This window comes from Rhizobium sp. F40D2 (assembly GCF_051810745.2).
Classification (GTDB): Bacteria; Pseudomonadota; Alphaproteobacteria; order Rhizobiales; family Rhizobiaceae; genus Rhizobium.
Genome location: NZ_JBPWQX020000004.1, coordinates 112,066 through 166,574 on the forward strand (window position 1 = coordinate 112,066; position 54,509 = coordinate 166,574).

The 54,509-nt window shown below is 58.8% G+C and carries 58 protein-coding genes and 5 pseudogenes; 31 read left to right on the plus strand and 32 right to left on the minus strand.

What is annotated here, in order from left to right:
* Positions 1-176 precede the first annotated feature (176 nt).
* Genes ACS4RS_RS29100 through ACS4RS_RS29110 form a run of 3 tightly spaced genes read left to right on the plus strand, consistent with a single transcriptional unit; the run spans position 177 to position 2,824 of the window.
* Entirely contained in the window at positions 177-620 is a 444-nt protein-coding gene (locus tag ACS4RS_RS29100; protein ID WP_439012448.1) for a pseudoazurin, read from the plus strand.
* 58 nt (positions 621-678) lie between these two features.
* The gene (locus tag ACS4RS_RS29105; protein WP_439012449.1) at positions 679-1,206 is read left to right on the plus strand and encodes a YcnI family protein; all 528 of its coding nucleotides are present in this window, start codon (positions 679-681) and stop codon (positions 1,204-1,206) included.
* A gap of 19 nt (positions 1,207-1,225) precedes the next feature.
* Positions 1,226-2,824, plus strand: a complete 1,599-nt coding sequence (locus ACS4RS_RS29110; RefSeq protein ID WP_439012450.1) for a CopD family protein — start codon at positions 1,226-1,228, stop codon at positions 2,822-2,824.
* A 15-nt stretch (positions 2,825-2,839) separates the two neighbouring features.
* On the opposite strand, the gene ACS4RS_RS29115 is transcribed toward ACS4RS_RS29110, so the two are convergent.
* Together ACS4RS_RS29115 and ACS4RS_RS29120 are read right to left on the minus strand one after the other, a co-directional pair.
* The gene (locus tag ACS4RS_RS29115; protein ID WP_439012451.1) at positions 2,840-3,334 is read right to left on the minus strand and encodes a hypothetical protein; all 495 of its coding nucleotides are present in this window, start codon (positions 3,332-3,334) and stop codon (positions 2,840-2,842) included.
* 4 nt (positions 3,335-3,338) lie between these two features.
* Positions 3,339-3,476 carry a hypothetical protein gene (locus ACS4RS_RS29120; protein WP_439012452.1) on the minus strand — a complete coding sequence of 46 codons (138 nt, stop codon included), beginning with the start codon at positions 3,474-3,476 and terminating at the stop codon, positions 3,339-3,341.
* 137 nt (positions 3,477-3,613) lie between these two features.
* Between ACS4RS_RS29120 and ACS4RS_RS29125 the strand changes: the two are divergent.
* Positions 3,614-3,885 (plus strand): annotated as a pseudogene (locus ACS4RS_RS29125) (c-type cytochrome); the annotation flags it as partial.
* 15 nt (positions 3,886-3,900) lie between these two features.
* Here the strand turns inward: ACS4RS_RS29125 and hemN are convergent.
* Positions 3,901-5,253, minus strand: a complete 1,353-nt coding sequence (gene hemN, locus ACS4RS_RS29130) for an oxygen-independent coproporphyrinogen III oxidase (RefSeq protein WP_439012453.1) — start codon at positions 5,251-5,253, stop codon at positions 3,901-3,903.
* A 213-nt stretch (positions 5,254-5,466) separates the two neighbouring features.
* Here hemN and ACS4RS_RS29135 point away from each other — a divergent pair, with 213 nt between their 5' ends.
* The 4 genes from ACS4RS_RS29135 to ACS4RS_RS29150 are packed head-to-tail and all read left to right on the plus strand — an operon-like array spanning position 5,467 to position 7,941.
* Positions 5,467-5,751 carry a DUF2249 domain-containing protein gene (locus ACS4RS_RS29135; protein ID WP_439012454.1) on the plus strand — a complete coding sequence of 95 codons (285 nt, stop codon included), beginning with the start codon at positions 5,467-5,469 and terminating at the stop codon, positions 5,749-5,751.
* A gap of 15 nt (positions 5,752-5,766) precedes the next feature.
* Entirely contained in the window at positions 5,767-7,119 is a 1,353-nt protein-coding gene (locus ACS4RS_RS29140; RefSeq protein ID WP_439012455.1) for a hypothetical protein, read from the plus strand.
* A gap of 5 nt (positions 7,120-7,124) precedes the next feature.
* Positions 7,125-7,655 carry a DUF2249 domain-containing protein gene (locus ACS4RS_RS29145; protein WP_439012456.1) on the plus strand — a complete coding sequence of 177 codons (531 nt, stop codon included), beginning with the start codon at positions 7,125-7,127 and terminating at the stop codon, positions 7,653-7,655.
* The gene (locus ACS4RS_RS29150; protein WP_439012457.1) at positions 7,642-7,941 is read left to right on the plus strand and encodes a metal-sulfur cluster assembly factor; all 300 of its coding nucleotides are present in this window, start codon (positions 7,642-7,644) and stop codon (positions 7,939-7,941) included. Before ACS4RS_RS29145 ends, ACS4RS_RS29150 begins: the two co-directional genes overlap by 14 nt.
* A gap of 34 nt (positions 7,942-7,975) precedes the next feature.
* Here the strand turns inward: ACS4RS_RS29150 and ACS4RS_RS29155 are convergent, their stop codons facing one another.
* The gene (locus ACS4RS_RS29155; protein WP_439012458.1) at positions 7,976-9,190 is read right to left on the minus strand and encodes an NnrS family protein; all 1,215 of its coding nucleotides are present in this window, start codon (positions 9,188-9,190) and stop codon (positions 7,976-7,978) included.
* 200 nt (positions 9,191-9,390) lie between these two features.
* Between ACS4RS_RS29155 and nirK the strand changes: the two genes are divergently transcribed.
* The 7 genes from nirK (at position 9,391) to ACS4RS_RS29190 (ending at position 16,006) form a co-directional block, all read left to right on the plus strand.
* Positions 9,391-10,545, plus strand: a complete 1,155-nt coding sequence (nirK, locus tag ACS4RS_RS29160) for a copper-containing nitrite reductase (protein ID WP_439012459.1) — start codon at positions 9,391-9,393, stop codon at positions 10,543-10,545.
* 81 nt (positions 10,546-10,626) lie between these two features.
* Positions 10,627-11,577 carry an SUMF1/EgtB/PvdO family nonheme iron enzyme gene (locus tag ACS4RS_RS29165; RefSeq protein ID WP_439012460.1) on the plus strand — a complete coding sequence of 317 codons (951 nt, stop codon included), beginning with the start codon at positions 10,627-10,629 and terminating at the stop codon, positions 11,575-11,577.
* Between the two features lie 2 nt (positions 11,578-11,579).
* Entirely contained in the window at positions 11,580-12,275 is a 696-nt protein-coding gene (locus tag ACS4RS_RS29170; protein WP_439012607.1) for a helix-turn-helix domain-containing protein, read from the plus strand.
* Between the two features lie 39 nt (positions 12,276-12,314).
* Entirely contained in the window at positions 12,315-12,995 is a 681-nt protein-coding gene (locus ACS4RS_RS29175) for an NnrU family protein (RefSeq protein ID WP_439012461.1), read from the plus strand.
* 129 nt (positions 12,996-13,124) lie between these two features.
* On the plus strand, positions 13,125-13,451 hold the full coding sequence (locus ACS4RS_RS29180) for a hypothetical protein (protein WP_439012462.1): 327 nt from the start codon (positions 13,125-13,127) through the stop codon (positions 13,449-13,451).
* 196 nt (positions 13,452-13,647) lie between these two features.
* Complete coding sequence (locus ACS4RS_RS29185) at positions 13,648-14,373, plus strand: response regulator (protein WP_439012463.1); 726 nt, start codon at positions 13,648-13,650, stop codon at positions 14,371-14,373.
* Between the two features lie 370 nt (positions 14,374-14,743).
* Positions 14,744-16,006 (plus strand): MgtC/SapB family protein, encoded by a 1,263-nt coding sequence (locus tag ACS4RS_RS29190; protein WP_439012464.1) that lies wholly within the window; start codon positions 14,744-14,746, stop codon positions 16,004-16,006.
* A 390-nt stretch (positions 16,007-16,396) separates the two neighbouring features.
* On the opposite strand, the gene ACS4RS_RS29195 is transcribed toward ACS4RS_RS29190, so the two are convergent.
* The 3 genes from ACS4RS_RS29195 to ACS4RS_RS29205 are packed head-to-tail and all read right to left on the minus strand — an operon-like array spanning position 16,397 to position 19,524.
* Positions 16,397-17,590, minus strand: coding sequence for an acetate/propionate family kinase (locus ACS4RS_RS29195; RefSeq protein WP_439012465.1), 1,194 nt, complete (start codon positions 17,588-17,590; stop codon positions 16,397-16,399).
* A gap of 20 nt (positions 17,591-17,610) precedes the next feature.
* Positions 17,611-17,913, minus strand: coding sequence for a hypothetical protein (locus tag ACS4RS_RS29200; protein WP_439012466.1), 303 nt, complete (start codon positions 17,911-17,913; stop codon positions 17,611-17,613).
* Positions 17,914-19,524 (minus strand): MBL fold metallo-hydrolase RNA specificity domain-containing protein, encoded by a 1,611-nt coding sequence (locus ACS4RS_RS29205; RefSeq protein WP_439012467.1) that lies wholly within the window; start codon positions 19,522-19,524, stop codon positions 17,914-17,916.
* Positions 19,525-19,648: 124 nt separating this feature from the next.
* Between ACS4RS_RS29205 and ACS4RS_RS29210 the strand changes: the two genes are divergently transcribed.
* Positions 19,649-20,482 (plus strand): universal stress protein, encoded by an 834-nt coding sequence (locus tag ACS4RS_RS29210; RefSeq protein ID WP_439012608.1) that lies wholly within the window; start codon positions 19,649-19,651, stop codon positions 20,480-20,482.
* Positions 20,483-20,690: 208 nt separating this feature from the next.
* On the opposite strand, the gene ACS4RS_RS29215 is transcribed toward ACS4RS_RS29210, so the two are convergent.
* The 9 genes from ACS4RS_RS29215 to ACS4RS_RS29255 form a co-directional block, all read right to left on the minus strand.
* The gene (locus ACS4RS_RS29215; protein ID WP_439012468.1) at positions 20,691-20,993 is read right to left on the minus strand and encodes a hypothetical protein; all 303 of its coding nucleotides are present in this window, start codon (positions 20,991-20,993) and stop codon (positions 20,691-20,693) included.
* Between the two features lie 32 nt (positions 20,994-21,025).
* Complete coding sequence (locus tag ACS4RS_RS29220) at positions 21,026-21,481, minus strand: pyridoxamine 5'-phosphate oxidase family protein (RefSeq protein WP_439012469.1); 456 nt, start codon at positions 21,479-21,481, stop codon at positions 21,026-21,028.
* 222 nt (positions 21,482-21,703) lie between these two features.
* Positions 21,704-22,198 carry an Hsp20 family protein gene (locus ACS4RS_RS29225; protein WP_439012470.1) on the minus strand — a complete coding sequence of 165 codons (495 nt, stop codon included), beginning with the start codon at positions 22,196-22,198 and terminating at the stop codon, positions 21,704-21,706.
* A 103-nt stretch (positions 22,199-22,301) separates the two neighbouring features.
* On the minus strand, positions 22,302-23,249 hold the full coding sequence (locus ACS4RS_RS29230) for a universal stress protein (RefSeq protein ID WP_439012471.1): 948 nt from the start codon (positions 23,247-23,249) through the stop codon (positions 22,302-22,304).
* A gap of 352 nt (positions 23,250-23,601) precedes the next feature.
* Entirely contained in the window at positions 23,602-23,919 is a 318-nt protein-coding gene (locus ACS4RS_RS29235; RefSeq protein WP_439012472.1) for a TraR/DksA C4-type zinc finger protein, read from the minus strand.
* 97 nt (positions 23,920-24,016) lie between these two features.
* Complete coding sequence (locus tag ACS4RS_RS29240; protein ID WP_439012473.1) at positions 24,017-24,214, minus strand: PDZ domain-containing protein; 198 nt, start codon at positions 24,212-24,214, stop codon at positions 24,017-24,019.
* The gene (locus ACS4RS_RS29245) at positions 24,201-24,584 is read right to left on the minus strand and encodes a PDZ domain-containing protein (protein WP_439012474.1); all 384 of its coding nucleotides are present in this window, start codon (positions 24,582-24,584) and stop codon (positions 24,201-24,203) included. Before ACS4RS_RS29245 ends, ACS4RS_RS29240 begins: the two co-directional genes overlap by 14 nt.
* Entirely contained in the window at positions 24,581-24,814 is a 234-nt protein-coding gene (locus ACS4RS_RS29250; RefSeq protein ID WP_439012609.1) for a trypsin-like serine protease, read from the minus strand. Before ACS4RS_RS29250 ends, ACS4RS_RS29245 begins: the two co-directional genes overlap by 4 nt.
* Positions 24,732-25,043, minus strand: coding sequence for a trypsin-like peptidase domain-containing protein (locus tag ACS4RS_RS29255; RefSeq protein ID WP_439012610.1), 312 nt, complete (start codon positions 25,041-25,043; stop codon positions 24,732-24,734). The genes ACS4RS_RS29250 and ACS4RS_RS29255 overlap by 83 nt, the downstream gene beginning before the upstream one ends.
* Before the next feature lie 139 nt (positions 25,044-25,182).
* On the opposite strand from ACS4RS_RS29255, the gene ACS4RS_RS29260 reads away from it, so the two are divergent.
* Positions 25,183-26,133: an IS481 family transposase gene (locus ACS4RS_RS29260; protein ID WP_439012475.1), complete on the plus strand. Its 951-nt coding sequence runs from the start codon at positions 25,183-25,185 to the stop codon at positions 26,131-26,133.
* Positions 26,134-26,318: 185 nt separating this feature from the next.
* On the opposite strand, the gene ACS4RS_RS29265 is transcribed toward ACS4RS_RS29260, so the two are convergent.
* The 3 genes from ACS4RS_RS29265 to ACS4RS_RS29275 form a co-directional block, all read right to left on the minus strand.
* Positions 26,319-26,690 (minus strand): hypothetical protein, encoded by a 372-nt coding sequence (locus ACS4RS_RS29265; RefSeq protein WP_439012476.1) that lies wholly within the window; start codon positions 26,688-26,690, stop codon positions 26,319-26,321.
* Positions 26,691-27,049: 359 nt separating this feature from the next.
* Positions 27,050-28,594: an AAA family ATPase gene (locus ACS4RS_RS29270; RefSeq protein ID WP_439012477.1), complete on the minus strand. Its 1,545-nt coding sequence runs from the start codon at positions 28,592-28,594 to the stop codon at positions 27,050-27,052.
* A gap of 134 nt (positions 28,595-28,728) precedes the next feature.
* A complete protein-coding gene (locus ACS4RS_RS29275; protein ID WP_439012478.1) occupies positions 28,729-29,559 on the minus strand; it encodes a universal stress protein in 831 nt (276 codons plus the stop codon).
* A 329-nt stretch (positions 29,560-29,888) separates the two neighbouring features.
* Between ACS4RS_RS29275 and ACS4RS_RS29280 the strand changes: the two are divergent.
* A pseudogene (locus ACS4RS_RS29280) lies at positions 29,889-30,133 on the plus strand (hypothetical protein); the annotation flags it as partial.
* Between the two features lie 307 nt (positions 30,134-30,440).
* Here ACS4RS_RS29280 and ACS4RS_RS29285 read toward each other — a convergent pair.
* The gene (locus ACS4RS_RS29285; RefSeq protein WP_439012480.1) at positions 30,441-30,713 is read right to left on the minus strand and encodes a hypothetical protein; all 273 of its coding nucleotides are present in this window, start codon (positions 30,711-30,713) and stop codon (positions 30,441-30,443) included.
* On the opposite strand from ACS4RS_RS29285, the gene ACS4RS_RS29290 reads away from it, so the two are divergent.
* From ACS4RS_RS29290 to ACS4RS_RS29300, 3 genes are all read left to right on the plus strand, one after another.
* On the plus strand, positions 30,691-31,398 hold the full coding sequence (locus tag ACS4RS_RS29290) for a CBS domain-containing protein (protein WP_439012481.1): 708 nt from the start codon (positions 30,691-30,693) through the stop codon (positions 31,396-31,398). The genes ACS4RS_RS29285 and ACS4RS_RS29290 overlap by 23 nt on opposite strands.
* Positions 31,399-31,472: 74 nt before the next feature.
* Complete coding sequence (mgtA, locus tag ACS4RS_RS29295) at positions 31,473-34,076, plus strand: magnesium-translocating P-type ATPase (protein WP_439012482.1); 2,604 nt, start codon at positions 31,473-31,475, stop codon at positions 34,074-34,076.
* A gap of 160 nt (positions 34,077-34,236) precedes the next feature.
* A complete protein-coding gene (locus tag ACS4RS_RS29300; protein ID WP_439012611.1) occupies positions 34,237-34,761 on the plus strand; it encodes an Hsp20 family protein in 525 nt (174 codons plus the stop codon).
* A gap of 169 nt (positions 34,762-34,930) precedes the next feature.
* Here the strand turns inward: ACS4RS_RS29300 and ACS4RS_RS29305 are convergent, their stop codons facing one another.
* The 4 genes and pseudogenes from ACS4RS_RS29305 to ACS4RS_RS29320 all read right to left on the minus strand — a co-directional run bounded on the left by ACS4RS_RS29305 (position 34,931) and on the right by ACS4RS_RS29320 (position 37,762).
* Entirely contained in the window at positions 34,931-35,371 is a 441-nt protein-coding gene (locus tag ACS4RS_RS29305) for a baeRF12 domain-containing protein (protein ID WP_439012483.1), read from the minus strand.
* Between the two features lie 212 nt (positions 35,372-35,583).
* Positions 35,584-36,162, minus strand: coding sequence for a GNAT family N-acetyltransferase (locus ACS4RS_RS29310; protein WP_439012612.1), 579 nt, complete (start codon positions 36,160-36,162; stop codon positions 35,584-35,586).
* Between the two features lie 18 nt (positions 36,163-36,180).
* Positions 36,181-37,212 (minus strand): annotated as a pseudogene (locus ACS4RS_RS29315) (zinc-dependent alcohol dehydrogenase family protein); the annotation flags it as partial.
* Positions 37,213-37,357: 145 nt separating this feature from the next.
* Positions 37,358-37,762, minus strand: a complete 405-nt coding sequence (locus ACS4RS_RS29320) for a hypothetical protein (RefSeq protein ID WP_439012484.1) — start codon at positions 37,760-37,762, stop codon at positions 37,358-37,360.
* A 147-nt stretch (positions 37,763-37,909) separates the two neighbouring features.
* Here ACS4RS_RS29320 and ACS4RS_RS29325 point away from each other — a divergent pair.
* Positions 37,910-38,853, plus strand: a protein-coding gene (locus ACS4RS_RS29325) for an IS630 family transposase (protein WP_197727565.1) whose coding sequence is annotated in 2 segments (ribosomal slippage) — positions 37,910-38,246 and positions 38,246-38,853 — 945 coding nt in all. Because the reading frame shifts where the segments join, the coding sequence is not laid out codon by codon here.
* Here the strand turns inward: ACS4RS_RS29325 and ACS4RS_RS29330 are convergent.
* Positions 38,798-39,394, minus strand: coding sequence for a hypothetical protein (locus ACS4RS_RS29330; protein WP_439012485.1), 597 nt, complete (start codon positions 39,392-39,394; stop codon positions 38,798-38,800). The two genes, ACS4RS_RS29325 and ACS4RS_RS29330, sit on opposite strands and share 56 nt — an antisense overlap.
* A 114-nt stretch (positions 39,395-39,508) precedes the next feature.
* Between ACS4RS_RS29330 and ACS4RS_RS29335 the strand changes: the two genes are divergently transcribed.
* Positions 39,509-39,778 (plus strand): ATPase inhibitor subunit zeta, encoded by a 270-nt coding sequence (locus tag ACS4RS_RS29335; RefSeq protein ID WP_439012613.1) that lies wholly within the window; start codon positions 39,509-39,511, stop codon positions 39,776-39,778.
* 140 nt (positions 39,779-39,918) lie between these two features.
* Here ACS4RS_RS29335 and ACS4RS_RS29340 read toward each other — a convergent pair whose 3' ends face one another.
* Entirely contained in the window at positions 39,919-40,593 is a 675-nt protein-coding gene (locus ACS4RS_RS29340) for a VIT1/CCC1 transporter family protein (protein ID WP_439012486.1), read from the minus strand.
* A 128-nt stretch (positions 40,594-40,721) separates the two neighbouring features.
* A complete protein-coding gene (locus ACS4RS_RS29345) occupies positions 40,722-41,714 on the minus strand; it encodes a hypothetical protein (protein WP_449314126.1) in 993 nt (330 codons plus the stop codon).
* A gap of 227 nt (positions 41,715-41,941) precedes the next feature.
* Between ACS4RS_RS29345 and ACS4RS_RS29350 the strand changes: the two genes are divergently transcribed.
* Complete coding sequence (locus tag ACS4RS_RS29350) at positions 41,942-43,237, plus strand: DUF2254 domain-containing protein (protein ID WP_449314127.1); 1,296 nt, start codon at positions 41,942-41,944, stop codon at positions 43,235-43,237.
* On the opposite strand, the gene ACS4RS_RS29355 is transcribed toward ACS4RS_RS29350, so the two are convergent.
* Both ACS4RS_RS29355 and ACS4RS_RS29360 read right to left on the minus strand, forming a co-directional pair.
* Entirely contained in the window at positions 43,224-44,099 is an 876-nt protein-coding gene (locus tag ACS4RS_RS29355) for a bile acid:sodium symporter (RefSeq protein ID WP_439012489.1), read from the minus strand. The two genes, ACS4RS_RS29350 and ACS4RS_RS29355, sit on opposite strands and share 14 nt — an antisense overlap.
* A gap of 125 nt (positions 44,100-44,224) precedes the next feature.
* Complete coding sequence (locus tag ACS4RS_RS29360) at positions 44,225-44,524, minus strand: hypothetical protein (RefSeq protein ID WP_439012490.1); 300 nt, start codon at positions 44,522-44,524, stop codon at positions 44,225-44,227.
* Positions 44,525-44,913: 389 nt separating this feature from the next.
* Here ACS4RS_RS29360 and ACS4RS_RS29365 point away from each other — a divergent pair, with 389 nt between their 5' ends.
* Positions 44,914-46,458: a phosphoribosyltransferase family protein gene (locus tag ACS4RS_RS29365; protein WP_439012491.1), complete on the plus strand. Its 1,545-nt coding sequence runs from the start codon at positions 44,914-44,916 to the stop codon at positions 46,456-46,458.
* 5 nt (positions 46,459-46,463) lie between these two features.
* On the opposite strand, the pseudogene ACS4RS_RS29370 reads toward ACS4RS_RS29365, so the two are convergent.
* A pseudogene (locus ACS4RS_RS29370) lies at positions 46,464-46,826 on the minus strand (putative PEP-binding protein); the annotation flags it as partial.
* Between ACS4RS_RS29370 and ACS4RS_RS29375 the strand changes: the two are divergent.
* On the plus strand, positions 46,818-47,477 hold the full coding sequence (locus tag ACS4RS_RS29375; protein WP_439012493.1) for a glucokinase: 660 nt from the start codon (positions 46,818-46,820) through the stop codon (positions 47,475-47,477). The pseudogene ACS4RS_RS29370 and the gene ACS4RS_RS29375 sit on opposite strands and share 9 nt — an antisense overlap.
* A 43-nt stretch (positions 47,478-47,520) precedes the next feature.
* Here the strand turns inward: ACS4RS_RS29375 and groL are convergent.
* Positions 47,521-49,141: pseudogene (groL, locus tag ACS4RS_RS29380) on the minus strand (chaperonin GroEL).
* A gap of 241 nt (positions 49,142-49,382) precedes the next feature.
* On the opposite strand from groL, the gene ACS4RS_RS29385 reads away from it, so the two are divergent.
* Positions 49,383-49,550, plus strand: a complete 168-nt coding sequence (locus ACS4RS_RS29385; protein WP_439012494.1) for a hypothetical protein — start codon at positions 49,383-49,385, stop codon at positions 49,548-49,550.
* A gap of 29 nt (positions 49,551-49,579) precedes the next feature.
* On the opposite strand, the gene ACS4RS_RS29390 is transcribed toward ACS4RS_RS29385, so the two are convergent.
* The gene (locus ACS4RS_RS29390; RefSeq protein WP_439012614.1) at positions 49,580-51,877 is read right to left on the minus strand and encodes a heavy metal translocating P-type ATPase; all 2,298 of its coding nucleotides are present in this window, start codon (positions 51,875-51,877) and stop codon (positions 49,580-49,582) included.
* Positions 51,878-52,338: 461 nt separating this feature from the next.
* Here ACS4RS_RS29390 and ACS4RS_RS29395 point away from each other — a divergent pair, with 461 nt between their 5' ends.
* From ACS4RS_RS29395 to ACS4RS_RS29410, 4 genes are all read left to right on the plus strand, one after another.
* A complete protein-coding gene (locus tag ACS4RS_RS29395) occupies positions 52,339-52,596 on the plus strand; it encodes a hypothetical protein (protein ID WP_449314128.1) in 258 nt (85 codons plus the stop codon).
* A gap of 11 nt (positions 52,597-52,607) precedes the next feature.
* Positions 52,608-52,850: a hypothetical protein gene (locus tag ACS4RS_RS29400; protein ID WP_439012496.1), complete on the plus strand. Its 243-nt coding sequence runs from the start codon at positions 52,608-52,610 to the stop codon at positions 52,848-52,850.
* A 102-nt stretch (positions 52,851-52,952) separates the two neighbouring features.
* A complete protein-coding gene (locus ACS4RS_RS29405) occupies positions 52,953-53,498 on the plus strand; it encodes a hypothetical protein (protein ID WP_439012497.1) in 546 nt (181 codons plus the stop codon).
* 219 nt (positions 53,499-53,717) lie between these two features.
* Positions 53,718-54,467: a helix-turn-helix domain-containing protein gene (locus ACS4RS_RS29410; RefSeq protein WP_439012498.1), complete on the plus strand. Its 750-nt coding sequence runs from the start codon at positions 53,718-53,720 to the stop codon at positions 54,465-54,467.
* Positions 54,468-54,509 lie beyond the last annotated feature (42 nt).

A 54,509-nucleotide genomic window follows, 5' to 3' on the forward strand; every position in this document is an offset into this window, starting at 1 on the left:
TTCGTCAGGTTAATACTCACCGTCGCCTCATCCAAACAGTCCCTTCAAACGGATATTTCAAGGCGAAATTGCCAGCTTTTTCCTGAATTTGACGAGCGTCAAAGAAGGCGGGACCAGCATATCCTAGAAGATGTTGACGAGGCCAAATCGGACCTCGCAGAACAGGAGATATGCAAATGAATTTGAAATTCGGTCTGATCGCTGCAACGGCAGCCCTGATTGTCTCGGCGGCGCCGTTGATGGCTGCCGACCACCAGGTTCAGATGCTCAACAAGGGCACGGACGGCGCGATGGTGTTTGAGCCCGGCTTCCTGAAGATCGCGCCCGGCGACACCGTAACCTTCATCCCCACGGACAAGACCCATAATGTCGAGACCTTCAAGGGGCTCATCCCCGACGGCGCCCCGGAGTTCAAGTCGAAGGCGAACGAGCAGTACCAGACGAAGTTCGACGTTCCGGGCGCCTATGTGTTGAAGTGCACGCCGCACGCCGGCATGGGGATGGTTGCGCTGATCCAGGTCGGCGACAGCCCGGCCAACCTCGATGCGATCAAGACCGCAAAGGTTCCGAACATGGCGCGCAAGCGGCTGGATGCCGACCTCTCGCAGATCACCCAGTAAGAAATCGGCAGTGCGGATGGCCGCGATTGCGCGCCATCCCGCACGATGGAGAACCATCATGTACAAGGCCATGACGATTGCTTTGGCGGCGGCGGTCTGCGCGGCGGGCGCAGCAAGTGCGCACATCACCCTCGAGCAGAACCAGGCTCCGTCAGGCAAGGCATACAAGGCGATCCTTCGCGTCGGACACGGCTGCGACGGCAAGGCAACGATTAAAATACGCGTGAAGATCCCGGAGGGCCTGCTGTCCGCCAAGCCGATGCCGAAACCGGGCTGGTCGGTCGAGAAGGTCGAGGCAGCCTATGAGAAAGGCTACGACCTATACGGAAAGCCCGTGAAAGAGGGTGTTGGAGAAATCACATGGTCCGGCGGCAATCTTGCCGATGATGAATATGACGAGTTCGTTTTCCGCGCGACGGTTGCCAAGGAGATTGCGCCGGGCACCCGCATCTACGTCCCCATCGTTCAGGAATGCACCGACGGGGCCGTCGAACGCTGGATCGAGGTGCCGGCTGCCGGCAAGTCGTCCGACGATTACGAGACCCCTGCTCCCTACTTCGACGTGATCGAGCAACCACGCTCGTAAACGGACAAGGGTGCCTGCCATGTGGTCCTCGAAGCTCCCAATCCGGGCGATGCCTCTTCTTCAAGCGGCTTGCACTGCCGCTGTCGTTACGATCGGGATGTTTTTGCCGACAGAGGCGCTTGCCCACGCCACACTCAAAAATTCGACCCCGGCCGCCAACGAGATACTGGGGCTGCCGCCGGCCGAAATCCAATTGCATTTCAACGAGCCTGTCAGGATCATCCGAGCGGCTGCAAGTGCCGGCGGTGGCGCAAATCAGGCATTAAAGGCAGAGACATCGGGTGCGGATGTCCGGCTGCGCTTTTCGAATCCGAACGTCCGTGGCACGGTGATCGTGAGCTATCGCGTCGAATCCGAAGACGGCCATCCGGTCGGCGGGACGCTCCTCTTCAATGTCGGCGCACCCTCGATGGAGCCGCCCGTTGCAGTTGGCGAGCGGTCGGCACTTTCCTTGCGGATTGCCATCTGGCTTGTGCACAGCACCACAATCCTTTTCCTGGCATGTGTCGTCGGCGGCACGCTGTTCGACCGCTGGCTGGGATCCGGCCATGGCCCGTCACCAGGCGCCGCCATCATACTGCCCGGAATCGCCCTGCTGGCGACAGGGCTTTATTTGCAAGGGCTGGACGAAACAGGAAGCGGTCTTGCGTTTGCCGGTGCGGAGCCATTCAAGATTGCCATGCAAAGCGACGCGGCAATTTGCGCCAGCCTGTTTTTCCTCTCGCTGCTCACGGTCGCCCTCCCCTGCGCTGGTCGCAATATCACGGGCCGTCTTCTTGCCTCAGCCGCCCTGATATTGGCTGCGAGTGCTTTTACCTTCAGCGGACACTGCAGTGTGGCCGACCCGCGCTGGGCGGCGAAGACCGCCATATTCCTCCACAGTGCAACACTTTTGTTCTGGACCGGAAGTCTTCTGCCGCTCTGGCAGCTCAGCCGAACGCCGCCAAACCTGCGACCGCTTAACCGCTTCTCGCGGGCAATCCCCCTTCCGTTCCTCATCATGATCGCTGCCGGCGGCCTGCTGGCGACCGTGGAGCTTCCGGCGCTCACCCAACTCCTGTCGTCGCCCTACGGCCAGATCCTGGCGATCAAGATCGCGCTCGTGGCGTGTCTTTGCATGGTCGCCATTTATAATCGTTTTTGGCTGACCAGACCGACGCTGGCCGGGGACCCGATTGCTCGAGAGAGACTGCGTCGAAGCATTGCCGTTGAATTCGTGCTGGCCATCGCGATCGTCGGCACGGCTGGTTTCTGGCGGTTTGCAGGTCCGGGGCCGGTGAAAGCCGCTGAGCTCTCTCCGGCCATATCGATACATCTGCATTCGGAAAGAGCGATGGCTCAACTGGAGCTCGGCGCCGAAGCAAACGGAACCAGGAAGGTTCACGTCGCCGTCATGGCTCCCGATTTCGGTGTTCTCGATCCGAAACAGGTTGTCCTTCGCCTGAAAAACCCGGGGGTGGCGATCGAGCCTATGAAGTTCGAACTCGCTAGGACGCCGCAGGGTGGATGGGATGCCGATGGAATTCCGGTGCGGGAGCCGGTGGGCTGGCTGGCGGATATTGAAGTGCTCGTCGATGACTTCCACGCGGTGCACATCGAGGGCCGCCTGTCGGAATAACGGCGGTCGCTTTGCTCAGGCCGCTTCTGTTTGATCGATTGCCGCCGGCAACAGCACTGCAGTTTCAGCCTCGATGGCCCGCTTTATCAATCTCATGAACTCGCGTTCCGATTTGACATGCCGGCGCATCGAGCAGAAGAACGAGCACAGTTGATATCCGACGGCTTCCCAGGAGAGCCGGCAGCGCCCCTCGCCAAGAGCTTCCAGCGTGACGACGATGTCCCGCGCTGCGCCATAATCGAACAAGCGACCCGCTCGCCGGCGTTCCTCCGCGTCGGTCCGTTCCCCGGCTTCCATGATCAGTCCAAGTCCCGATGAAATCAGGCGGTCTTCGAGCTGATGTGTCGTCAGCAAGAGAGGCAGCAGGCCGGTTGAAATACGGCCGCAAAGCCCTTCGTCGATACGGCAAGGCAGGAAGTCGGCGACGGCCCGCAGCGCGTCGCACCAGGACAGGAGCTGATCGTAGCAATTTTCGAGTTCCGCGAAATCGTTCGGGATCGGACTGTTCATCATATTACCTCTGCAAGAAGAAGCTGGCGGCGATCGCTATTGCCGCGAGAACCGCGGAGACGACACCCATGCGATAGAGGGCGATCGTGAAGGTTACGATCACGGGCGTTGCTATCGATAGTCCTATCTGAGCGTCGGTCATCAGAATCTCCGGTCAACAGAACCTAGGCTGGATGATCGGCGACCTCTTTGCGATCGATCAAAGAGAGGATGCGATATCACCCCCACCGTCGTAAGTATGGCCGCATTGATTTCATCCCAGCCCGAGAGCGAAGCTGCATCCCAGAACGAAACGCGTTCCATGTCGGGGCGGCTTTCTTCTTCGCCATATTCGTCGGGCTGACGGCGCACTGCCGTTGCTGCATCCCGACCGTATCGACCGATGAGGCGACGCTGACCGAAAGCGTCGCCAGGGGCAAGCGCATCTGGAAAAAGAACGCCTGTATCAACTGCCACACACACTGGACGGCGAAACGTCTGGATCCGCTGAGGCGGCGACAAGAATCCGGCAAGCGCCCACGAGGCGCTCCCACGCCTGGATGGCGGCACAACTAACGAGGAAGGCTCTACGCAGCCTTGCTATGCGTGCGTCCGTGAGAGCCGAAATAGGCGTCGAATGCCGCCGCGACGGCGCGCACCATGAAGCGCGCGTGCTGGGATACGACGATCCTCTCGCCGCAGATCGTCGCGACGCCTTCGGCCACGAGTTCGCTCAGCCGATCGTTGCGCTCGACAAGGAAACCGGTGTCGAAACCGGAATCCCTGCTCAACTTTCCGAGGTCGACTTCGAAATCACACATCAGCCTTTCGATGATCCTCGCCCGAAGCTTGTCCTCTTCGCTGAGAATATATCCCTTGGCCGTGGGCAGCACGCCGGAGGCGACCCGCTCGGCATATAGGCCGAGAGGCACGTGGTTCTGCATATAGCCGGTCGGCAGCCGCCCGATCGCAGATGCGCCGAGGCCGATGAGGCTGCCGCAGTCATCCGTGGTATAGCCCTGGAAGTTTCTTCTCATCGCACCGGTGCGCGCGGCGAGCGCCAGCTGATCATCCGCCAGTGCAAAGTGATCGAGCCCGATGCGCTGATATCCGGCTTTTTGAAGTTCCTCGGCGATCGCTTCCGCCTGTTCGTTGCGCTGTTTTGCGTCCGGCAGCGTGGCTTCGTCGATCAGGCGCTGGTGCTTCTTGAAGGCGGGTATGTGGGCGTAGCCGAAGACGGCGAAACGCTCCGGGCGCAGCTCTGCGGCCAGCCGGACCGTTTCGACGCAGGATTGGACGGTCTGCTTGGGAAGGCCATAAATAAGGTCGAAGTTGATGCTGGTCACCCCTGCCGAACGCAGCCCGGCGACCGTCGTCTCCGTCTCCTCGAAAGATTGCAGCCGATTGATCGCGGCCTGCACGATCGGATCGAAGCTCTGAACGCCGAGGCTTGCGCGGTCGACGCCGTTTTCGCCGAGCGCGTCGATCATGGGAGCAGCCAATGTGCGCGGGTCGATCTCGACCGCGACGCTGGCATCCGCCTCGAATGCGAAAGCGCTCCGGAGCTTTGCCATCAGGGAGGAAAATTCCTGCGGCTTCATGATCGTCGGCGTGCCGCCGCCGAAATGGACGTTCTTGACGGGCACGTCGTTTCCGGCGGCAAAGGAGACGAGCTCGATCTCCTGGCTCATCACATCAAGATATTCGACGACCGGGGCATCCTGCCGGGTGATGGTCGTGTGGCAGCCGCAGTACCAGCACATCGAACGACAGAATGGAACGTGGAGGTAAACCGAAACGGGGCCGGCTTTTCCAATATTTGCGAGGCCGCTTGCGTATTCATCGGGCCCCACCGCGGCTGAGAAAGCCGGCGCCGTCGGGTAACTCGTATAACGCGGAAGCCGCGCGTCGCCGTATTTGGCGACCAGATCATCGGACATTGTCCCATCCTTTTCAAAAGTAGGATGCTTTATGACCTGCGGCCGCGCGGTTTTCCTTGTCCCAAATCAATGATGATCCTTCGCCTGGAATCACCAGGATATTTGTCCGCTGTCAAAGTCAGCTCTTCCGAAGCCGCCTAAAATCTCGTTCTGACACGGGATGAGCCGCGATCCCGTCTGTTCGAAGGATGCGGTACAAGGAAACGAACAAGAATGACTGAAGCGCAAAATGCCCAGGGCCAAACCCCTCATATCGATGTCCGCATGCTGGCAGCCGTCGAGAGGCATCCCCGGATCTTCGGCACGCTCCGCGCGCTGGCTCCCGGCGCCAGTTTGCTGATCACCAGCGATCACGAGCCTCGGCCTCTGCATTACCAACTTGAAACCGGATTTCCGGGGAAGTTCGCCTGGGATTATCTGGAACAAGGCCCTGAAATCTGGCGGGTGCAGATCACCCGGCAGGATACCGGCTGTGACTGCTGCTGCGGCAGCCATTGAGTTCGGATCGGCGCGATGATGCCCGTCGGCACAACCCTGTCGCGTTGGACAATGTCCTATTTCGGCGCGGCGCTCATCTTCCTGCTTTTGGCGGAAAGCCTGCTTTCGGCGGGAGTTTGGGCGCCGTCCTCGCCGGTCGCCGAACCCCATGCGCTTATGATCGTGCATTCGATGACGATCGGCTGGCTCGCCCTGCTGATGATTGGGGCGCTGCTGCAGTTCACGCCCGTGCTGACAGGCCTCGGCCCGTCGACCGGGTGGCTCGACCTGCCCTGCCTTGCTGGCTCGGTCGCCGGCCTCGGACTTCTCCTATGCGGTTTCGAGCTGATCGACACGGGATCCGCTATGGCAGGCCCAGTCATGATCGCGGCATCGTCGGTGCTACCGGTCTCGCTCGTGTCGATCGCATTGGTGCTGTTATCAGGTCTGTGGCGCGGCAGGGCGGCTCATGCTGCCTCACCGCTAGTCATGCTCGGCATAGGCTGCCTTGCGATGACCGTCGCGTTGGGATCGCTGTTTGCCGTCACGGTTTCCGGACTGACAACGAGCCCCGGCATCAGTGAGTTCGTCGCCGATGCCGCGCCCTTCCACGCGAGCTTTGGCCTCGCCGGATGGATGACCTTTGCCGCGATCGGCGTCAGCTACAAGCTGCTTCCGATGTTCCTGCTTTCCCAGGAGATGAAGAAATCGCCGTTCGTCTGCGGCACGGGAGCGTTCGCCGCGACAACGCTTGGCGTTGCGACGGTCTCGACGATATTTGAACCCTCCCTGGGGCAGCGCGTCTTTCTGATTGGATCGCTGTTCTTCCAGCTTCCGATCGCGGCCTACCTCGCCGAGCTGTTGCTGACCTATCGTGCTAGACGCCGAAAAAGCCTCGAGTTGAACATGTCGGGATCCCTGCCCGCTTTCGTCCTGCTGGGCCTTTCGGTGCCGATGTTTGCCGTTGCCCTTGTCTATGACGCCGGCCAGCAGATTTTTACCGCCATAACCTATCTGTTCGTCTTCGGCTGGCTGACGGGCCTCGGCTTGTCGCAACTCCTCAAGATCGTTCCCTTCCTGACCTGGATCGAGGCCTTCGGTCCGCTTCTCGGACGCAGGCCGACACCCCGGCTGCCCGAGCTGATAAAGGAGCGACGGACTATGGCCTGGCTCTGCATCTTCTATCTTGCCGTCATTGCGTCAGCGGCGGCGATCGCGGCTGGATCGGATGCGGGTTTTCGTTTTGCCGTTACGGCTCAAACTTTTGCCACCGCTGCTCTCGCCATCGAGCTTGTCCTCGCACGTCGCCTGGCGAATGTCGACCCGGCCGCGAAGCAGGCACCCTTTCAACGGCCGGCGCTTTTCGTCGCCGCCAAACCACAGAGGTAACGCCAATGGTTCAGCTTCGTGAACTCGACGTCAGACAGATCCTGCGGGACGGCGGCATGCCGTTTCAGCTGATCATGGACACTTTCGCAGCCCTCGCTCCCGGCGAGGGTGTGCGGCTGCACGCCATATTCGAGCCCGTCCCATTGATCCGCCAGTTGGAGCAGCGCGGCTATTCGCATCTGAGCAAGCGCCTTGCCGACGACGACTGGGAGATCGATTTCGTTCCCGGGCAAAAGCCGGGCGGCAATGTCGAAGCGGCGACCGCGACGGCGGAGGCAATCTGGCCGGAGCCGAGATGGAATCTCGATCTGACGGACCTCGCTCCACCTGAACCAATGGAGCGCATTCTTTCGCGCCTGGAGACGATGGAGAGCGGCGAAGTGCTGTTTGCGCTTCTGAACCGCGAGCCTCTGTTCCTGTTCAATGAGCTCAAGGCGCGCGGCCATGAGTGGATCGGGAATTTCGACGCCAGCGGCAAGATCTACAGGATCATGATCAGGGCAACACCGGCGAGGGTTTCCGATGCTTGCCCCTAAGGCCTCCAAATCCACGATTCTGGCGGCGTTGCGCGCCATCGAGGATCCGGAACTCGGAACGGATGTCGTAGCGCTCGGACTTGTGTACGGCATCGAGATTTCGGACGATGGTGCCGTCAGAATAGAAATGACGACGACGACGCGTTTCTGTCCGGCCTCCGCCTTCCTCGCCGAGGCTGTGAAAGCGCGGACGGAAGGGATCGACGGGGTCTCGGCCGCCAGCGTCGACCTTGTCTACGAGCCGGCTTGGTCGCCGGAGATGATGGGGCGCTTGCCCGGCGAATAGATGCGGAAGCCATCACCTGAAGCGGCATTCGCCCTCATGGCTTTCTCGCGACGAGAGGTTTCCGGTCGCGGCATAGGAACGGTGCATGTTCGAGCGCAAACAGGCCGAACGCGACCGTCCAACCGATGGAAGACAGCAACAATATCTCCGTGGTGCACGCGGGCAGCAGCTCTGCCAGCGGCCGAAGGACAGCAACGGCGGCAAGCACGATATAGGATGCATTGGTCATTCGGCTCGCTTTGAGCTGCCGCCCCGTGTGGCCTCGGCTTGCACGCGTCATGACCGCCAGCATCATCATCGACATGACGCCGATTGCAAAGACATGAAGAATGGCGATCTGTGACAGCCCGGCGGCCCCGAGGGCGACGGCGGCATATCCCAGGGGAACGAAGCCATAGGCGGCGTGGAGCACGAAGAGAATCGGCTCCGGCCAGGTCACCCACCCCCGCCAGCGGACGAGGCGGATTGCGTTCATCACCGCTGCGGCGGCCGCGAACAAGCCGGTGGCGACGGCCTCGGGCCAGAGCGCCCAGGTAGTGAGAGAGATGGCGCCGGCGACGATCGTTGCCGCATCGAAACGGTTATAGGGAACCGGAAAATCCGTGCGGCCGCGCTGATTGATCCAGTTTCGCGTAAAGCTCGGCAGGATGCGCCCTCCAACGATCGTGACGAGCAAGACGTAGGCGCCAAGGCCGAGACGAATGGAAAGCTCCGGATTGCCGCCGCCGATCACTTGGAGATGAAAGAAGGAGTTGGCGACGGATAAGACCGCCAACCCGGCGACGACCTTGAGATCCTTCCATTTCTTTCCCGCAACCACCTCCCGGGCGCATAAGCCGAACATCAGGGGGAGGAACAGGCAATCGATGGCGGCGGCGGCCGTCACCCCGATGCCGCTGCTCGCTAACATGGCGATCCGGCCGGCGCACCACATTGCAAAAAGCGCCGCGAGCGGAGGCCCGGAAATCGGAAGGCGGCCTGTCCAGTTCGGAATCGCGGTGAGGAGGAAGCCGGCAAGAACTGCGGGGGCGAAACCGAAGAGCATCTCGTGAGCGTGCCAGTAGAGCGTCCCGTAATCGCTTGCCAGGGCAACGCTATAATTCAGGAATGCCGTCCAGAGGCCGATGCCGACGATCGCCCATATGGCGGCGGCCAGAAAGAAAGGGCGAAAGCCGTAAGAGAACAGCGCTGTTCCGGAACGACTCATCCCTCGCGGCTCCCTCGCCTCAACGTTCCTTGTACTCTGCATGATCGATGTCTCCATTTTGATCATGTAGAAATGCCGGCAGGCGAGACTGAAGTCGTTGAGATTACGCAAAGAAGATTTTTTGAACTTTGCGCCGGCACAAATAGCCAGTTTGCGCCACGTCAAAGAATTCCATCCGCTTTGTTCTACTCTCCATTCGACAGGGCGGCGTCCGCTCGGTCTTCGACGACAGGAGATTAGACATGACAAATACTCTGCAAATGACCCGGCGCACGATGCTGACGGGTGCAGCTGTTGCCGGAGCGCTGACGCCAATCATCATATCCAGCACGGTGCAGGCTAACGAAGAAGTTGCCTCGGCCGAGTCCCTCAAGACAGCCGGACAGACGAAGGTTGACCTCTCGAAGCTTCCCCGCGAGAAGGTCGAGCTCGTCAGGCCGCCCTTTGTCCATGCCCACACGCTGAAGGCCGAGGCCGGGCCGACGATCAAGGAGTTCACGCTGACCATCCAGGAAAAGAAGATGATTCTGGACAAGGACGGCACCGAGATCAACGCCATGACTTTTGACGGATCGGTTCCCGGTCCGCTGATGGTGGTCCATCAGGATGACTATGTCGAGCTCACCCTCGCCAATCCCGATACCAATACGATGCAGCACAATATCGACTTCCACGCTGCAACAGGCGGGTTGGGCGGCGGGGCGCTGACGGTGGTCAACCCCGGCGAGAGCACCGTTCTGCGTTTCAAGGCGACCAAGGCCGGGGTCTTCGTCTATCACTGTGCACCTCCCGGCATGGTGCCGTGGCACGTCACCTCGGGCATGAACGGCGCGATCATGGTCCTGCCGCGCGAGGGTCTCAAAGACGGCAAGGGAAAGCCCCTCGTCTACGACAAGGTCTACTATGTCGGCGAGCAGGACTTCTACATCCCGCGTGACGAAACGGGCAAATTCAAGAAATACGACAGCCCCGGCGAAGCCTACGAGGACACAGTCGCCGTCATGAAGACGCTGACGCCAACCCATATCGTCTTCAACGGCGCTGTCGGAGCTCTGACCGGAGACGATGCAATGACCGCGAAGGTCGGCGAAACCGTCCTGATCGTCCATTCGCAGGCCAACCGGGATACGCGGCCGCATCTGATCGGCGGGCACGGCGAATATGTCTGGGCGACCGGCAAATTTCTCAACCCGCCCGACACGGACCAGGAAACCTGGTTCATCCCCGGCGGTACGGCAGGTGCTGCCCTCTACACTTTCGCTCAGCCAGGCATCTACGCCTACGTGAACCACAACCTTATAGAGGCTTTCGAGCTGGGGGCGGCGGCCCACTTTAAGGTGACCGGTGAATGGGACGACGATCTCATGACTTCGGTCAGGGCACCGTCGGCGAGCTGACCTGGGCGGAGGGGGCGGTGCGCGGGCCAGGGGCGGCCCGCGCACCATTCATGTTTTAGGGGCGCGACTTGCGAAAAAATCATGGCCAGGAATGCTGCGATCGAACCCGTTTCAGGCATCTCCATAGCAATTCCACTTGTGCTGCTCGCGGCCCTTTCGGCCGCTGTCGCGGTACAATCGGGATTGATCGTGACCAGAGGTTCCCACCTGGCGTTTGCTGCCCCGCAGACGATCGTCGTTGCACCGCACAGTTTCGCCTATCGCGACGCCGCTGAATATTTCCGCAACGGCCTGGCCGTCGACGCGCCCAAGCTTGAGATGAGACTGACGTCCGCGCTCGAAATCATGAAGTATCAGACAACGCTTGGCGACTATAACCGCTGCGTGGCGGATGACCGCTGTGCGCCGGCCGAGGGTCGAAGCAGCGTCTCGCAGGACGAGCTTCCGGTAACCGGCATCAGTTACGACGATGCTATCCAATATGCCGCCTGGCTATCGGAACGCACGGGCGCCGAATGGCGCCTGCCGAGCGATGTCGAACTGGCATATGCCGCCGCCGACCGCTTTCCCGACGATGCCCTCGGCATAGACCCGAACGACAAGAACCCCGCAAACCGCTGGCTCGCTGACTACGAACGCGAAGCGCGCAGGGCAGCGTCGATCAATCCCAGACCTCAGCCACAGGGATCTTTCGGCGTCAGCCAAACCGGTCTGGTGGACTTTGCCGGCAATGTCTGGGAATGGACCTCGACCTGCAACAAGCGCATCGATCTCGGCAAGAACGACCGTTCAGAGAATCCAGATCCCGGGACCTGCGGCATCATGATCGCCGCCGGCAAACATCGGGCGCCGATGAGCAGCTTCGTAAGAAATCCGAAGGGCGGCGGATGCTCCGTCGGAAGCCCTCCCGATAATCTCGGCTTCCGGCTCGTGCGGCGGCCGGGTTTTCTGGAAAGCCTGAAAGATTTCGCGAGACGGGCAATGACGGACATGTTCGAAGCGGCGACGCCCTCCCAGGGCAGAGCAGGATGATGATGAAAGTTGACCGGACGATTTTGAAATCGTTGCCGCTCTTCGAGCGAATGACCGATACCGATCTCGACGCGATGCTGCAGCACGCCGCCCCGCGCCGCGTCGCCAAGGGGGATGCGGTTTTCGAACAAGGCGCTCGGGCAAAATTCTTCTTCCTGCTTCTGCACGGCCGCCTGAAGGTGACGCAGGTGACACAGGACGGACAGCAGATCATCGTACGGATGGTTCATCCGGGCGACTTGTTCGGCTTTGCGATGGCGTTACGAAGGGAGGATTATCCGGGGACGGCGATGGCGGCGGCCGAAAGCCTCGTCATCGGCTGGCCGACGGACATGTGGGCGCGTTTCGTCGAACAGAACCCGCGCCTTGCCGTTACCGCCATGCAGACGATCGGCCAGCGGCTGGAGGAGGCCCACACCCGCATTCGAGAAATGTCGACAGAAGAAGTGGAGAAGCGGGTCGCCCACGCCGTCCTCAGGCTTTCCAAACAGGCGGGACGGCCGGTCGAAACCGGCATTCGTATCGATTTCCCGATATCACGCCAAGACATCGCCGAAATGACAGGAACGACGCTGCATACAGTGTCGAGAATTCTCAGCGCATGGGAAGCGAAGGGAATGGTGGAGGGCGGCCGGCAGAAGCTGACGGTAACCGACCCTCAGAAACTTCTCAATCTTGCCGATGGCGAGCGGGATTAATGCCGATCAGCAATCCCCAGGCCAACCAGGAAAATGAATTTGACCATGTTTCTTGCCGCCTTCGCGCTTTTCGTTGCGCTTCACTCCATTCCGGCAATCCCCATCATCCGTTCCGGATTGATCCGCCATGTCGGCCGGGCGGTCTATTTTGTCGGCTACTCTACCGTCTCCACTCTGGCATTGATCTGGGTTTTCTCTTCGGCCCTCGCCATGGACTACATACCGTTGTGGGACCTGCGGCCGTGGAATGCCGCCGTTACGTTCATGCTTGCTCCCCTAGGCATTTTCCTGGTGATTTCAGGACTTTTGAGCGCCAATCCTCTTTCCATCACCCTGAACTCGTCGCCGATGCTTGGCTCGGTCACAAAAATCACCAGACATCCCGTTCTTTTGGGATTTGCTTCCTGGGCGGCCGGCCATATCGCCGCAAACGGCGATTTGCGATCGCTGCTGCTATTCGGAGGATTTGCCGCATTTTCATTGGGCACAATTCCAATGACCGAAAAGCGCGCGAAACGACGCCTCGGCTGCGCCTGGGCAAACCTGGCGGAACACACTTCGGTCTGGCCGCTCGCTGCCTATTTCAAGGGAGAACAGTCGACGATTGACATGCCGCTTCTGCTCGCAGTCCTGGCCACCGCGGCTTTGACGGTGTGGCTGCTGTTTTCGGGAGGTCACGCCTCGATGTTCGGCGCCGACCCCATTGCCATCTTCGCCTGAACTGAACCGCCGCCGCCAGCGACAAAGGCGGTGTCGCATTGATTAAGGTCAAAGTCTGTTTCAGCTCACGTCGTAACTTGAGAGAAATTTGGAAGCAACGCGGCGGCCGCCGATAACAGGAGCGATTGAATGCCGTATGAAGTCGTCGCAGCAAGCCTGAACGCGAAGGACAAGTCTGGGCGCATCGATGTGCGTTTCGGCGCCGAGATGAAAATCGTCGTCGTCTCACGACGCGCATTGCTGTCAGTCGCTTCGCCGCCTCGCGCAACCGAAGTGCGCCTTCTCGAATACATCGACATGTTCTGCGATATTGCGGCGAGCTGTTTCTGCTCGAAGGCGACGGGCGGTGACTCACTTCTGATTACCGCAAATGATGTCCGCAGATGGCGCCACGCGTGGCAATCATCCGAAGTGTCAGCGGGCGCAGAAGTGGCATACCGACCTCTTCCGGTTTGAAGCTGGAGTTTTTTTGCGCAATCGAATCAGCTTTATGGGGTCGGCGTAGCCCGAGGCCCCTCGCCCTTCGGCTTCATTCCTTCCTGTTGCCGATGAGAACAACTGCCCGGCCACTGATGACACCGGGACGGCGAGCATGTTAAAGACGATGCCACTGGATAGGACCTGCAACGAGCAACGGCTTGACGGATGGACGATGGCAACAGCTCAGCATGACGCGCATCTGCTCGTTGTCGACGACGATCCGCGCATTCGCCAGATGTTGACGCGTTATTTCGAAGAGGAGGGTTACACCGTCTCTTCCGCCTCCGACGGAACCGAGATGCGGGTACGGCTGCGCCAGCAAAGTTTCGACGCCATCCTGCTCGATCTGGTCCTGCCCGGCGGGACCGATGGTCTTGATCTCGCCCGCGAGATCCGCGCCCAGTCCGATGTCCCGATCATGATGCTGACGGGCCGGGACGATGTCGTCGATCGAATTGTCGGCCTCGAAGTCGGCGCGGACGATTATATCGCCAAACCCTTCCATCTCCGCGAAGTCCACGCACGACTGAAGTCGATCCTGCGTCGCCGGCAAGCTTCGCCGCGCAATGCCGAAGCGGCCGGCGAGGAAATCATTGGCTTCGAGGACTGGAAGCTCAATCTGAGTCGCCGCCAGCTTCTCGATCCGGAGGGCGCGGAGGTCGAGCTGACGACCGGCGAATTCGATATGCTGACGACCTTCGTGCGGCATGCCGGCCGGGTTTTGACCCGCGACGTACTGATGGATTTGACCAGGGGCCGAAACCTCGAGGCTTTCGACCGCACGATCGATGCCCAGATCGTCCGGCTGCGCCGCAAGATCGAGACCGATCCGAAGAAGCCGCAATTCATCAAGGCCGTGCGCGGCGTCGGCTATGTCTTCACTGCCAGGCTGGATTGACCGTTCGGAGATGGCGCGGCTGACGCCCGCCAGTTCTCCTCGATCTGGACGCCGGTCGCGTATCCTGCCTCACTCTGCAACTGACCGGCGTCCAGTTTCGGATCGGTCAGGACGATTCGTCCGCGCTGACGTTGTAACACTTTGAATTATTGCATAATTTTCTTGAATGTTTTCCGATTTAGGAAATTATGCAGGGCTCCTATCGATCCACACTGGGAACGCACGAGCAAGTTTGATCTGTCGCAATGATCCAGGTGGCACGGCCGCGGTTGGATTTCATGGATAAGGAGATCGAAATGCACGGGCGTCGTGGCATATTGGGCAGAAGTTCCCGCGAGGGCGGGTGGGCTGGCAATGTCTGGACCCTCGGATGATGATCTCATTGGTAACGACCGAGGCATTCCAAAGGCTCAGCCTGGCGCTTGCGATCGGTGTCCTCGTGGGGATCGAGCGGGGATGGCGCGAACGCGAGGCTGCGCCGGGCAAGAGAGTGGCCGGCATCCGCACCTATGGCCTATCGAGCTTCCTCGGCGGCTTTTGCGGTTTCCTGCAGCCGGTCACGGGACCGATCCTGCCGACGGCGATCTTCGTGTTCTTTTGTATCACGATCCTCGTCTTCAGCCGCCTGCAGGCAGCACGGGAGGAAGATTACAGCGCGACCGGCACCATCGCGGCGATAACGGTCTTCGCGCTCGGCTTTGGCGCCGTCGTTGCGGATATGACGGCGACGGCGGCGAGTGCCGTCGCGATCACTGCGCTTCTGGCGGCGCGGGAGCCGCTGCATGGATTCCTCCGGAAACTGACTTGGCTCGAATTGCGGGCCGCGTTGATCCTGCTGACGATGACCGTCGTCATTCTTCCCATTCTTCCCGACGAGGCGGTCGATCCCTGGCAGACGATCAACCCTTTCGAGCTTTGGATGATGACCATCCTGATAGGCGCGGTTTCATTCGCCGGTTACGTCATGATCAGGCTCAGCGACGCCCGGGCCGGAATATTGCTGACCGGGGCCTGCGGCGGTATCGTCTCGTCGACGGCGCTGACGCTTTCCTTCGCCCGCCAGTCGACGCAGACGCCCGCCCTCTCGCCGCTGCTTTCGGCCGGAGCGATGCTGGCCGGAGCCGTATCCCTGAGCCGGGTGCTTTTGATCTGCGGCGTCATCGCGCCTGATATACTGAGGGAGCTTGCGGCATCGCTCGGCCCGGCTGCCGCGATCCTTGCCATGGCCGGCGGCCTGACCGGATTGTCGCGGCGCTCCGATGGCGGTTCCGATTTTTCGCCGCGGAATCCGCTGGAAGTGATGGTCGTCATTCGCTTTGCGCTTCTGCTTGCCGTCGTGACCATCGTGACGCGGGCGACTTTGGCGGTCTTCGGAACGCAATCACTGCTCGCGGTCGCTTTCGTCACGGGGCTAGGCGATCTCGATGCGATAACCCTCTCCATCGCGAAGCTGTCGTCGCAGACCGTGCCCCCGGCCGCGGCCGCGCACGCTATAGCGGTCGCCGCTTTCGCCAATCTTCTGGCGAAAACCGGTCTTGCGGCAACGGCGGGAAGCATCGGTTATGCGGTTCGGCTGGCAATCACGACCGGCATAGCGACACTTGCGGGCGGCGCCGCCTTATTCCTGGTGTGAAGGGCTCACCGGCAACCCATCTGCATAGTGCAATCCACGCCGGGGCGGCTTGATCCGGCTCAGCACGTGATAGGCAACGGTTATTCGGTTCACCGCACTTGTGGTGTCGCGCAAGCGCTGACAAGCAACTCGGGAGACCTCATGTTCGATTTCGGAATCGAGTTCGCCCTTCCCATGCTTGATGCGCTAGCCGGGACTGATATAGCCTGCCAAGGCATAATCGCGGTCTCGTTTTGTGGGTACCCGACGCGCATGATGGGCCCGGGCAAAGGAGGTCGCCCACCAAGCTTCTTTCTCCGTCCACGACGAGAACCGCCCCGACATGGCTGGTGTCGAGCATTTCGATCGCTTGCCTGAGATCATGGATCTCGTCGATTGTCGTCGCGGGACTCACGAAGCTCGATGCTTCTCGATCGTCCTGTGTCGATTGATAACAGTAAGCGCCTCGTCGGCGATCACCTGCTCCTCGTTCGTCGGAATGACTAAGGCGGTGATCGCGCTGTGCCGGCCACTGATGACGGTCGCATTCGCCTTGTTTGCAGACTCGTTCAGATCGAGTCCCATCCATGCAAGATGGCGCGCAACACCGTTTCGGACCTCCGGCTGATGTTCTCCGACGCCTGCCGTGAAGACGATTGCGTCGACGCCGCCCAGCGATACGGCGAGCCTGCCTATCTCGCCGGCGACCCTGAAGCAGAAAAGATCCAGCGCTTCCCTTGCCGCAGGGTGGAAGTCTTCGATGAGCGCCCGCACGTCTCCGCTCACGCCGGAGACGCCAAGCAGGCCGCATCGGTGATAAAGGAAGTCTTCGAGCCGATCGGCGTCGTGGAATTCGGTCCGGAGAAGGTGGATCACGGCACCTGCATCGATCGATCCCGGCCGTGTCGCCATAGGCACCCCATCGAGCGCAGAAAACCCCATGCTAGTGTCGACGCTGACGCCGTCCACCATCCCGCAGAGGCTCGCGCCGTTCCCCAAGTGGGCGCAGACGACCCGGCCGCAGCCGAGATCAGGATCCAGTTTCCTAAGCTTTTCGGAAACGGACATATAGGAAAGACCGTGGAATCCGTATCTGCGGATGCCTGCATCATGCATTTCGCGCGGGATGGCCAGACGTGTGGCCAGACTGCATTGAGAGCTATGAAATGCCGTATCGAAAGACGCGGTCTGCGGCACATCGGGATATTTCGCCCGAACGGCTCGAATGATCTCCAGTGCCGGAGGCAGATGCAAGGGCGCCAGCGACACCAGTTGCTCGATCCGCGTTTGAGCATCCGAGTCCATCAGGACGGGACCAGTGAACTGGAGGCCCCCATGAACGATACGATGCCCAATTACCGCCGGCTGCGAGCCTTGAGGGAGGAGACGGGAAAGAATTTCGGAAATCACACCCGGTTCGACATGCCTGACGTTTGGCAGCTCGGTTTCCTGAGCACTTTCTCCGGCCTCATACGTGAACCGCGTTTCCTCGCCGATCTTCAAAGTGCCTCTGGCCGACGGCCGCGCCCGACCTGCCTCGATGCCGAAGACGCCGATCTTCAAGCTCGACGACCCGGTGTTGAACGTGACTGCAATGGCGCTCATCGAACCTCCTCAAGTATTGCCTAGCCGGCATGCCCCTCGTTTTCTGCTTCTTCCAGGGCTGCCTTCAACAACTGAAGCGCAAATTCCTTTGCGGCCTTTTCGTCGTCGGCACACAGCTTCAGTGGAATACATCTCTCTTTCAGATTGCGGATAAGCCTTCGGCGAAGTCTGGAGACCACATGCGAATCCGTTTCTGCCAGTAGCTCTTGCAAGCAGGTGACCGCAACCACTTCGAACATTAGAAGCTTGCCCTCGACTTCACCTTGCGAGGGAATAGGAAAGCGCTCACCGCCTCGTTTGAAGTCTCTTTCCGTCGACAGCATCTACGGCCTCCCATTTCCATTCTGATCAGTGTCGAGGTCCAACGCACGTTGAAGTCTGCGGAGGATCACGTCACGGCTTTTGCGATCGGCCTTAGCCTTCAACCGTTCGCTCAGGCTGAGGACAAAATTCTGATAGTCATTATGCCAGTCCTGACGCCCGATTTCTTCCGGTGGGAGACGCGCGGGGACCGACCTGGATAGAAGTCGCGCAGATGTGCCGTTGAGCTCGTAGGCATCGTCGAGGCGGGGGGACAATATTTCGACGTGCTGCGTTTTGGAAAGCCTGTTCGCCATCGCGTCTCTGGCGCTGTCTTCACCGTGAACGAGAAAAATGCCCTTGCGGATGGGGCCACGCTCGCTCACCCAAGCATCGAGTTCACTCGCATCGGCATGACCGCTATAAGCGTCGAGGGTCGCGATCTTCGCGCTGACCCGTATTTCCTCTCCCTGAATGCGCACGGTTGGCGCGCCGTCCTGCAAGATCCTGCCGAGCGTTCCGGCGGCTTGGAAGCCGACGAAGAGAACGGTGCACTCTTCGCGCCAGAGCCAGTTCTTCAGGCGATGCCGGATCCGGCCTGCCTCGCACATGCCGCTGGCAGCGATGATAATATGGAACCCCTTTACGAGGTCGAGGGCCTTGGACTGTTCGGCGGTCTCAGTAAACCGCACATTCGGAGCATTGAGCGCTCGGATGAAGGCGGCACCGTTCTCCATGCTTCCAGCATGTTTCTTGAAGGCTTCGGTCGCCCTGGAGGCGAGCGGCGAATCGATAATCACCGGGCTTCGTGGCAGCGTTCCGGCATCCATGAGCGCGACAAGGTCCGTCAGCACTTCCTGAGTGCGCTCTACCGCGAAGGATGGAACGAGCAGTACGCCGCTCGAGTGGTTTGCCTGAGCAACCAGCTTTTGCAAATGGATACGCCTTTCTCTCAGCGCATACTCCTCGCGTTCGCGGTCGCCGTAGGTGGTTTCACAGATGAGATAGTCGATTCCGCCCGGTGCTTGCGGACGGTTCTCCAACAGTTTGTGCCCTGGCCCCACGTCGCCGGAAAACAGCAGACGCATTGGCCCATCCGCGCCGCTTGCCTCGAGTTCGATGGAAGCCGATCCGAGAAGGTGCCCCGCGTCCCAGAAACGAAACTTTACTCCGCCTGTTGTCTCGCGCCACTCGCCGTATCGCACTGCGATAAACTGCGGCATGATGCTGCGCGCCTCGTCTGCTGTGTAGATTGGCTCCACAGTTTCCCGGGAACGTCGTCGATTCCTGCGATTGAGATGACGAACTTCCGATTCCTGAATATGCCCGGAATCCTGCAGCATGATGGCGCAAAGATCGGCCGACGCAGGCGTCGTGTAGATCGGACCGTTGAACCCGCCTTTGGCAAGCTTTGGCAGCAGGCCGGAGTGATCGATGTGAGCATGGGTGAGAAGCACCGTATCGATGGTCGACGGCTCGAATGGAAACGGCCTGTAGTTGAGTTCCTTCTCCGTCTTGGAGCCTTGGAACATTCCACAGTCGATCAGGATATGCGCCCCGCCGACCTTGAGAAGAAAGCAGGATCCGGTGACAGAACCTGAAGCTCCGTGAAATTCCAGAATTGGGATGTCCATAGCTGCTCCTCTCAATCAAGAAGCAGCCTACAGGCTAGAAATCAGTAGTGCTTTGACAAAGGTCAAGGAACCCGCTGCCATGGCGGCTATCCTCCACCATATCCAACCAGAGAGGTATATCGAGATGGCCATCAGGACAATACTTAGCATCCTCAGCGTCAGTCAGTTCGAGGAAGATCTCAAAACCGCAATCGACTTTTGCGGAGCGCAAGGCGCGCATTTGAGTGCATTGGTGATCTCACTCGGAGCGGCTCCGGTCATCGGGGAGTATAATGTCATCTCGCCCGTCTGGCTCGAGGAGCGTCAGCGGGAAATCGATGTGCTTTCCCAGCGGACCGAGGAGATCAAGACCATCCTCGGCCGAAGCGATATCTCCTATGAGGTCCAGGACGTCTACACGGAATTCGCATGGGCTGACGAAGATATCGCCGAAAGGGCTCTCTATGCCGACGTCGTCCTGGTCGGGCGGCAGGCTGCCCGAGACGAGCAACTGCGCAAGCGCATCCTTGATGGCGCGCTCTTCCGAACGCCGACCCCGATCCTCATCAATCGTGGAACGCGGGCGATGAATCCATCATCGAGATCAGTTCTTCTGGCATGGGATTCGAGTGATGAAGCTTCACGCGCCGCGCGTCAATCGCTTGATTTGCTCAAACAGGCCGACACCGTTTATGTGACGATGGTGGATCCGGTCGCAAGCCCCGGCGCAAATGGCGAAGAACCGGGAGCCGACATCGCCGCCTATCTCGCCCGTCATGGCGTCAAGGTCCAGGTGGATCGCATAGCCAGCGGCGGACAGCCAGCTGATGCGGTTCTGCGGCAGCATGCCGTCGATGTCGCCGCCGATCTAATCGTTATGGGCGCCTACAACCATCCGCGCTGGCAGCAAACGATCTTCGGCGGGGTGACGCGAAGCATGATCGAAGAAACCAAGATGCCGATATTCATGGCTCATTGACAAAGCCGACCTCAGGCGCGGTCCAAGCGGTATTTTGGCCAGGTCGCCAAATGACTGCTCGATTCGGCCGACAGGCATCAGCCGTCGGCCCTTTCCTTATGGGGCCGATGATCATCTATGAGGGCTCGCGCCGCAACCGCTTCGGTGACATCCTGAACGTGATGCAACAGAAAAACGAGTTTACTTTTGTCATCGAAGATCGGTCGATTTATCGGCCTCCAGAACTTCGTGACGAAAACACCTTGACGATTACGAGGTCATAGCGCTGTATCGCCATCGCATCTGCGGCACCTGTTTCGCCCACTCGCTTTAGCGAAGCAAAAAGTTTACTGACGCCGTCGGCGTTCAGGTCTTCCGGATTGTCGGGAAAAGCTTCGAACAGAGGAGTAGCCGCAATGCTTCCAGGCGATGTCATGGTCGCGTCGGCATAGGCTGCATTGAGCTCGACAATATGAACAGCCTTACGTGGGTCTAGCAACAGATAGGGGTTCGGGCGATGTGCGGAAGTCATTGCCGCAAAATCCTCCTTGCCGCCAAGACGTTCTAGTCAATTCTAAAGGCAGCGCGGCCCGACAACGTGCGAACAAAAATTCCGAAGAATATGTGTGGCGACTCGGCGAGAACCGGAAGCTCTTTCGGCTTCAGCGAACCGACTTCCCACCAATCCGAGTGCTTCTGCAACACCTCCCATGCATGTAGGCGTTCGTTCCGCCAGAGATCGGTATCGGAAAACTCCTCGAACTTTCCTTCGCCGATGACGCTTGTCCAGCCGGAGCCCAGCCGCTGATCCACCTGAAGGCAAACCTTGTCGTTTTGCCGCATCCACTCCAGCTTGCGGCCAGGCATCGTAAAACAATAGGCCACAGCTTTTTCATAAGAGAAATAGATCGGCACTACATATGGCTGGCCGTCTCTGCAGCAGGCCAAGTGTCCAAACCGCGCCTCTTCCAAAGCCGCATAGCATTCGGCCAGTGTGAGTTCTCGTAATCCTAGTGACATCGAGCGCTCCTTTCAGGTGATCGCACAACGATTATAGGCCGACGCGGGTTTCGCGCATTGACCAATCGCAATGCCGTAATCGACTGGACGAAATTGAACGCCGGCGTTGCCACAAGGGTCATTGAGGAGAAGACATCAACGGAAAAAGGGAGGGCGCGCGTCCCTCCCCTTCTCCGCCGCACCTTTTACGTGTCACCATCCGCGCGGCGGAAACGCAACCGGTCAGGCGGTCTTGATGGTGATCTTGCGATCCTTCTCCTGAGACTCTGCAGTCTTCGGCAGAACGATCTTCAGAACTCCGTTTAAGAAATTCGCTTCGATCTTTTCGCTGTCGATGCCGCGCGGAAGTTCAAGGCTGCGCCGGAAGGAGCCGTAACGGCGTTCGGATAGGTAGTAGTTCTTTTCCTTTTCTTCCTTTGTCTCGGTCTTTTCCCCCTTGATCGTGAGGATGCCATCGGCCAACGTCACGTCGACGTTCGTGGCGTCGACGCCCGGCAGTTCGGCGGAGACCTCGAAGCTCTTCTCGGATTCGACCACATCGAGCGCAGGAAGCTCGCGCGAAAACGCCGCTGGCATCCTACCGAACGTCGTTGGACCAAACTCGTGGAAGGCACGATCGATTTCTGCGCGAAGGTTCTCAAACGGCCTCCACCGCTCGAATGGAGCAACAGATTTTTCTTCTGTCTTCGCCAGTGGCTTTGTTCTTGTATCTGCCATTGCGTTTCTCCTTGAGTTATTGCCGCCGATCTCGGCAGCTGCACTTCATTGAACAATGTAACGGCCGAATGGTCTTTGACCGGTATCAATCAGCTTTCGAACGTCAGTTGGAAAGCAGCCGATTAAGTGAATTATCTTCAAGAAGGGATCTCGTGACGCCACCGAACATCCATTCCCTGAGACGGTTGTGACTATAGGCGCCCGCCACGATAAGATCGGCTTCGAGACCGCGCGCGACCGAGGTGATTGCAGCTGCGACGCTCAGCGAAGGACGATCCTCGTACAGGCTTCGTGCCGCAACCCCATGCCGAGTGAGGTTCTGCACCACGTCGCCTACGCTCCAGTCACGATCGGATCCCTGCTCCCGCACCGAGAGAACGACGACATCCTCGGCCTTCGCAAGCGCTGGAAGGGCATCCGATACGGCCCGACGCGCCTCCCTGCAGTTTTTCCAGGCAACAACCACGCGCGTTCCTTTGAAAGGCTCCATTGAGTGAGCGGCAAGGAGAACAGGTCTCCCGGAGCACACGAGCAAACGGCCGATATCGATCGTCCGACGGAAATCAGCGCGCTGCCCGAAATCCGAGGCGAAGACGACGGCGAGGTCGCTCCCACAAAGATGATCGAGTAGAAACGACGTCGGATCGAGCATCGATGTCGACCATTCGACGTGCAGTCCCTCGGCCGCTTTTGATCTCAGCTGGTCGTAGATCGCCCGCTGCTTTGCTTCGATGGCGGCGACCTCGGTATGCATGATTTGCGCCGCAGTCTCGATGGCCAGCCCGGATTCCAATATCTGAGCTGGTTCGGCTGCCGATACGAGAGAGGTCGCCGCGCCAAAGTTGGATGCGAAGTCGATTGCAAACTCCAAACGGGGATCAGGCGCGCTATCGACGTCGAGATGTGCGGTAATCGTTTTCCAGTTCATCGCCTGCCCCCAAGTTGATGTCTTGGAGCTTAGTTGTGGATCCCGTCGCAGGCTTTGATCCTCATCAATGGAGAATTTCGGAATTGGCGCCACGGGAGCCGAACCGCAGCGCGCACTGGTCATCGAGCCGGTTGCAAAGATCCAGGTGATTTCGCTGACAGACGATAAGCTTATCGACGACACCAGCCGCGCGCATCTTGTAGAGACGCATGGGAAACGCCGGCGGTGGCCATTCAGTCCGCGGCTATATCACCCAATGCCGATATTTTGATTGTCGGCGCTTTCGGACATTCAGAGTTCCGCGAGTTCATCCCGGGCGGAGTGAAAAGGGAGATGCTGGCAGACTGCGAGAGCCGGGCATTCAGGGCCGCTCTGGACGACAGCGGCATGGCCGGCAGCCGTCGAGGGGCGCTTCAGTCGAAGCACCCATCGATCGCCGCGGCCGAAATCGAGACAAGTTCCTGATACTCCAATTCTAACCCGACGTACGAGCACAGCTTACGCAATAAGGCGTGTAAGGAATAGCATCCAGCCGAGCGGGCTCGATCGGCGCGAGACATTTGACGCAGCGACCGAAGGTTCCACGTTTCAGGCGCTCGAGGGCTGCATCGATCGATACGATTTGCTCGCCCGCCTCTCTTCGCATTTCCGCCAGCACCTGATCATTTTCGACCTGAGTGATGCGATCCTCGCTATCCGGATCCAAGGCGGCGGAAAGATCGGCGTCAATCGCCGATAGCCGACGCTGCAGGTCCGTCTTCATAGTTTTCAAGTATTTTTCCGTGTCGTTCATGACGAACTCCTTCAGCTATACGACTTGTCGATAGTGTCATATTGCGGCCATTCATCGTTGATCTCGGTCAAGAGAACCCGAGATGTGCCTGGATCCATCACTGGGTCTGTGTATCCAGAGCCATGAAGAATTGATGATTTGATCGGCGGATCGTAACGAGGGAGCGGAGTTCCTCCTGAGCCAGCAGACTGACGACCCCCTCGATGTCTGAAACCGGCTTGCGGTCGAGCGCAATGATCATGTCGTCGGGCTGGAGTCCTGCCCGGGCAGCCGTCGTATCATCAGTGACCACCACGACCCTCACGCCGTGTCGGTCGGGATTGTCTTCGATCTCGACACCTGCAAAAGGCCCCCGCTCGATACGGACGGTCTGCGGTGCGGTCTGCTCGTCCGGGGATGCTGCTGCAATCAGGATCGAAATGTCTTTGCCTCGCTCGCCTGCCCGATCGATCTAAACGAGCGCCCTCGAGCCACGTACCGACCACTTTATGAAGGTCTGACGCGCTCCGCACGATCGTTCCGTTTAAAGATCGGATCGTATCGTCCGGGCGAATGCCGGCGGCCTCGGCGGGAGAACCTGGCCTGACTTCGTTCACCAACGCTCCCGGCCCTGCGTCGACGTTGAACGCTATCGCTAGGCTCCGCGTGAGGTCCTGCGCTGTCACACCCAGTTCCCCCTGATGATCTTCCCATGCAGTATGAGCTGCCGCATGACGGCCTCGACGGTTTCGGCAGGCTCGGCGAAGCCAATGCCGACGCTGCCACCCGCCGGCCCGATGATTGCACTATTGATGCCGACAACCAGGCCATCCTCATTCACAAGGGCACCGCCGGAATTGCCTGGATTGATCGAAGCATCCGTCTGAATAAAGTTCTCGTAGCCTTGCGTTCCCAGGCCTTCTCGAGCCGAGCGCGCTGACGATGCCCATCGTCGCTGTCTGCGCGAGCCCGAAGGGATTGCCGATCGCCACCACAACGTCTCCCACCTCCAGTGAGGACGCAGTTCCGAATTTTGCCTGGATCAGAGTGGTCGGAGGAATCTGCAGGACGGCGACATCGGTTTCCACGTCCGTCCCAACGAGCTCAGCTTCATAATGCGGTCCATCGGCGAGGGCGACCTCGATCTTGTTTGCGTCCTGATCAGCCTCCTCATCTACGTCGTAGCGGCAGCCCTGCTTCCGGCGAGGGCGGAGGCGTCAGGTCTGTCTGTTTAGTCCCGGCATTTGATGGTGCAATATTTTCCTTGGCATGGAGGGACGCACTATGGGCCAGGTTCTACACGGGAGCGCCACGACGACAGAGGCAATCCGTCGAGCAATACAAAATAGTGAAGAGAGCCTGAGAACGCTTTCGAAGCGATACGGGATCAACCAGAAAACCGTAGCAAAATGGAAGAAGCGGACATCGTTGGTCGACCTTCCTACAGGCCCGAAGGACCCACACTCGACGACCCTTTCCCTCGAAGAAGAGGCCGTTATCGTCGCCTTCCGCCGGCATACACTGCTGCCGCTCGATGATTGCCTCTACGCTCTTCAGCCGACCATCTCACATCTGACGCGTTCGTCGTTGCACAGGTGTTTGCAGCGCCACGGCATTTCACGTCTGCCGGAGGTCGGAGGCGACAAGGAACCGAAGAAGAAGTTCAAAAGTTATCCGATCGGCTATTTCCACATCGATATTGCCGAGGTGCAGACGGCCGAGGGCAAGCTCTATCTCTTTGTCGCAATTGACCGAACATCCAAGTTCGCGTTCGCAGAACTCTACACCAAAGCCGGCAAGATGAATGCCGCCCAGTTCTTACGCAATCTGATCGTGGCAGTGCCCTACACCATTCACACCGTTTTGACCGACAATGGCATTCAGTTCACCAACCGAGCTTGTGATCGAAATGCCATTCAGCACATCTTTGACTGGGTCTGCGACGATCACAGCATCGAGCATCGCCTGACCAAGGTGAAGCATCCCTGGACCAACGGACAGGTCGAACGGATGAACCGAACGATCAAGGAGGCGACCGTCAAGCGCTTCCACTACGACGATCATGCGCAGTTGAAAAAACATCTGGCCGACTTTATCGACGCCTACAATTTCGGGCGCCGGCTCAAGACGCTAAAGGGCCTCACGCCTTACGAGTTCATCTGCAAACGATGGACTTTGGAGCCAGATCGATTCATCATCGATCCCATCCATCAAATGCCGGGACTAAACACCTAACCCTTGGATTGAGGATAGTATTCAGATTTTGGACCGCTCGGCCTAGGATCATTCGGTTCTAGGGCTGCTTCCGGTGACGCCGCCCCTCATCGCCCGCCGCTGCCGGCCGGCAGCGTTCCTTGCGTGGGAGAAGCGAGCGCGGCTCAAACCTTTCTTATCAGGTGGCGAGGGGTCTTGAGGCTATCTCAAGAGCATGTACGAGCGCCCATGTCCTCGACGGTCTCATCGGCCAATTCGCGCACGACCTTTGCCGATGCCGAGACCATTCTCGACGCCATTCCCGCCAATCGCGCAGACTCTTGCGGCGCCTCGGCCAAGGCGTTCTGTGTAAAATCGGCCACCACCTCGAACGTATCGTTCAAGTCAAAGCTCTCGACAAGGTCGTCCAGGAAAGTTTGGTAGCGTTGAAGCTGATGACTACAGAACCTCAGGAGTTCGATTTGGTAACGCAGCACCGTCTTGGACGCCTCGACGTTCAGGCGGCACTGCGTGAGGAAAAGGCTTCTTGCGGTCGCGGGCATTGCCTGATTGGGCATCAAAAGCGTGTTGTTGAACATGGCAGACTCCTCTCGTCTTGCTCAAGGCTATCGTCGCACGGCAGGGATATCTTTGATCTGCATCAAGAAGGTTCCGGCAAAACAGAGCCGGATGGCTGCCAAAATGCGGCCCGGTGGGTCCCGCACCAATGCGACCAGTTGCGTCCCATGAGCCTAGTGATTGAGTGCAATGCGCGGGAGGCCATATTCGCGCGAAGATGACTTCACTAAACGGGCGGAAGGGGCTCGCCGTACGCAGAGGATCAACTGTCGCCGAATAGGCATGCCGAGATCTAATCTCGGCAATATGTCTGCATGCATTTATCCGAATTGTCGGCAGCCCGTCCTCAACCGGATAACGACCACTCACGCGTCCATCTTCAGATCGACGCATTGAATGCATCCTCGGCAGCCGGATAGAGAACTTCGTGCGCGAGAGCCTCGGGCTGCTTGCTGGCGTCGAGCACCTTCCAGTTCATCTCACCCATGTCATGCGCAAGCTGCTCCTCAAGCACATCAACGGTCGCATCCGAAACGCCGTGTGGCCGGCTAAAAACTCGCTTCCGCAGGACCGCCGGATCGGCTTCAAGCCAAATGCCCTGGAAGCGATCGCTTCCAATGTCAGCCGCTTCCTCGATCATCTGACGGTTGCGCGGCTTGTCGAAGACTGCATCCACGACCACGCAACCGCCACCGTTCAGAATGAAGCGGGCGCGCCAGGCTAGCTGACGATAAACCTTCGCGGAGATTTCCGGCCTGTAGGCTGCCGGCGGCAATTTGGTTTCAGGCGGAACGGCATGCATGGCCTTTCGCACTCTATCGCTTTCAATTATCCGCGCGCCGGGGCCGGCGCCCATCAGCGGAGCCAGGGCTTCGGCAAGCGTCGTTTTGCCCGATCCGCTGAGACCGCCGATGGCCACGAGCCGAGGCGCTACAGGCTGCAACAGCGCACGCGCGAGTTCGAAATAGGATTGCGCCTCCTCGATGAGCGAAAGCTTTCGATCTCCGCTGAGGTTTTCAGCCTGCGTAGCGGTTACGTGAGCCCTGACCGCCGCTCGGAGCGCCAAGAAAAACGGCAGCGCCCGGAAGCCCTCCTCGTCGTCGGTCTCGTCGAGATACCGGTTCATCAACCGGTTCGCGAGTGCCTTCTCCCGCCGATGCCAGAGGTCCATCACCAGAAACGCAAGATCGTAGAGCACATCGATCGTGGCGATCTCGTCATTGAATTCGATGCAATCGAACAGGCAAGGGTCGCCTCGGAACAGGAATATGTTGCGAAGATGAAGATCGCCGTGGCATCTGCGGACCTTGCCCTCACGCTCGCGCTCATCCAGCAGCTCGGCCAGCCCCGACAGACGTTCGTAAAAGATCGCAGTAAGCTGTCGCACTTGCTCCGGCGGAAAGATCTTGCTTGTCGCAAAACCCGCGTCGTTGATCGTCAAAACAGCCGCCACGTTGGACCGTCCGGAGAGCGCGTGAGACACTGGTGCTTGGCGATGGAACCCCACGACCGTTTTTGCCATGGCATCGACGATCGAAGATGTCAGCGCTCCTGACACGGTGACCCGATCAAGCAGCGCCGATTGATCGAAGCGTCGCATTTCGACCAGGGCCTCGCACACTTCGCCGATCCCATCGATGGCGTAATCACCGGACGGCTCGCGCGTTATCAGTCTGACTGCGAGATATATTTCTGGTGCGGTAACGCCGTTCAATTCGAGCTCTTTGCGGCATGCCGCCACCCTGGCCTCGGTTGAGGCGAAGTCGACATATGGCAATTTCACGGCCCGCTTCATCTTGTAGGCACGGTCGCCGGAGAGGAAAATGGTGGAGATATGCGTATCGATCACTTCGACCGGATGTTCATCTCGGCGCAAGACCTTCTCAAGATAGGTGCGCACCTGGGACTGATCCTGCGCAAGCATGACGATCTCCTCAATTGATCCTAGGATGTTCACCTATCGTCGATCCGGTGCATTGATGGAGACCAACGCGGGTGGACGCGCATCAGCGTCCATTTGGCTAAACTTAGTCGACGTCTAACGAATTTCTCGTCCGCTCATCGCGCCATGAAGACCGGGAGGTTGCAGTCTTCAAGGACGGAGGCCGTCACGCCGCCGAATATCCGCTCGCGGAGCCGGGAATGGCCGTAGGCTCCCATGACGATCATATCGCAGCCGAGCTCGCGGGCGTGACGCAAAAGAACGTCCTCGGTCGTGCGACCGCTGCTCGCCAGCTGCTTTACGACGACCTTGACACCATGACGCGCCAGAAAGGCCGCAATGTCTGCACCCGGCTCACCGCCGTTCTTGAAGTAGGAAATGTCGGGATCGACAAGCACAAGCTGTACGGCATCCGCTTTCATCAGCACTTCCAATGCTGCCTTGACGGCATGGGTGGCTTCCGGGCGCGAATTCCAGGCAACCAGCACGCTCTTCGGCTTCAGGCTTGCGCTACCGCTATTGGGAACAAGGAGAAGCGGCGTTCCAGAATCGAATGCCGTTGCCGCCACCACGGCTCGCCGCAGTCCGGTGTCGCCTCGCAAGCCCTGGCCAACCACGACGATATCCGCATACATGGCCCGCATGCCGATGTTTTTCTGCAGGATGAAGAGGTCTTCGTAGAGGCAGTCGACATCGAAGGAAATGTCGCTCAATTGACATAGATCTTCCGCCTGTCGCCCGATCAGCTGCAAGACATTCATCTCCTCCTCCATCTGTTCGATCCAAGCGGAAGCGATGGGATAATCTGCGCTTATCGGCTGCAAAGATGCGCCGACGACCAGAATGGACAGGTGGGCCTCTTGCTCGGTCGCAAGTTCGATCGCGCTTCTGATATCCGAGCCGGAGTCTGAGGCCCCGACAATTGCGAGAAGAGTTTTCAAAGTCATGGCGAACCCCTTGGTTTGGCTTGTTGCTCCAGTGACCGAGGCTACGGCGCTGGCCGGATGCCGCAATGATCTGTGTCAACTGAAGGCAATTTCGTGCCGAAAGATCCATGGAGCCGTTCAAGATTGATCGCGGTCAAGGTGGAGCCGTCGAAACGGATGAAGAAGGTTTTTCCCGGCTTCGGCAGCAGGAGTGCCCGTTGAACGGCTATTGGAAAGTTGACCTTTCGGCTTGCTCGTCGGCGAGATCGCTATACGGAGGAGGAATTGGGGCATCGCTTATGCCTGAACGACGTCATGGGATGCTTACCCGAACATCTTCTGCATTCGTCATTCGGCAGCGGTTGTCGCTGGCGATCGCCTTGATCCGTGGGCCGGAGTTGCTCATCCTCGACGAACCGACATCTGGGGTAGACCCGATCGCCCGCGATGCGCTTGGGAAGCCGTGATCGAGCTGTCTCGCAAGGAGAGAGCCACAATCTTTATGTCCACGCACTTCATGGACGACGCGGTACGCTGGGACCAAATATTGCTGATGCGTGCCAGCCGCGTTCTGGTAACCGATACGCCCGATGCGTAGCGCGTCTGCCGCAGCGGAGCCCCACTCGATACGCCTTCATCAGCCATCTCCAAGACGTAATTGCCGGCGCCAGCGGAAGGAAGCGCCATTTCACGCGACGGGCCGACCAGGGCCACTGGCATCAACATGAAGGTCAAGGACCTGGCCTTCGCCGTGCTAGATCGGGGCGACACGGTTGACAGTCGCGAATATGTGGCAGACATTCGAGGCTCCAGCTATTTCATCGTGCAATCGCCGACCAGTGACTAGGCCGACCTCGACCGGCGCATGTGCGACGGTTCAGTCACAATGGGCGTGTGGCCATTCAGTCGAAATCGGCACCTGGAGCGATCGGGCCGTTCCGTCGCGCACAGTTACGAGGCACTGCTACATTCGGAGCGTGCATAGCAGGGCTTGCGGGGATCGCGGTCGTGCTGTTCGCATTCTCGTTGCGTGGTTTCCGCAGATCGTTGAGATGAATGCCGCCGGTGAATCTGCGGCGATCCCAATTGACGACGATCAACGAAACGCCGGCAAAGCGGCCGTATCCTGCTTTCAGTTGAGGAGGCTGAAAAATGCTGAAAGTTCGATCGATCATGACTCCTAGCCCGACGACGATCGGGCCCAATGCAAAGATCTGGGAAGCCGCCAACACGATGCTGGATCACCGCATCAGCGGCCTGCCTGTCGTCGATGACGCGGGACGCCTGCTGGGAATCATCAGTGAAAGTGATTTCCTGCAACGCGGGGAAATCCACACCGACGCTCGTCACGGCCTTTGGCGCGAATTTTTCTCTTCTCGCGGTCGCCTTGCAGAAGAATATGCAAGAAGCTTCGGAAATGACGTCGCAGAAGTCATGTCCTCTCCGGCGGCGACCATTCAGCCGGATGCATCCGTCGAAACCGCCGCCAAGCTTATGGCCGAGAAAAATGTTAAACGCCTTCCTGTGGTCGAAGGCGATGAAATCATCGGGATCGTTACCCGCTTCGATATCATGGCAGCGCTCGTCCGCGACGTTACCAGTTATCACGCCGAACGAGCCGATAGCGACATCCGAAATGCGTTGGAAGCGGAGCTGGCGCGACAGAAATGGGGAGATTCCGTCAATCTGCGCGTCGCCGACGGCGTGGTCACGCTCGAAGGCCGAGTGCTCGATCTGCGCGAGAAGAATGCCATGCAGGTCGCGGCGGAAAATACCGCCGGCGTGAAGCGGGTGGATAACCGGGTCCAGGTCGTCGCACCCCCTGATATGCCGGTGCCGCCCCCCGGCTTCTATCTTTGACGAGCATTTGAAATGTCCGCCTCCGTTGAGGACTGCATGGAATCTCTTGCAATTTCGTGGAGAAGGATTCGGAAATGGACACGGTCTCTTCTCACGGAACGCCGCTCTATTGGTCGGTACCGGCCGAGTCACTCTTGGCTGAGTTGCACACCTCACGGGGAGGCCTCTCCGCTTCCGATGCAGCGCGACGACTAAAGGATATCGGTCCCAACTCCCTTGGCCAGGAGCGGAGTCTTTCGGCGCTCGCGGTACTCTGGCGACAATTCCGCAGCCCGCTGGTACTGATCCTCGTCGGGGCCGCGACGATTTCCGCGTCCATGGGCGAAGGGCATGAGGCGATCATCATCTCGCTTATCGTGCTCGCTAGTTGCGTTCTCGGCTTCCTTCAGGAGTACGGGGCTTCAAAGGCAACGGAAAAGCTCAAACAGCGCCTGTCGCAGAAAACGGTCGTCGTGCGAGACGGCGCCGAAATCACCGTCCGCGCCGATGAAGTCGTGCCGGGCGATGTTCTGCGTCTTTCCGCCGGCAGCCTGATCCCAGCCGACGGCATCGTTCTGGAAGCGCGCGATCTCAACGTCAGCGAAGCCGTGCTGACCGGAGAAACCTTCCCGGTCGTCAAAACGCCGGGCGTTGCGGAAGATGAGGCACCCCTTTCCCGGCGCAGCAACAGTGTTTTCGCAGGAACGTCGGTGCGCAGCGGCACGGCCTCTGTCCTGACAGTCAAGACCGGCATCCACACGGAATTCGCATCGATCGCCGCGACCCTGGAACGGCAGCTTCCGGAGACGGAATTTTCCCAAGGCATCAGGCGTTTCGGTCTGCTGATGACCGAGATCATGTTCGTCATGGTCATCCTGGTTTTCTTCGCCAATGCGCTGCTTGGACGGCCGCTGATTGATTCAATTCTCTTTTCCCTGGCGCTCGCGGTCGGCCTGACACCGGAGCTTCTGCCGGCAATCATCAGCGTGACGCTTGCTCGCGGCGCCCGGGCCATGGCAGCCAACGGTGTCATCGTCCGTCGGCTTGAAGCGATCGAGAATCTCGGCAGTATGGATATTCTCTGCACCGACAAGACCGGAACACTGACTGAGGGTGTCATTAATCTTGATGGCTGCATGGATGCGAACGGGCAGCGATCCGACGACGTTCTGCTGCTGGCCCGCCTCAACGCAACCCTGCAAAGCGGCTTGGCCAATCCACTGGACGAAGCCATCATAGCCACGGCGACCGATACGCGCGAACAATCCTTCGTCAAGCGCGACGAAATACCCTACGATTTCACTCGAAAGCGGTTGTCGGTGGTCGTCACGTCTCCGGAAGGAGAGACGGTGTTGATCTGCAAGGGAGCGATCGACAACGTATTGGAAATTTGCGCCAGGGTCCGCACCGACGGAAAGGAGGTCTCCCTTGACACGGAGAAACGAGGTTCGATCGAGGAAAAGTTCCGAAACTGGAGCGAGCAGGGATTTCGGGTCCTCGGCCTTGCCACGCGGCGATTGACTTCCGCCGGCCCATCCGGGCGCGCGGATGAAGCCGGCCTTTGCTTCGAAGGCTTTCTGCTTTTTCTCGATCCGCCGAAACAGGGAATTCAGCAATGCCTTGCCGAACTGGCGAGACGCGGCGTGACGATCAAGATAATTTCGGGTGACAACCGCTACGTCGCGGCCCACCTTGCCGCCTCAATCGGACTGCCGTCCGGCCGGATTCTGACAGGGGCGGATCTGCCGCAGATTTCGTCGCAGGCCCTGGCGGCAAAGGCTGCGCATACCGACCTCTTCGCCGAAATCGATCCCAATCAAAAGGAAAGCATCGTAAGAGCACTCAGGTCGCGCGGCCACGTCGTCGGCTATCTCGGCGACGGGATCAACGACGCCCCTGCCCTGCATGAGGCCGATATCGGAATATCCGTCGACGGTGCTGTGGACGTGGCGCGGGAAGCCGCCGACATGATCCTGCTGAAACGCGATCTCGGCGTGCTGGTACAAGGCGTCGACGACGGACGAACCACCTTCGCCAACACAATGAAGTATATCTCGATCACCACCAGCGCCAATTTTGGAAACATGATCAGCATGGCGCTCGCCTCGGTCGCACTCCCCTTCCTACCGCTTCTCGCCCAGCAGGTCCTGCTCAACAACTTCCTTTCTGACATCCCCTCCTTCGCGATCGCCACCGATAATGTCGACGAGGCGGACAGGCGCAGGCCGCGTCATTGGGAGATCGGGTCGGTCCGGCGTTTCATGGTCACCTTCGGCCTGATCAGTTCGCTGTTCGACCTTCTGACCTTCGGCTTCCTCATCTTTTTGACCGGCGCCGGTGAACAGCACTTCCAGACGGCCTGGTTCGTCGAATCGCTGCTGACGGAGCTGCTGATCGTTTTCATCATCCGCACGCGGAAAAAATTCTGGCTGAGCCGGCCGTCGCGCCTGCTCATCGCCCTGTCTGTTGTCATTGTGACTTTGACCTTCGCGCTGCCCTTCCTGCCGGTCGCGAGCTGGTTCGGTTTTGTTCCTTTGCCCCTTCCCACCATCCTCGGCCTCGTCGCGATCAGCATGATGTATCTGCTGGCATCAGAGCGTGCGAAACACTGGTTCTTCGAACGTGAGGACCGGGCACGGCATCATCCGGGGCGACGTTCCCGCCAAGCATCGCGGCATCTCCTACCACCGCGCGTCTGAGGCAGATTCCGAGGGTTCGCAAACGAAGAGCTTGATGCGCGTCAATGCCCACATGCCCCGCACGGCGTTCAATTGGGAAGGCTCGATGACGAGCCGACCGGCCGCACCGACCCCCGCATGACACTTCGATGCGGCCTCCTTCTTGCTAGGCAGGAGACAAATCATGACAGATGCGAAAAAGCTTGCCGTCAAAAGCGAAGACAAGGCGGCCCAGTCGGCAGGAATCTGGACCCCGTTCGAGGCACTGCGTACGGAGATCGATCGTCTCTTCGACGATTTCGTGCCATCTTCCTGGCGATCGTCCGACAGGTCTCCCTTCGCGCGCGGCTTCCCATCGCTGAATGGATGGATCATCGCTCCGGCGGTCGACGTGATCGAGAGGGAAGACGCCTTCGAAGTGACCGCGGAAGTGCCCGGTCTCGATGAGAGGAATATCGAGGTCAAACTCTCGAACGGCTGCCTGACGATCCGCGGCGAGAAGCAGGAGGAAAAGGAAGACAGGCGGAAGGAATATCATCTTTCCGAGCGGCGCTACGGCTCGTTCCAGCGAACGTTCCGGGTCCCGGATGAGGTCGACGCCGATAAGGTGGAAGCCGTCTTCGAGAAGGGCGTTCTGAGGGTGAAGCTTCCAAAGAGACCCGAGGCCAAGAAAAACGAGCGCAAAGTGGAAATCAAGGCCGCCTGAATCCGCACGTTGCAGACGGGCGCACGTGTCGGTGCGCCTATTCTGAAAGCTTCTGAAGGCGCAGTCGCAGCGACGTTATCTTTGATCGCACGATGCCGAGACGACTGCCAGGCCTTGGAAAACAGAAGCGCGATGATAGACCCACCGCCGTCCGGTCGCAATTTATCTCTCAGGACGCCAGATGCTTCTCGATCTCATCGACCGGCAGGTTGACGAGATCTTTGTCGTATTCCGCTACGACGCAATTCCGGACCGTGTCGGACATGGCGCGACGCAGGTCTGCAAGTGCTTTCGGGGGAGCGACCACGAAAAGCTTGTGAATGTCATTGTCGGTGCAGATCGCCTCCAGCTTTTCGGCGACCATGGATGAAAACCGATGTTCTTCCAAATCGTGATAATCGGTCTGCCCGAGGCTGCTGCGATGGCTGCCGCTGGCAGTACGACCAGGCCTGTCTGTCTGTTCGCGGGCAGGAGCATTGTGCGGCGCCTCGATCACCTGCTCGACTTTGAGAGTGAGTTTGAAAGCGGTTCCGACATTTCGCAGAAGCATGGCTTTCTTAGAATCCGCGACGAGCACCCACGCGTTGTAAGCGATGATGTTGCTGTTCATAATACTCATCCTCTTCATTGATGGATCTCCAGAATAACCGCGTGCAAAAAGCGATATTTGATCAGTGTCAATCCACGTGGAGAGAGTTATGCGAAGTACGCCATCCATCCCGACCGCTGCAGAATCGCGCATGTTTTCAGACATGAAAAAGCACGCACCAACCTCTTAATCCGCTTGATAAATCATTTCTTAGATCATTCTGATTCAGGGAATTATGCGTTGGATGGCCGCAACTCCTTTTGAATCAAAACCAGGGTTTCGTCGTCGGGATAAGCTTTCGCGACGAAGCCCTGCTCCCGCTCCAGCTCTATCGCCTCGTGATTCTCCCTGCTTTCGATCGACTGCAGTATCTTGACACCTTTGGCCTCCGCGTCTCTTGCGACATGACGAAGCATTTCCCAGGCAACTCCTTTGTGCCTGTAGTCGGCATGAACGGCAATCGCCACTTCGGCCTCGGTCCCGGAAGAATTGCGGGCGAGCATTGCGGAAGCGATGAGGACCTTTCCTCCCTCGGAGAAGACGAGGAAGTTCTCTGTACGGCGATGGTCCACATGGGTCATCGAAATCAGCCGCTCGTGGCTCACTTCGTGAATGCCGCCCAGGAAACGGAATCGCAGATCTTGCGGCGTCAGATGTTTGAAGAATTCTGCAAGCACCTGTTCATCATCGTGCCGGACCGGACGCACGTAAAGCGAGAGGCCGGTACGCGTGCGAAGATAAATGCCTCCGGCACCGGTGTTTTCGCCAGTGACAGAAACCGACGCGCCTCCTCGTCGATTGCCGTTATCCATGTCGTCGGCAGCTTGCAGATCTATAATCACCTTCAGTGCGTGACTTTGCGCCGCATTGCTGAAGGTGTCGTAAGCATCAAGAATCTGGTCGAGCCTGAAGTGGTGGGAGATCAGGCGCGTGGGGTCGACCTTCCCAGATTTTACTGTTCGCAAAAGTGTCGACGTGGTAATCGTATCGACGAGCCTAGTTGTGATTGCGATGTTCTTCGACCACAACTTCTGAAGATGCAGATCAGCCTTCTGGCCATGGACTCCAATGTTGGCGATGGTCCCGCCGGGTGCGACGATTTCCTCGCAGAGCTCGAACGTCGCCGGGATACCAACTGCCTCGATCGCGGTGTCGACGCCAGTGCCGGCCGTCAGATCGAGAATCCTTTTCCGTGCATCCGGATTGTCCGCACGAATGACGTCGGTGGCTCCGAGACGCGACGCTATCTCGAGGCGATTGTCGTCAAGGTCCGCCATGATGACCCGGGATGGCGAGTAGAGTTGGGCGGTCAGAAGCGCTGCGAGGCCCACCGGCCCGCATCCGATAATCGCGACCGTGCCACCCGGCTGCACCTTGCCGTTCAGCACGCCGCATTCGAAACCCGTGGGAAGAATGTCGCTCAACATGACGAGAGCCTCCTCGTCCATGTCGGCGGGAACGGGATAAAGGCTTGTGTCGGCGTGTGGGATGCGGACGTATTCCGCCTGCGTGCCGTCGATGGTGTTGCCCAATATCCAGCCGCCGTTCACGCAATGCGAATACATTCCGCGCCGGCAGTAGTCGCATCTGCCGCAGGAGGAGATGCAGGAGATCAAGACATGATCCCCCTTCTGGAACTGCGTGACAGCGGCGCCAACCTGGTCGATAATTCCGACGCCTTCATGACCGAGCACGCGGCCCGGGGTGCAGCTCGGAACATCACCCTTGAGAATATGGAGGTCGGTCCCGCAGATCGTCGTCTTTGTGACTTTCACGATGGCATCGGTTGCGGATTCGATCACCGGAACCGGCCTCTCCGTGAGCGACTTTCTGCCGGCGCCTTCAAAAACGAGAGCTTTCATCACCCGTCTCCTGTTGATGTGAATCTGTTGTCATCCTGCGCCGAACACACTGCGCCACATTGACCGCGGTCAAAGGTCAAGTGAGACGGGAACGAGCGGGATGAAAGATAATCTGCATGGCGCCGCCGTCTCGGCTATTGTCAGCCTATCTTGCCAGCAGGATAGGCCGTAATGGCTGTTCCAGCGCCGATTTCGTCACTCCGCCGAGGATCCGTTCTCGCAGGCGAGTATGGCCATAGGCGCCCATGACGAGCATATCGGCCTGAACGTGTACCGCATGGTCTTCCAATGTTTCCGCGACAGTCAGACCCTTGCTTACGGCCTGGTCAAACGAGCTTTCAACTCCCTGATGCGAAAGGTATGACCGCAGTCCGGCCGCGAATTCGCAATCGCCCGCCGTGGGGTCGACCATCACGATCCGAACCGCGCGCGCTCGTTTCAGGAGGGGTACGCTTGCCCTGGCGGCTGCGGCCGCTTCGGGAGTGTCGGACAAGGCGACGAGGACCGAGTTCCCCTCCCACCGCATATTGCCGGCAGGGTTGATCAGCATCGGGACGCGAGCGCGAAAAAGCGCGCCGTCAATCACTGCATTGCGGACGCTTTGATTGGCTAGAGCGCGTCCATTGAACGCGGAATCGGAATTTTGGTGACATGCTTTGTTTGGCGTGATTCCCTGCCTTCGAATCAGGAGGTATGAATGTCACGAGCGTTCAGCGATGATCTTCGCATTCGAGTTCTGGCTGCGTCTTCGGACGGGATGTCTGCGCGTTCGGCGGCTGCGCGGTTTGGGATCGGGATTTCGACGGCCATTGCCTGGATCGCCAACGCGCGACAGGGTCAACTGACCGCGGGCAAACAGGGTCGACGCTCAGGGTCCAGACTGGATGAGCATGAGGCCTTTATCATCGGCCTTATCGATGACGAGAAAGACATCACGCTCAACGAAATGGTCCTGCGCTTGAGTGAGGAGCGGTCTGTCGTGATCGGCCGCAGTGCTCTTGACGTGTGGCTTCGCAAGCGGGGCTGGACCTTTAAAAAAAGACCGCACATGCATTGGAGCAGGAGCGAGACGACCTTTTGAAACGGCGGCAGGCCTGGTTTGATGGTCAGCTCGATCTCGATCCCGCCAAGCTTATTTTTATCGATGAGACTGGTCTCTCCACGAAGATGTCTCGATTACGCGGGCGATCCCAATGCGGCGAACGCTGCCGGTCAGCGGTTCCTCATGGCCACTGGAAAACCACGACCTTTACAGGGGCGCTTAGGCTTTCCGGAATGACCGCACCGATGGTACTCGACGGACCGATGAACGGCGTGGCATTTTTGGCCTATATCGAGCAGGTTCTGGTGCCGACACTCAGGCCCGGCGACACCGTTATCATGGACAATTTGCCTGCACACAAAGCCGAAGGTGTTCGGCACGCCATAGAAGTTGCTGGTTGCAGGCTGCTCTACCTCCCGCCCTACAGCCCCGATTTTAACCCAATCGAGATGGCCTTTTCCAAACTGAAAGCGCTTCTGCGGGCCAAGGCCGAGCGCTCCGTCGATGCCTTGTGGGATACCGTCGGTAAAATCGTTCCCCTCATCAAACCGCAGGAATGTGCAAACTACTTCGCCGCTGCGGGGTATGACCCGGATTAAAGCGGACGCGCTCTAGAACGCTAGCTCCAATCAGGACGGCATCGGCAAATTGCGCGCGACGGCCCACGATCTCGTCGATGCGGAAAGCTTCGGTGTAGGCCTCCTCCAACTCGTAAGGGATTCCACTGGAGGCCAGAAGCGAGTCGACCTCGCCGGCTCTTTTCCGAAGCTTGATTTGATCCGCCTTCCGTTCGGCGAGCCAGACCGTGGAAACGCTTTCTAAATGTGCTCCCACCGGCGGCGGCGCTGCAACATCTATCAACAACGTAGACAGATGGCTTGTAGTGTTCAGCGCCAGGCCGATCCCGGAATTCATCTCGGTGTCAGTCGCACTGCTTCCAGCGACATTCAAGATCGTGGCGAAAGTCATCGTCGCTCCTCCAGAAAAAGACTGGGATGAGGCAGCTTCGGTAAGCCGCTCGACCTCGGCCCACAGTGTCGGCAAAGCCTTTTTCTCTTCCCAGCCTCGAACGTCCTCCACAATAATGGTCGGAGCTCGGCCGGCTTTGACCAATCGCAAAGAAATGGTCGCAAACGACACTATGATTTTCCAAGCTGAGCGAGTTGGAACGATATAAACACAGAGGTTCGTCAAATGACCGCTACCGATGCGAAACGGCGCTTCCTTGAGGAAAACTATATCCTCGACTTTCAAATGCTTTTCAGGACTCGCGCTCGCCGCAACCAAATGCTCGCGGCCTGGGCCGCATCCAAGCTCGGACGAGCGAATGCCGATGCTTACCTCAAGGAAGTTCAGTTGGTCGATGCCGCCGTATCCGGAGACGATGATATCCTTCAGAAAATATTGGCGGATCTGCGCAGTGCCGGACAGAAAGTCGATGAAGACGATCTTCACTCCATGATGAATGAGATGATGTTCGACGCCGCCGAAGAACTCGAAGCTGAGCGCCAAAGAGCGGGATGATTGGTGGAATCCCCGGCGCGCGGAATGTCGAGAGCGATGATTGAAAGTCCGGCGACCAATCCTCTACGGGCCGACAAGACCTTCAATCGATGCACTCATCTCATGAAAGGGTTGATCCCGGGAAGACCCAAAGATGATGCTCAGCCGCCGAGAGCGATTGCTATTGCAACCAAAAGCAATCCAAGACAAGTCATCGTCATTCCTGCATAAAAAGGCCTGCCTCCCGAAAATCGTGCCCATGCATAACCCGTCACAAATAGCAGCATGATGAGAAACAGATTGCTCACTCTCAGGGCAAGATGGGCACTGTCGATGAGAAAGAAAGGGATAACCGCCGGAATGGCGGTGGCCGAGACCAGAAGGAAGACTGCAATCGCGGCAGACAGATCGCCCTTCGATAGGGATCGCTTCACAGGATCGGCCTGGCAAGCGAGCGTCAGAAGTGATCGATAGAGCGCGTCCGCATCGGCGGCCTTTGCAGAAAACGGCGCTTCTTCGATCGGGAATTCGTTGGCGAGCACCTTAAGCGCTGCCGATTCGGTTCCGGCGGCTTTGATTTGCCGAAAAAGGTGCCGCCGCCTGCTCCTGTAAAACGTCGTGCCCAGCGTAAACAGCACGGCATCAATGATCCCCCAGGCGACATTACATCCGATTGTCGCGACGATCAGTTCGTGGACATTTAACCCTTCTTCTTCAAAAATAAGCCTTGAACCGACCGTCCATGTCAGCGCCATGATCAGTCCGAAGATCACTTCGCCGAGCGCATCGCCAGGATCGATGATATTGGTGATACGATCGATCGGGTTCGAACTCATCAACTACTTCCCATCTAATCAAGACCATGACCTGCTGGCGACCAAGGCTGGCGACCGCGGAATTGTGATGGATATAGCGACTCGCTTCATTGATCGTGATCAAGACGAGGACGATTGCGGGCCTGGTGTTACGTCAAGGCTTCAAGATTGCACCGGACGTTGCGATCCTCTTCTGTCGCTAAGGTCGAAGGGGATGCGACCTTCAGTTGCCAGGCGACGTCGCGTGCGACTTCGTTTACGACCGCCTGTTCCGACTCGAACGCGGACCCGTTGCGCTGGCTGAACTCGTAGTCACCCGAACAAAGAGCCGTTCCATTTGCCTCTCGTATCAGCCGGATTTTCAAACGAGCGTTTTCTGCACTTACCCCGACACTGCCACGAAGAAGATAGCGCTCTCCTTGCGAACGTTCGAAAGAACTGGATTGCATGATGACGGTCAGCGCACCGCCGGTGACGAGCTTGACCACAATCTCATCCCTGAGAAAGCGGGATAGTTCTGCCGCTCGACTGTCGCTGCCTTGGACGTCAAAGGGTTCGATTATTGGACTCGGTGCCGGCGGCTTAGTGGCGGCTTCGGATGCTGTCTCGATCGATGCGTGATGGTGCGGGATCAGCAAGGTCATCAGGACCGCAGACGCACCAAGGCTTATGCCGCCCGCCCACAGGATTGCTCGTCTAGCCCTCTGATTTCCCGCCGCGGGATCAGTTGGCCTTCCAGGGCTCACGGACGGGGCGGCCGCCCGTGGCCCGCAAAATTCTTCATTGGCCGCAAACGACGGGACATAACCACCCTTCGGTATGGAGATCAGCACGGGTTCGGAACGTCGTGATAGGAGATAGAAGCGCTCCAGCTCCCTCCTTATCCGGCGAGCTTCGATGCGAACGGCGGGATCGTTCTCAGCGTCGAAATTCTTTCTCTCAAATACAGAGTGGGCAATGGTGCAGGCCTTCAGATATCTTGACCTTCCGGCAAGCGTCTCCTCCACAATGAACCGCAGGAAGCTTCGTGCGCGCTTTGGAAGGCAAAAATTCTCACTTGCGAGAATCCGCTCCAGCTGATTCTGCACATCAAGATTTGAGGGGCCAGCGGCAGCCTCCTGAACGGGTTCTTCATTCGTCATGACCCCCTCCATTCACCCACGCGCGACATTTGTCGATCCATCCCCAACAGGACGCAATGCGACGTCAACATCGAGAAAGGTACCAGCAGATCAAACTCGGACATTGAGCCAAATCAAAAAATCAGCTTCCCTCTTGATCGGCATCAATGCCCTATTGAGGCGATGAGGCATATTGTAAAGCGTAGTTCTCGCTCTCCCGGGAGCAATTAAGAAATGAGACATCGCCGATGAATTGGAACCGGTGGTATAGCTTCAGGAGTTACGTCAGATCGTCTCTCTGGGTTGTCCCTTTCATCGCTTTACTTCTTTATGTGGTTGCAATTCGTTTGGTCTATATCTTCGAGTACTGGGCTCCATGGATGGACGTTTGGCCTTGGGGAGTGGCTGGAACGCAAAGAATGCTCGAAACGATCATCACGATGACATTGACATTCGTCGTGTTCACATTCGGTTCCTTGCTGGTGGCGATTCAGGTTGCGGGAGGCCAGTTGACGCCCAGGATTATCGCTACGACTCTCTTGCGCGATAATGCCATCCGGTTCACCGTCGGTCTGTTCATATTTACATTACTCTTCGCAACCGGCGCCCTGTCGAGACTTGATGCGACCGTTCCTCATGGGGTCTCTGCGATCGCGGGGCTGCTTGGCTTTCTTTCGATTGCAGCGTTTCTGTATCTGATCGATTACGCAGCCCGCCTGCTTCGTCCCGTCAGTATCATCGTAAGCGTTGGCGAAAGCGGGCACGCAGTCATAGAGGATGTCTACCCCGAACCCGTCAGAAGCGACTATTCCCACGACGCAGCCGCTCCCTTCGCGGGTTTGCCTGACAAGATCGTCTATCATCTGACCAATCCTGCTGTGGTGGTAGCCGTCAATATGACCGCGCTTGTCGCCTTGGCCGAGAGAACGGATCTGATCATCGAACTCGTGCCAAGGGTCGGCGATTTCGTTGGCACAGGCGAGGCTCTTTTTCGTTTATATGGTCAAAACCCGCCACCCGAAAAAAGATTGAGGGCTTTGGTCGCTCTCGGGCCGGAACGCACACTTGAACAGGATCTGACGTTTGCCTTCAGGATCATCGCCGATATCGGCATCAAGGCTCTATCGAAAGCCATCAACGACCCCACTACGGCCGTTCTCGCAATCGATCAGCTTCAACGCCTGCTGTGCTTCGTCGGAGGAAGACATCTTCTCGGCGACGAGATCCGCGGCAAATCCGGAAAATTGCGGCTTATCCGCAGAACGCCGAACTGGGAGGACTTCGTGCAGCTGACTTTCAGCGAGATACGCCTGTACGGAGCCGAAAACTTTCAGATTGCCCGGCGGTTGCGTGCGATGATTGAATATAGCTCACAAGTCTTGCCGGACGATCGCCGCCCAGCCCTACTTGCGGAACTGGACATCCTCAACCGTACGTTGGAGAGGATCTACGTGTTTCCCGAGGACTTGAGGCTTGCGCGAACGCCGGACTCACAGGGGCTGGGCGGGTCAGCAAGAGAGACGAGCCAGGTTACTCCGGATTGATCTCCAGCACCCGGCTGGAGGACAATTTAGCCAACATCTTTGCTACGACAATTCCAACCAGAAGAGTGATGAAGGCGGCCAAAATGCACATCGTGCTCGATCGCGGATCAACATTTGGAACGGCCGAGAGCGGTGCGAGCGCTGCACCTACGTTTCTGGTGCAGATGCCGACCGTGACGACGCTCCGCCTATCTTGAGGAAGTCTGTAGGAAAGAGCATAGGCGCATATAGCCAACCCACCGTAGTAGATGAACTGTGCCGCTATCGCCCAGGTTCCTATTGCACTGAGAATGTGCTCAAAATTCTGCGCGAATGCGACAGACAGCAGAACAACAACGTTAAATGCCACTAGTTTCGCTATAATCGGATCGCATCTATCTGCCCATCTTTTGGAGATTTGACGCACGGCAATTCCGATGGCGAAAGGGGTAAGGACGAGAAGCAGGAGCGGCCGTGCGATCGAGCCCGCACCAGCATGAAGGCCAGGAGCAACGAAGGGAAGTGCGATGGGCATCAAGATGATTGTTCCAAGCGCCGCAATTAAAATCAATGCCGCCGAATAGGCGGGATCTCCTTTTGCCATATCCGACAGAAGCGGCAGGAAGGGCGCACACGGCGAAAGACCCAGCAACAGCAATCCGAGCGCATAAGGCTCCGGCAGTGCGAGCACCCTTGCAATGGCGACTGCAAGAATTGGCCCGACAACGAAGCCTGACACGACACTCGTGACGACAAACTCTCTGTCCCGCAACGCAGCCCAAGCATCCCTGATATCAAGCCTGAGGCCGACATCCACCAGACTGCCGAGCATGAATGAGATGAGTGCAACGTGTAAGGTATAGTTCAGCAATTCCGATATCACAATTGCCTCCTTCGCCGGCCTGGTACGCCTATCCGTTCTTCAGTCTCATTTCTTTTCTGCTTCTGCTATTGTGCTGCTACGAGCTGATTGGTTGCGCTAAATAGTCCCGATTTTCCGGCCCACTGCTAAAAGAGATCCTTGCCATTTCGGCCAACGAATTCGGTTCGGAATCCCTTTTCATGCACTTCCTTTACAAAGGAATTTGCGCTGAGCGCGTCTGCCCGAATGACATCGTTGAACGACTGCGCAAAGGGGCAGCAGAGTTCATCACGCATCCATGCACGGGCGCGCTGCGACACGGCTATGATCTCCCAATCATCATTGTTTGCCCGTTCAAGACGAAAATCGACGCTGCAGGAAACGCGATGGGAGTTTCCAGCGCCGGCCAATAATGCCTCCGCGGTCCGTGAAAGAACTTCACTCATATCGTCTTCCTCTTTCAATCGGCGCATCGTCTGGCGAATTGCGTGGACAGTGTCGTCCTCGGGTGGTCAAGCTGCGTCAAAAACCTGCTCTCGCGAGCTGCCGAACTTCCTTCTTTGCAGAGCGCTCAATGACCCCAATTTGAGGATCTATTATCTCCGGTCCGAGGACACACCGAGCAAACAGCTTTCGATGCCTGTCGTCATTGATGTGCATCAAGATACGATCAGTGCTCACCTTTCCGCGCATCCTGATCGATGCGGTTCGCGTCGAGTGCGAACGCGGCTTTGCGGCGGCGCGAAGAGCTAACCCATCTTGATGTGCGTCAAAGCAGCTGTGGGCGGAAGGATTAGAACTAAAAGATGCTGCCTAGAAGGCGGGAGGCATGGTCTTGGGGTACAGGACGATTCTCACAGTGCTTGGGGTCAATGACCCTGAAGACGATCTTAACAACGCAATCGTCACTGCTCAGGCTGTCGATGCCCATCTGTCGGTCATCGTGATAGCAATTCCAGCGCCACCACCTTTTGGCGCATCTGCGGAAATGATCTCTGCAGTCCGCCTCGAGGAGCGTCAAGGCGACATGGCCAAACTGATAGAACGAACAAAGCAGGTGGAGGAGCAGCTCGCATCTTCCGGCCTTTCATTCGACGTCCAGGATCTCTACACCGAAAGCGCCTGGGCCGACGAGGAGATCGCCGAGAGAGCGCTCTACGTCGATCTTACGCTCATCGGCCGTTGCGTTGCCCGCGATGGCGAACTCTGTCGACGGATCGTCAGCGGAATCTTGTTCCAGGCGCCCGCTCCCTTGCTTTTGAACTTCACTGATCAGGCCACCGACCTCAAGCCTTGTTCCGTTATGGTTGCTTGGAATTCCCGGATCGAAGCAGCTCGCGCAGTTCAGCAGGCTCTTCCGATTCTCCGTCAAGCCAGGGAGGTGCGCCTGATTCTGGTGGACCCGCCGGCAAAAGCGTCGGCCAGTGGCGAAGATCCAGGCGCCGATGTCGCTGCCTATCTTGCGCGGCAAGGTGTGACGGTCACGGCCGAAACCGTTGCCGGCGGGACAAGACCTGTCGGAGACATCCTCAAGCAACGCGCAAGGGAAATTGGAGCGGATTTGATCGTAATGGGTGCTTTTGGACACTCCCGGCTGCGCGAAAAATTTTTTTGGCGGCGTCACCCGATCGATGATCGAGACGGCCGACCGCCCTCTTTTTCTCAGCCACTGAACCGATCGAGCGGCAGAAGGACATACAGCCACAAACACCAACAAAGAGGAGCATGCGGGCAATGTTCAGGGATAGACACGATGCAGGCCGGAGACTTGCTGCCGCTCTGCTTCGATATCGCGCGAGACGTCGTCGTAGCGGGCCTTCCGCGCGGCGGCATGCCTGTCGCGCTGGAGATCGCCAAGGCATTGGATGCGCCGATGACGATGGTGTTCGTCAGAAAGATCGGCGTGCCTGCAGTTCCGGAAGTGGCCATGGGAGCGGTCGTAGACGGACCATATCCATATGTCCTCAAAAACGGCGATGTCATTCGCCAGGCCGGCATATCGGAGGCCGTCTTCCAATTCGCCATGGATGCGGAATTGAGGGAAATCGAGCGCCGGAAATCCCTGTTCGAACGCATCTTGCCGAATATTGATATCGCGGGCAGGATCGTCATTCTGGTAGACGACGGCATCGCCACCGGCGCAACAATGAAGGCGGCGGCGATGGCAATCGAGCAACGCGGCGTAGAACGGATCGTCATTGCCGTTCCCGCCGCGCCGGCCGAGGTGGTCGCCGATCTTGAGGATGAGGTCGAAGAGGTGGTTTGTCTGGAAACCAGGTCACCCTTTGGCGCCGTCGGTAACTTCTATGTAAACTTTCCGCAGCTGTCTGACAGCGATGTCATCGACTGCTTCCACCAGCTTGCGCCGGCCGCGCGCTGAACAACTCAGTCCGGCGTGCCCTTCGCCTCACATCCCGTGCATTGCTTTGTCGCGTGCCTATTTCTCTGCTCCGCCTGCGCCACCTTCTGCTTGACCGCCACGAAGCTGTCGGGGGTGACGGATATGCTGTCGATCCCGCATTCGACAAGGAAGGCGGCAAAGTCGGGATAATCGCTCGGTGCCTGGCCGCAGATGCCGATCTTGGCACCCGCCTTTCCGGCTTCGGCAATGACGCGGGAAATCATCCATTTCACCGCCGGGTCCTGTTCGTCGAAAAGCTCGGCGAGATCGCCAGCATCACGGTCGACGCCGAGCGTCAGCTGCGTAAGATCGTTCGAGCCGATCGAGAAGCCGTCGAAATGGCGGGCGATATCGAGGCGGTTGCGACATGTGTGCCTTTGCTGGCGCCGCATGACCTCCTGCAAGTCCTCGGGACCGGTTCCCTACAACTGGGACCGAAGGCCATAGCGCTGGTCGAAAGGGACATCGAGGTCGCCATTGCCGTCCCAACCGCTCTTGGGTGGGCAGCGGCATGCGGGCGAGCCGCCGAAATGTCCTTTGGCGCGGAGGATGAGGAGGAGCTTCTCATCGTCAATATCATGCGGAGAGGGCCGGGCAGGATTTCGCTCGGAAAGGTCCTGACCTCGACCGGACTTGCCGCGCTTCACGAAGCACTGCGGCTTCACGCCGGTATGAATGCTTCCGGCTGGCGCGCGTCCGAAATTGTCGAAGCTGCTGCGCTTGACGAACCGGACCCTTATGCAAGCGAAGCTCTTCGACGCTTCGCAACCTGGCTCGGGCGCTTCGCCGGCGACATAGCTGCCGCCTACGGCGCGGCCGGAGGAGTCTATTTGGTCGGCAGCGTGCCGAACGATCTGCGCGACCTTCTGGCGGAGGCGGCTTTCGCCACTTCGTTCATGGCTGCCGGCGGTGCGTCGGGCTTCGCCTCGACCGTGCCGGTCTACATCGTCAAGTCGTCGGATGTCGGCTTGCGCGGCGCCGCGCTGGCGCTCTCCTGACCGGCGCGGGTGGACAACGCAACGTCGGCGGGGCCACCCACGTCTACATCTCCATCTGTGGTGCTGCCGGCTGCTGGAGCACCTCGGGGATTTCCGTCATCGTCGCCTCCGTCAGCAGCAATATGCTCGCAACGGACACCGCGTTTTCCAGTGCGACACGCACGACCTTGGTCGGATCGATGATGCCTTCCTGCAGGAGATCGACATAACGGTTTCGCGCCGCGTCGAAGCCGATCACCCCTTCGCCTTCGAGCATCCTGGCGACCACGACCCCGCCATCGACAGCAGAGTTTTCGGCAATCTGCCGTGCCGGGACTTCCAGCGATCGCTTAAGGATCTGCACCCCGGTGCGCTCATCGCCTTCGCAGAGATCCTCTTCTTCCGCCACGGCCTTGATACAGCGCAGGAGCGCGAGCCCTCCGCCGGGAACGATGCCCTCCTCGACGGCCGCCTTCGTCGCATTGATAGCGTCATCGAGCGCGTCCTTCCTGGCCTTGACCTCGGCTTCCGCGGGAGCCCCGACGCGAATGACGGCAACCCCGCCGGAAAGCTTCGCGAGCCGTTCCTGCAGCTTCTCCTTGTCGTAATCGCTGGTCGTGGTCTCAATCTCCTTGCGGATCTGCTCGGATCTCGCCTTGATGGCCTGTTGCGAACCGCCGCCGCCGATGAGCGTCGTCGCGTCCTTGTCGACGACGACGCGCGTGGCCGTGCCGAGTTGTTCCAGCGTCGCCTTATCGAGCTTGAAGCCGAGATCCTCCGAGATAAGCTGGGCACCGGTGAGGATTGCCAGATCCTGCAACATCGTCTTGCGGCGGTCGCCGAAGCCGGGCGCCTTGACTGCGCAATTGCGGAAGGTGCCGCGGATCTGATTGACGATCAGAGTCGCAAGCGCTTCGCTTTCCACGTCCTCGGCAATGACAAGAAGCGGTCTGCCGGACTTGGCGATGTCTTCGAGCAGGCCGACCAGATCGCCAAGCGCGGAAATCTTCCGGTCGAAAATGAGGATCCGGGCATCTTCGAGAATGCACTCCATCTTCTCCGGATCCGTCACGAAATAGGGGGAAATATAACCGCGGTCGAACTGCGTGCCTTCCACGACATCGAGACGGGTTTCCATCGTCTTGGATTCCTCGACCGTGATGACACCTTCCTTGCCGACCTTCGCCATCGCCTCGGCCACAAGCTGGCCGATGGTTTCATCGTTGTGCGCGGAGATGGCCGCGACCTGCTGCTTCTCCCTGTCCGTCGTCACCGGCTTGGAAATATCCCGCAGCGCCTTCACGGCCCGGCTGACGGCGCGGTCGAGGCCGCGCTTGAGGTCGATCGCGCTCGCGCCCGCCACCACATTGCGATGGCCGTCTGCCAGGATCGCATGCGCGAGCACCGTTGATGTGCTGGTACCGTCTCCGACCACCTCCCCGGTCCTTTCGGCCGCGGCGCGCAGCATGCGCGCGCCGAGATTTTCCTCGGGGTCTTTGAGGTCGAACTCCTTGGCGATCGTCACGCCATCATTGCAGACGATCGGAGCGCCCCATTTTTTTCTCGATCAGAACGGACTTGGAACGTGGTCCGAGCGTAATGCGAACGGCATCGGCAAGCCTCGCCGCCCCTTGGAGAACCTTACCCCTGGCCTCTGTGTGAAAGAGTACTTGTTTGTGCGGCATTTTTGTCTCCCCGAAGTGACATGACACGGCCTGGCAGGCTGGTCCGCCATCACTGACATGAATCCGCCGACATGGGTTTGACCGGCGTCAATAAGCACTCGGCAGACCGGCGGCTGAGGCAATTTGATCCTGCGCAATGCCTCCTGGCGCCAGCGTTTTAGACTATCGCTCCGTCACAGGATCAATAAAGCGCCATGAAGTTATCGGTTGCCGTGGCCACGCCTGCGACGGGAGGAACGTCATGAACCATTTCTCTGCTGGACGTTGGGTGCGCTGGCTCATTATCGATCATCTTCTATTGATCGTACTCGTTCTGATGCTCGCGGCCGTCTTCAGTATTCCGCTGGTCAGATCGATCATGCAACCGGATCAGCGAGACGCACCGTTGCTGCGCTCGACAACGCCGTAGCGTGCGCCGACCGGTCAGGCGAGACTGACTCACTCTGCTTCCAGCGAGCGATAGATCTCTTCTTCCTGCGCAAAATGCAGGCGCATGATTGCTTCGAGCCCGTGCAGCAGCCGTACGACGTCATGAAGCTGTGCCTCAGTCGGCGCCTCACGGTCGAATGCCTTGCACACAACATTCAGATTATGGACCTGCCGTTGAATCTCCATGTGGGTCCGGCTCATTCCGGCCAGGGCGTCCGGTGCGGCGCTCCGCCGGCGGAGGCGCGCATAGACCTGTTCGTCCTGTTTCTCGTGAGGAAGAAGCCGTTCGCGCAGTTCGCGATTGAGCCTATCGAGCTCCTCCTTCGCCTCCTTCATGGAAAGGCCGCGAAGTCGATCCGCTGTTAAACGAATGTCGTCGACCACGTCGACCAGTGCCACATGCTCCGCCTCCAGTCGCACAAGCTCCTCGTTGGTCAACCGCGGCATCATGTTGAGGGAGATAGATGGGCCCAGCGCACGTAGCGCGTTCAGGATGACGGCCACGTCGATCGCCTCCTGGAAAAGTGCCCCTTCCACCGGGGTAAGATAACCAAACGCGGCCGCTATCATGCCGGCCATCGAGAGGCCCATGCCAACGTAGACGCTTTGCAGCGCAATCTTACGCGAGCGACGTGCAATATGGAGGGCATTAACCAGCCGATCCAAACGATCGACCAGGATCACGACATCTGCTGCTTCGGATGACGCCGCGGCACCGCGCGCGCCCATCGCTATGCCCACATCGGCGGCTGCAAGCGCCGGCGCGTCGTTGACACCGTCACCGATCATCACTACGGGGCGGTTTCTTGCCGTCTCCGCCCGGACGGCGATTGCCTTGTCCTCGGGCTTCATATCGCTGATCACCTCATCCACCCCGACAAAGGCGCCGACACCAGCAGCGAGATCGGCCCGGTCGCCGGTGACGAGCACGATCCGCGTCACGCCAGCCTCCCGCAAATGCCGCAGCACCGAACCGGCTTCGGGACGAATCTGGTCCGCCAAGAGGATGGCTCCAGCAAGCACGTCATCGATTGCCACGGCGACCGCGACCGTTCCCTCCCGCTGTATCCAGGCTTCGATCTCGCGGCTGAAATCCGAGTCTTTAATTTTCGCACGCGTGAAGGCCCATCCTCCGACCACAATGCGCTGCGCGCCGACACGCCCGGTCAAGCCAGAACCGGGCGCCTCGCGGACATCTGCAGGCACATTGAGCACGAGCCCTCGTTCACGCGCCGCCGCCACCAGAGCCTGGGCCACCACATGGGGAGAACTTTGATCCAGTGATGCTGCGAGCCTCAGCACCTCGAGCGGTTCGAGGTCGGCGCGTATCTTCATCTCGATCAGGCGGGCGCGACCATCGGTGATTGTTCCTGTCTTGTCCAGAAGAACCGTCCTTGCGGCCGCGAGCGCTTCGAGGGCGCCTCCATCCTTCACAAGGATGCCCTTTTTTGCGCAGCGCGAGATGCCGGAGACGATGGCGACCGGCACGGCGAGGATCAGTGGACAAGGCGTCGCAACGACAATGACGGCGAGAGCGCGGGAAGCATCGCCAGTAGATGCCCACGCCAAACCAGCGATCGCCAAAGTGAGAGCCAGGAATCCCAGACCGAACCGCGCCGCCAATCGCACCATCGGCGACTTGGTCTGCTGGGCCGCCTCGACCAGCCGGATGACGCCGGCATAGGTGCTGTCGGCGGCGGCGCTGGTCGCCTGCAGATCAAACGCATCCCCGGCATTCGTGGAGCCGCTCATAACCGCCTGCCCGGATCTTCGCCGGACAGGCAAGGCTTCGCCGGTCAGTGCAGACTCATCGAGAACGGCGCCAGTTCCTGAGACGATGCCGTCGACGGGAACAAGCTCCCCGCGGCGGACCAGAATGCGGTCACCGGGAACGATGGCCGACAAAGCGACGTCGCGAAGTCCGCCGCATTCATAGCGGGCGGCGCTGTTTGGCATCCGGCCGAGAAGCGCCGTCATCTCCCGGCTGGCCCGGCTATGGGCGAAGTTCTCCAGGAACTGTCCGCCCGTAAACATGAGCGCTACAACGATCCCGGCCAGATATTCACCGAAGACGAGAGCTCCGCCCATCGCCAGCGCCGCAATGAGATCGAGGCCGAATTCCTTCCTGTGCAGACCGATCCCGATATCGACGACGAGAACGGCGAAAATAACCACAGTGCCCGTCGCCCACACCTGCGCGGCAAGATCCTCCTGACCGGCCAATCTGGCGATCCCGCCGGCCGTGAGCGCCGATGCAACCAGCGGCAGCGTCCATAGTTTGACCCCACGCCAGCCTGCCGTCAGCATTCGGATTTTGTTCCGTTCCTGCAACTGGGGTCCTCCTGAGGGCGAGTTTGACCGGCGGCAACGGCCAGCGAGATTCCAAAAATGATCATCCGGCGCCGGGATGGCCGCCTTGATACAAATCAAGAAAGCGCGGTCGGTAAGGACGAGCATTTGAGATGCGACGGCCACGGCGGAGCGCGCGTGTGCGCCGAAGGAAAGGGATTGGCCGATCGCAGGCGGACATATCTTTGCTGCAGCATGCCCCATGAGTTTCTGGCCGGACAACGGCTTCGCTCATCGCGCTGGGACGTTCTTCATCAGCCTTCTTTGATCTGAATCAAAGAGCCCGAGTCCATTTCACGTATAGTTAACATAAGAACTGAGCGACAAGCATATCCAATCTATATGCCAGATTACTCGCATGGCCGAGTAATACGATAATTGTTGTTGCCCATATGCATCCGGCCACAAAGGAGAGCTGGATGTGTGCTTTGAATGCCGCAGTCGGACGCGAGGGCCGCGACTTCCGAATTCGACGCGAAGAGGCCAGACACGGGACGATACGGGCACTGACGCCGCGAGCGTCGCATTGGATGCGTGCGAACTTCGCCGATCATTGTGCTGAGGAAGACCAGATTATCAAGACGGATCTGATCAACGCGAACGCGCTGATCAGCAAAGCTCGTTCGGTTGGTTTGCTGACGGAATATGTCGGGCCGGATGCCACCTTCTATTTTTGATGGGGAAGAAGATGCGCATATCAGCAGCAATTATCGTTTCTTCTCTCGGTATCATCGGTCTGATGAGCCTCGACGAGGCACGCAACCAGGTTTCGATGGGTCCGCGGATAGTTTTGCCGGCGATGGTTTCTCCGGAGCAAAACCGGACCCAGCAATCGCGCCTACGGCTTGATAAATTGCGCGGAGCATTGCTCCAGCAAAAGCAACGGCTGCGCGCGAAATCTGCAAACGACGGGATCGTGCTTCCCACTTAACGGATGCGCCTTCGTCGGTTGCCTGACAGAAATCCCTGAAGCTGAAAGGAGCAGGCCATGGACGATATTACCCTGAGACAGAACACTCCCGGTTTAGCTTGAATGGTTGTTGAAATGGCATCTGGAATCATCAGCTTCACGATCCGCCCGCTTCAGGTAATTCAAATCGAGCGGGCCTACGTAGTGGCCCAGGCGGCGATGCCAGATCTGACACTCGAGCAATTCCAGCAAGAGTGCGCTGCCGTCTTGCATCCTGAATTGGGTGACGATCGAGTGATCGAACATTTTCGCCAGTCGCAGCAAATTCGAGATGCTGGCCCTTCCTGGCGCTATGTCGATAGCGGAATGGAAGGGTGCAACTTCACCGTCGCGACAGACATCAACGATCATATCCGCGGTTTGTGTTACGCTCGAATTGAAGCACATCCGATCGCGGGGCGCTTGTTCGATGTTCCGATCTTCATTGTCGTGAGCCTGCATCAGGAGCAGGAGATCGCCGCAAGGCTTTTTGCCTTCATGAAGAGAAGGGCCGTCGACACCCGATGTGACTATCTAAGGGTCTGGGCCCTCAGGCGAGAAAATTGGAGCCTGCTTAATGACGATCAATTCCGTGATCGGTGGGATCATGGAACGATCTACCCGCTTTGATCCGCCCTCCAGGACCGCGGTTGGTCGCAGATCGACCGTAACGAGAGTCGACGAAGGCGTTGGATCATACGGCGGCCGCCAGCGCACATCCGGTTGGATCGCGCCAACCCGTTGCCTGTTACAGACTGTTACACAAATGCACCGTCTTTAACACGCACGGCATCGGCATGTTACCGGCAGCCCGTCAATTGTCGTCATTGACAGTACGGAGGGATGAAGATGCTGCACACCGCCAATTTTCACCACGCGAAGGAAGTCGCCAATGTGGCATTTCTCGGCTCCGAGGCGACCTGCCTGCTGGGGCTATTTAAGAAACTGCCCGTCGAGCGTTTGGCGGCCGGCCAATCGCTGTTCTTCGAGGGCGATGCAGCCAAACATCTCTTCGAGGTCGTCGAGGGTAGCCTGCGCATCTTCAAGATCATCTCCGACGGCCGCCGCGTCATCACAGGATTCCTGCATGCAGGAGACATCATCGGCGTGTCGCTGAAGGACCGCTATCTCTACAGCGCCGAAACCGTCACCGATACCAGGATCCGACGCATCTCACGCAAGAGTTTCGATGCGGAAGTCGCCAATTCGCCGGATTTGCGGCCGGAGGTCTTCGCCCGCCTCTGCGACGAGATGGCCGCGGCTCAGGAGCAGATGGTGCTCCTCTCCCGCAAGAATGCCGAGGAACGGGTCTGTAGCTTTCTTCGAAAGGAACTCCTTCGCGTTTGCGAAGAGCGAGCCGATCTGGTCATCGAGCTGCCGATGACCCGTCTCGACATTGCCGACTACCTCGGGCTGACGATCGAGACGGTTTCGCGGACGATGACAAAACTGAACAATAAGGGGATTGTCGCGCCAGCAGGCCGTCACTCGATCCGCATCCTGAAACGGTCTGCCCTGACACAACTCGCCGGGAATGACGATGGTTATCTCGACAACACAGTGGAGCTGGCTGCATATGCCCGGCGGCCACACCATTGAGAATTGTGATCTCGCCGGCCACAGCAGCCGAAGACGAAATAA

Excerpts from the sequence above, each read along its gene's own strand:
- ACS4RS_RS29390 (WP_439012614.1), bottom strand. The coding sequence starts at position 51,877 with ATGCTGACGGCAGGCTGGCGTGGGGTCAAACTATGGACGCTGCCGCTG.
- ACS4RS_RS29180 (WP_439012462.1), top strand. The coding sequence starts at position 13,125 with ATGCCGTATGAAGTCGTCGCAGCAAGCCTGAACGCGAAGGACAAGTCT.
- ACS4RS_RS29165 (WP_439012460.1), top strand. The coding sequence starts at position 10,627 with ATGGCCAGGAATGCTGCGATCGAACCCGTTTCAGGCATCTCCATAGCA.
- ACS4RS_RS29135 (WP_439012454.1), top strand. The coding sequence starts at position 5,467 with ATGACTGAAGCGCAAAATGCCCAGGGCCAAACCCCTCATATCGATGTC.
- ACS4RS_RS29290 (WP_439012481.1), top strand. The coding sequence starts at position 30,691 with ATGCTGAAAGTTCGATCGATCATGACTCCTAGCCCGACGACGATCGGG.
- ACS4RS_RS29185 (WP_439012463.1), top strand. The coding sequence starts at position 13,648 with ATGGCAACAGCTCAGCATGACGCGCATCTGCTCGTTGTCGACGACGAT.
- ACS4RS_RS29190 (WP_439012464.1), top strand. The coding sequence starts at position 14,744 with ATGATGATCTCATTGGTAACGACCGAGGCATTCCAAAGGCTCAGCCTG.
- ACS4RS_RS29405 (WP_439012497.1), top strand. The coding sequence starts at position 52,953 with ATGGTTGTTGAAATGGCATCTGGAATCATCAGCTTCACGATCCGCCCG.
- ACS4RS_RS29275 (WP_439012478.1), bottom strand. The coding sequence starts at position 29,559 with ATGACTTTGAAAACTCTTCTCGCAATTGTCGGGGCCTCAGACTCCGGC.
- ACS4RS_RS29220 (WP_439012469.1), bottom strand. The coding sequence starts at position 21,481 with ATGTCACTAGGATTACGAGAACTCACACTGGCCGAATGCTATGCGGCT.
- ACS4RS_RS29200 (WP_439012466.1), bottom strand. The coding sequence starts at position 17,913 with ATGCTGTCGACGGAAAGAGACTTCAAACGAGGCGGTGAGCGCTTTCCT.
- ACS4RS_RS29375 (WP_439012493.1), top strand. The coding sequence starts at position 46,818 with ATGGCGGGCGATATCGAGGCGGTTGCGACATGTGTGCCTTTGCTGGCG.
- ACS4RS_RS29410 (WP_439012498.1), top strand. The coding sequence starts at position 53,718 with ATGCTGCACACCGCCAATTTTCACCACGCGAAGGAAGTCGCCAATGTG.
- ACS4RS_RS29230 (WP_439012471.1), bottom strand. The coding sequence starts at position 23,249 with ATGACCAGTGCGCGCTGCGGTTCGGCTCCCGTGGCGCCAATTCCGAAA.
- ACS4RS_RS29150 (WP_439012457.1), top strand. The coding sequence starts at position 7,642 with ATGCTTGCCCCTAAGGCCTCCAAATCCACGATTCTGGCGGCGTTGCGC.
- ACS4RS_RS29195 (WP_439012465.1), bottom strand. The coding sequence starts at position 17,590 with ATGAGCGCCATTGCAGTCACGTTCAACACCGGGTCGTCGAGCTTGAAG.
- ACS4RS_RS29340 (WP_439012486.1), bottom strand. The coding sequence starts at position 40,593 with ATGAGTTCGAACCCGATCGATCGTATCACCAATATCATCGATCCTGGC.
- ACS4RS_RS29310 (WP_439012612.1), bottom strand. The coding sequence starts at position 36,162 with ATGGATAACGGCAATCGACGAGGAGGCGCGTCGGTTTCTGTCACTGGC.
- ACS4RS_RS29320 (WP_439012484.1), bottom strand. The coding sequence starts at position 37,762 with ATGCTGATCAACCCTGCCGGCAATATGCGGTGGGAGGGGAACTCGGTC.
- ACS4RS_RS29345 (WP_449314126.1), bottom strand. The coding sequence starts at position 41,714 with ATGACGAATGAAGAACCCGTTCAGGAGGCTGCCGCTGGCCCCTCAAAT.
- ACS4RS_RS29110 (WP_439012450.1), top strand. The coding sequence starts at position 1,226 with ATGTGGTCCTCGAAGCTCCCAATCCGGGCGATGCCTCTTCTTCAAGCG.
- ACS4RS_RS29215 (WP_439012468.1), bottom strand. The coding sequence starts at position 20,993 with ATGACTTCCGCACATCGCCCGAACCCCTATCTGTTGCTAGACCCACGT.
- ACS4RS_RS29265 (WP_439012476.1), bottom strand. The coding sequence starts at position 26,690 with ATGTTCAACAACACGCTTTTGATGCCCAATCAGGCAATGCCCGCGACC.
- hemN (WP_439012453.1), bottom strand. The coding sequence starts at position 5,253 with ATGTCCGATGATCTGGTCGCCAAATACGGCGACGCGCGGCTTCCGCGT.
- ACS4RS_RS29120 (WP_439012452.1), bottom strand. The coding sequence starts at position 3,476 with ATGACCGACGCTCAGATAGGACTATCGATAGCAACGCCCGTGATCGTA.
- ACS4RS_RS29145 (WP_439012456.1), top strand. The coding sequence starts at position 7,125 with ATGGTTCAGCTTCGTGAACTCGACGTCAGACAGATCCTGCGGGACGGC.
- ACS4RS_RS29140 (WP_439012455.1), top strand. The coding sequence starts at position 5,767 with ATGATGCCCGTCGGCACAACCCTGTCGCGTTGGACAATGTCCTATTTC.
- ACS4RS_RS29305 (WP_439012483.1), bottom strand. The coding sequence starts at position 35,371 with ATGAACAGCAACATCATCGCTTACAACGCGTGGGTGCTCGTCGCGGAT.
- ACS4RS_RS29360 (WP_439012490.1), bottom strand. The coding sequence starts at position 44,524 with ATGAGTGAAGTTCTTTCACGGACCGCGGAGGCATTATTGGCCGGCGCT.
- ACS4RS_RS29270 (WP_439012477.1), bottom strand. The coding sequence starts at position 28,594 with ATGCTTGCGCAGGATCAGTCCCAGGTGCGCACCTATCTTGAGAAGGTC.
- ACS4RS_RS29100 (WP_439012448.1), top strand. The coding sequence starts at position 177 with ATGAATTTGAAATTCGGTCTGATCGCTGCAACGGCAGCCCTGATTGTC.
- mgtA (WP_439012482.1), top strand. The coding sequence starts at position 31,473 with ATGGACACGGTCTCTTCTCACGGAACGCCGCTCTATTGGTCGGTACCG.
- ACS4RS_RS29205 (WP_439012467.1), bottom strand. The coding sequence starts at position 19,524 with ATGGACATCCCAATTCTGGAATTTCACGGAGCTTCAGGTTCTGTCACC.
- ACS4RS_RS29210 (WP_439012608.1), top strand. The coding sequence starts at position 19,649 with ATGGCCATCAGGACAATACTTAGCATCCTCAGCGTCAGTCAGTTCGAG.
- ACS4RS_RS29395 (WP_449314128.1), top strand. The coding sequence starts at position 52,339 with ATGTGTGCTTTGAATGCCGCAGTCGGACGCGAGGGCCGCGACTTCCGA.
- nirK (WP_439012459.1), top strand. The coding sequence starts at position 9,391 with ATGACAAATACTCTGCAAATGACCCGGCGCACGATGCTGACGGGTGCA.
- ACS4RS_RS29400 (WP_439012496.1), top strand. The coding sequence starts at position 52,608 with ATGCGCATATCAGCAGCAATTATCGTTTCTTCTCTCGGTATCATCGGT.
- ACS4RS_RS29285 (WP_439012480.1), bottom strand. The coding sequence starts at position 30,713 with ATGATCGATCGAACTTTCAGCATTTTTCAGCCTCCTCAACTGAAAGCA.
- ACS4RS_RS29225 (WP_439012470.1), bottom strand. The coding sequence starts at position 22,198 with ATGGCAGATACAAGAACAAAGCCACTGGCGAAGACAGAAGAAAAATCT.
- ACS4RS_RS29260 (WP_439012475.1), top strand. The coding sequence starts at position 25,183 with ATGGGCCAGGTTCTACACGGGAGCGCCACGACGACAGAGGCAATCCGT.
- ACS4RS_RS29155 (WP_439012458.1), bottom strand. The coding sequence starts at position 9,190 with ATGCAGAGTACAAGGAACGTTGAGGCGAGGGAGCCGCGAGGGATGAGT.
- ACS4RS_RS29105 (WP_439012449.1), top strand. The coding sequence starts at position 679 with ATGTACAAGGCCATGACGATTGCTTTGGCGGCGGCGGTCTGCGCGGCG.
- ACS4RS_RS29115 (WP_439012451.1), bottom strand. The coding sequence starts at position 3,334 with ATGAACAGTCCGATCCCGAACGATTTCGCGGAACTCGAAAATTGCTAC.
- ACS4RS_RS29385 (WP_439012494.1), top strand. The coding sequence starts at position 49,383 with ATGAACCATTTCTCTGCTGGACGTTGGGTGCGCTGGCTCATTATCGAT.
- ACS4RS_RS29170 (WP_439012607.1), top strand. The coding sequence starts at position 11,580 with ATGAAAGTTGACCGGACGATTTTGAAATCGTTGCCGCTCTTCGAGCGA.
- ACS4RS_RS29235 (WP_439012472.1), bottom strand. The coding sequence starts at position 23,919 with ATGAACGACACGGAAAAATACTTGAAAACTATGAAGACGGACCTGCAG.
- ACS4RS_RS29335 (WP_439012613.1), top strand. The coding sequence starts at position 39,509 with ATGCTTTTCAGGACTCGCGCTCGCCGCAACCAAATGCTCGCGGCCTGG.
- ACS4RS_RS29350 (WP_449314127.1), top strand. The coding sequence starts at position 41,942 with ATGAATTGGAACCGGTGGTATAGCTTCAGGAGTTACGTCAGATCGTCT.